58 protein-coding genes, 1 tRNA gene and 1 pseudogene (1 of these 60 cut by a window edge) are annotated in these 56,032 nt (G+C 58.9%); 33 read left to right on the forward strand and 27 right to left on the reverse strand.

What is annotated here, in order from left to right; translation table 11 throughout:
* Positions 1-437 precede the first annotated feature (437 nt).
* From BLL52_RS06980 to BLL52_RS07015, 8 genes are all read right to left on the reverse strand, one after another.
* Positions 438-3,917: a DEAD/DEAH box helicase gene (locus BLL52_RS06980; RefSeq protein ID WP_083633835.1), complete on the reverse strand. Its 3,480-nt coding sequence runs from the start codon at positions 3,915-3,917 to the stop codon at positions 438-440.
* A 57-nt stretch (positions 3,918-3,974) separates the two neighbouring features.
* Positions 3,975-4,976 carry a lipoyl synthase gene (gene lipA / locus BLL52_RS06985; RefSeq protein ID WP_075585992.1) on the reverse strand — a complete coding sequence of 334 codons (1,002 nt, stop codon included), beginning with the start codon at positions 4,974-4,976 and terminating at the stop codon, positions 3,975-3,977.
* 70 nt (positions 4,977-5,046) lie between these two features.
* The gene (gene lipB / locus BLL52_RS06990) at positions 5,047-5,835 is read right to left on the reverse strand and encodes a lipoyl(octanoyl) transferase LipB (protein WP_075585993.1); all 789 of its coding nucleotides are present in this window, start codon (positions 5,833-5,835) and stop codon (positions 5,047-5,049) included.
* Positions 5,836-5,962: 127 nt separating this feature from the next.
* Positions 5,963-8,707: a DEAD/DEAH box helicase gene (locus BLL52_RS06995; protein ID WP_075585994.1), complete on the reverse strand. Its 2,745-nt coding sequence runs from the start codon at positions 8,705-8,707 to the stop codon at positions 5,963-5,965.
* A gap of 139 nt (positions 8,708-8,846) precedes the next feature.
* Positions 8,847-9,449 (reverse strand): hypothetical protein, encoded by a 603-nt coding sequence (locus BLL52_RS07000; RefSeq protein ID WP_241839061.1) that lies wholly within the window; start codon positions 9,447-9,449, stop codon positions 8,847-8,849.
* Entirely contained in the window at positions 9,446-10,297 is an 852-nt protein-coding gene (locus tag BLL52_RS07005; RefSeq protein WP_206744490.1) for an AlbA family DNA-binding domain-containing protein, read from the reverse strand. The genes BLL52_RS07000 and BLL52_RS07005 overlap by 4 nt, the downstream gene beginning before the upstream one ends.
* 14 nt (positions 10,298-10,311) lie before the next feature.
* A complete protein-coding gene (locus BLL52_RS07010) occupies positions 10,312-12,129 on the reverse strand; it encodes a site-specific DNA-methyltransferase (protein ID WP_075585997.1) in 1,818 nt (605 codons plus the stop codon).
* A 19-nt stretch (positions 12,130-12,148) separates the two neighbouring features.
* Complete coding sequence (locus tag BLL52_RS07015) at positions 12,149-12,457, reverse strand: HP0495 family protein (protein WP_075585998.1); 309 nt, start codon at positions 12,455-12,457, stop codon at positions 12,149-12,151.
* Between the two features lie 187 nt (positions 12,458-12,644).
* Between BLL52_RS07015 and BLL52_RS07020 the strand changes: the two genes are divergently transcribed.
* The 9 genes from BLL52_RS07020 (at position 12,645) to BLL52_RS07060 (ending at position 19,780) form a co-directional block, all read left to right on the forward strand.
* On the forward strand, positions 12,645-13,040 hold the full coding sequence (locus BLL52_RS07020; RefSeq protein ID WP_241839063.1) for an ATP synthase subunit I: 396 nt from the start codon (positions 12,645-12,647) through the stop codon (positions 13,038-13,040).
* A 37-nt stretch (positions 13,041-13,077) separates the two neighbouring features.
* Entirely contained in the window at positions 13,078-13,950 is an 873-nt protein-coding gene (atpB, locus tag BLL52_RS07025; RefSeq protein ID WP_075585999.1) for a F0F1 ATP synthase subunit A, read from the forward strand.
* A 55-nt stretch (positions 13,951-14,005) separates the two neighbouring features.
* Positions 14,006-14,269, forward strand: coding sequence for a F0F1 ATP synthase subunit C (gene atpE / locus BLL52_RS07030; protein WP_075586000.1), 264 nt, complete (start codon positions 14,006-14,008; stop codon positions 14,267-14,269).
* A gap of 66 nt (positions 14,270-14,335) precedes the next feature.
* Positions 14,336-14,806 (forward strand): F0F1 ATP synthase subunit B, encoded by a 471-nt coding sequence (locus tag BLL52_RS07035; protein ID WP_075586001.1) that lies wholly within the window; start codon positions 14,336-14,338, stop codon positions 14,804-14,806.
* Between the two features lie 9 nt (positions 14,807-14,815).
* Positions 14,816-15,346, forward strand: coding sequence for a F0F1 ATP synthase subunit delta (locus BLL52_RS07040; RefSeq protein ID WP_075586002.1), 531 nt, complete (start codon positions 14,816-14,818; stop codon positions 15,344-15,346).
* 47 nt (positions 15,347-15,393) lie between these two features.
* A complete protein-coding gene (gene atpA, locus BLL52_RS07045; protein ID WP_075586003.1) occupies positions 15,394-16,947 on the forward strand; it encodes a F0F1 ATP synthase subunit alpha in 1,554 nt (517 codons plus the stop codon).
* Positions 16,948-16,976: 29 nt separating this feature from the next.
* A complete protein-coding gene (atpG, locus tag BLL52_RS07050) occupies positions 16,977-17,873 on the forward strand; it encodes a F0F1 ATP synthase subunit gamma (RefSeq protein ID WP_075586004.1) in 897 nt (298 codons plus the stop codon).
* 50 nt (positions 17,874-17,923) lie between these two features.
* Positions 17,924-19,351: a F0F1 ATP synthase subunit beta gene (atpD, locus tag BLL52_RS07055; RefSeq protein ID WP_075586256.1), complete on the forward strand. Its 1,428-nt coding sequence runs from the start codon at positions 17,924-17,926 to the stop codon at positions 19,349-19,351.
* Positions 19,352-19,363: 12 nt separating this feature from the next.
* Positions 19,364-19,780 (forward strand): F0F1 ATP synthase subunit epsilon, encoded by a 417-nt coding sequence (locus BLL52_RS07060; protein ID WP_075586005.1) that lies wholly within the window; start codon positions 19,364-19,366, stop codon positions 19,778-19,780.
* 115 nt (positions 19,781-19,895) lie between these two features.
* Here the strand turns inward: BLL52_RS07060 and BLL52_RS07065 are convergent, their stop codons facing one another.
* The 3 genes from BLL52_RS07065 to BLL52_RS07075 are packed head-to-tail and all read right to left on the reverse strand — an operon-like array spanning position 19,896 to position 21,930.
* Positions 19,896-20,417, reverse strand: coding sequence for a TPM domain-containing protein (locus BLL52_RS07065; protein ID WP_075586006.1), 522 nt, complete (start codon positions 20,415-20,417; stop codon positions 19,896-19,898).
* The gene (locus tag BLL52_RS07070) at positions 20,417-21,343 is read right to left on the reverse strand and encodes a TPM domain-containing protein (RefSeq protein WP_075586007.1); all 927 of its coding nucleotides are present in this window, start codon (positions 21,341-21,343) and stop codon (positions 20,417-20,419) included. The genes BLL52_RS07065 and BLL52_RS07070 overlap by 1 nt, the downstream gene beginning before the upstream one ends.
* Entirely contained in the window at positions 21,340-21,930 is a 591-nt protein-coding gene (locus BLL52_RS07075; RefSeq protein ID WP_406681818.1) for a LemA family protein, read from the reverse strand. Before BLL52_RS07075 ends, BLL52_RS07070 begins: the two co-directional genes overlap by 4 nt.
* A 158-nt stretch (positions 21,931-22,088) precedes the next feature.
* Between BLL52_RS07075 and BLL52_RS07080 the strand changes: the two genes are divergently transcribed.
* The 19 genes from BLL52_RS07080 (at position 22,089) to BLL52_RS07170 (ending at position 42,514) form a co-directional block, all read left to right on the forward strand.
* Complete coding sequence (locus BLL52_RS07080; RefSeq protein ID WP_075586258.1) at positions 22,089-22,538, forward strand: YybH family protein; 450 nt, start codon at positions 22,089-22,091, stop codon at positions 22,536-22,538.
* 38 nt (positions 22,539-22,576) lie between these two features.
* Positions 22,577-23,563, forward strand: coding sequence for a YheT family hydrolase (locus BLL52_RS07085; RefSeq protein WP_075586008.1), 987 nt, complete (start codon positions 22,577-22,579; stop codon positions 23,561-23,563).
* A complete protein-coding gene (locus tag BLL52_RS07090) occupies positions 23,556-24,095 on the forward strand; it encodes a DUF2946 family protein (protein ID WP_075586009.1) in 540 nt (179 codons plus the stop codon). The genes BLL52_RS07085 and BLL52_RS07090 overlap by 8 nt, the downstream gene beginning before the upstream one ends.
* Before the next feature lie 205 nt (positions 24,096-24,300).
* Positions 24,301-24,376, forward strand: a tRNA-Arg gene (locus tag BLL52_RS07095).
* A 175-nt stretch (positions 24,377-24,551) separates the two neighbouring features.
* Positions 24,552-24,980, forward strand: a complete 429-nt coding sequence (locus tag BLL52_RS21980; protein WP_083633837.1) for an Arm DNA-binding domain-containing protein — start codon at positions 24,552-24,554, stop codon at positions 24,978-24,980.
* Positions 24,952-25,725, forward strand: coding sequence for a hypothetical protein (locus tag BLL52_RS07105; protein ID WP_075586010.1), 774 nt, complete (start codon positions 24,952-24,954; stop codon positions 25,723-25,725). Before BLL52_RS21980 ends, BLL52_RS07105 begins: the two co-directional genes overlap by 29 nt.
* A gap of 195 nt (positions 25,726-25,920) precedes the next feature.
* A complete protein-coding gene (locus BLL52_RS07110; RefSeq protein ID WP_075586011.1) occupies positions 25,921-26,526 on the forward strand; it encodes a hypothetical protein in 606 nt (201 codons plus the stop codon).
* Positions 26,527-26,635: 109 nt separating this feature from the next.
* On the forward strand, positions 26,636-27,898 hold the full coding sequence (locus tag BLL52_RS07115; protein ID WP_139313332.1) for a hypothetical protein: 1,263 nt from the start codon (positions 26,636-26,638) through the stop codon (positions 27,896-27,898).
* A gap of 40 nt (positions 27,899-27,938) precedes the next feature.
* The gene (locus BLL52_RS07120) at positions 27,939-30,296 is read left to right on the forward strand and encodes a type I restriction-modification system subunit M (RefSeq protein WP_075586013.1); all 2,358 of its coding nucleotides are present in this window, start codon (positions 27,939-27,941) and stop codon (positions 30,294-30,296) included.
* Entirely contained in the window at positions 30,293-31,339 is a 1,047-nt protein-coding gene (locus BLL52_RS07125; RefSeq protein ID WP_139313333.1) for a phosphoribosyltransferase-like protein, read from the forward strand. Before BLL52_RS07120 ends, BLL52_RS07125 begins: the two co-directional genes overlap by 4 nt.
* On the forward strand, positions 31,336-33,498 hold the full coding sequence (locus BLL52_RS20735) for an NADAR domain-containing protein (protein WP_075586015.1): 2,163 nt from the start codon (positions 31,336-31,338) through the stop codon (positions 33,496-33,498). Before BLL52_RS07125 ends, BLL52_RS20735 begins: the two co-directional genes overlap by 4 nt.
* 98 nt (positions 33,499-33,596) lie before the next feature.
* A complete protein-coding gene (locus tag BLL52_RS07135; protein ID WP_075586016.1) occupies positions 33,597-33,845 on the forward strand; it encodes a UPF0175 family protein in 249 nt (82 codons plus the stop codon).
* Positions 33,838-34,332, forward strand: coding sequence for a PIN domain-containing protein (locus BLL52_RS07140; protein WP_075586017.1), 495 nt, complete (start codon positions 33,838-33,840; stop codon positions 34,330-34,332). Before BLL52_RS07135 ends, BLL52_RS07140 begins: the two co-directional genes overlap by 8 nt.
* Positions 34,333-34,334: 2 nt before the next feature.
* Complete coding sequence (locus BLL52_RS07145) at positions 34,335-37,433, forward strand: type I restriction endonuclease subunit R (RefSeq protein ID WP_075586018.1); 3,099 nt, start codon at positions 34,335-34,337, stop codon at positions 37,431-37,433.
* Positions 37,434-37,756: 323 nt separating this feature from the next.
* Positions 37,757-38,269, forward strand: a complete 513-nt coding sequence (locus BLL52_RS07150) for a hypothetical protein (RefSeq protein ID WP_075586019.1) — start codon at positions 37,757-37,759, stop codon at positions 38,267-38,269.
* Positions 38,270-39,603: 1,334 nt separating this feature from the next.
* The gene (locus BLL52_RS07155; protein WP_075586020.1) at positions 39,604-39,885 is read left to right on the forward strand and encodes a DnaJ domain-containing protein; all 282 of its coding nucleotides are present in this window, start codon (positions 39,604-39,606) and stop codon (positions 39,883-39,885) included.
* A gap of 25 nt (positions 39,886-39,910) precedes the next feature.
* Entirely contained in the window at positions 39,911-40,486 is a 576-nt protein-coding gene (locus tag BLL52_RS07160) for a hypothetical protein (protein WP_075586021.1), read from the forward strand.
* 1 nt (position 40,487) lies between these two features.
* A complete protein-coding gene (locus BLL52_RS07165) occupies positions 40,488-41,231 on the forward strand; it encodes a hypothetical protein (RefSeq protein WP_075586022.1) in 744 nt (247 codons plus the stop codon).
* 59 nt (positions 41,232-41,290) lie between these two features.
* Entirely contained in the window at positions 41,291-42,514 is a 1,224-nt protein-coding gene (locus BLL52_RS07170) for a hypothetical protein (RefSeq protein ID WP_075586023.1), read from the forward strand.
* A gap of 23 nt (positions 42,515-42,537) precedes the next feature.
* Here the strand turns inward: BLL52_RS07170 and BLL52_RS07175 are convergent, their stop codons facing one another.
* The 3 genes from BLL52_RS07175 to BLL52_RS21745 form a co-directional block, all read right to left on the reverse strand.
* The gene (locus tag BLL52_RS07175; protein WP_075586024.1) at positions 42,538-42,921 is read right to left on the reverse strand and encodes a PilZ domain-containing protein; all 384 of its coding nucleotides are present in this window, start codon (positions 42,919-42,921) and stop codon (positions 42,538-42,540) included.
* Positions 42,922-43,076: 155 nt separating this feature from the next.
* Positions 43,077-43,388, reverse strand: coding sequence for a hypothetical protein (locus BLL52_RS07180; RefSeq protein ID WP_075586025.1), 312 nt, complete (start codon positions 43,386-43,388; stop codon positions 43,077-43,079).
* Between the two features lie 133 nt (positions 43,389-43,521).
* Entirely contained in the window at positions 43,522-43,656 is a 135-nt protein-coding gene (locus tag BLL52_RS21745; protein WP_274534891.1) for a hypothetical protein, read from the reverse strand.
* A gap of 282 nt (positions 43,657-43,938) precedes the next feature.
* Between BLL52_RS21745 and BLL52_RS07185 the strand changes: the two genes are divergently transcribed.
* From BLL52_RS07185 to BLL52_RS07205, 5 genes are all read left to right on the forward strand, one after another.
* Positions 43,939-44,997, forward strand: a complete 1,059-nt coding sequence (locus BLL52_RS07185; RefSeq protein WP_158025683.1) for a mechanosensitive ion channel family protein — start codon at positions 43,939-43,941, stop codon at positions 44,995-44,997.
* A 240-nt stretch (positions 44,998-45,237) separates the two neighbouring features.
* Positions 45,238-45,453 carry a CsbD family protein gene (locus BLL52_RS07190; protein ID WP_075586259.1) on the forward strand — a complete coding sequence of 72 codons (216 nt, stop codon included), beginning with the start codon at positions 45,238-45,240 and terminating at the stop codon, positions 45,451-45,453.
* Between the two features lie 199 nt (positions 45,454-45,652).
* On the forward strand, positions 45,653-46,093 hold the full coding sequence (locus tag BLL52_RS07195) for a BON domain-containing protein (protein ID WP_075586027.1): 441 nt from the start codon (positions 45,653-45,655) through the stop codon (positions 46,091-46,093).
* Positions 46,094-46,137: 44 nt separating this feature from the next.
* Positions 46,138-46,449: a BON domain-containing protein gene (locus tag BLL52_RS07200; protein ID WP_075586028.1), complete on the forward strand. Its 312-nt coding sequence runs from the start codon at positions 46,138-46,140 to the stop codon at positions 46,447-46,449.
* Between the two features lie 266 nt (positions 46,450-46,715).
* A complete protein-coding gene (locus BLL52_RS07205; protein WP_075586029.1) occupies positions 46,716-47,102 on the forward strand; it encodes a response regulator transcription factor in 387 nt (128 codons plus the stop codon).
* A 291-nt stretch (positions 47,103-47,393) separates the two neighbouring features.
* Here BLL52_RS07205 and BLL52_RS07210 read toward each other — a convergent pair whose 3' ends face one another.
* From BLL52_RS07210 to nifV, 13 genes and pseudogenes are all read right to left on the reverse strand, one after another.
* The gene (locus tag BLL52_RS07210; RefSeq protein ID WP_139313335.1) at positions 47,394-47,828 is read right to left on the reverse strand and encodes a DUF2383 domain-containing protein; all 435 of its coding nucleotides are present in this window, start codon (positions 47,826-47,828) and stop codon (positions 47,394-47,396) included.
* Positions 47,829-47,943: 115 nt separating this feature from the next.
* Positions 47,944-48,366, reverse strand: a pseudogene (locus BLL52_RS07215) (transposase zinc-binding domain-containing protein); the annotation flags it as partial.
* Positions 48,367-48,652: 286 nt separating this feature from the next.
* Positions 48,653-48,922 (reverse strand): RnfH family protein, encoded by a 270-nt coding sequence (locus BLL52_RS07220; protein WP_075586031.1) that lies wholly within the window; start codon positions 48,920-48,922, stop codon positions 48,653-48,655.
* On the reverse strand, positions 48,919-49,605 hold the full coding sequence (locus BLL52_RS07225; protein ID WP_075586032.1) for an electron transport complex subunit E: 687 nt from the start codon (positions 49,603-49,605) through the stop codon (positions 48,919-48,921). Before BLL52_RS07225 ends, BLL52_RS07220 begins: the two co-directional genes overlap by 4 nt.
* A complete protein-coding gene (gene rsxG, locus BLL52_RS07230) occupies positions 49,602-50,273 on the reverse strand; it encodes an electron transport complex subunit RsxG (RefSeq protein ID WP_083633838.1) in 672 nt (223 codons plus the stop codon). The genes BLL52_RS07225 and rsxG overlap by 4 nt, the downstream gene beginning before the upstream one ends.
* Positions 50,270-51,346: an RnfABCDGE type electron transport complex subunit D gene (locus tag BLL52_RS07235; RefSeq protein WP_075586033.1), complete on the reverse strand. Its 1,077-nt coding sequence runs from the start codon at positions 51,344-51,346 to the stop codon at positions 50,270-50,272. The genes rsxG and BLL52_RS07235 overlap by 4 nt, the downstream gene beginning before the upstream one ends.
* Positions 51,343-52,872 carry an electron transport complex subunit RsxC gene (rsxC, locus tag BLL52_RS07240; protein WP_075586034.1) on the reverse strand — a complete coding sequence of 510 codons (1,530 nt, stop codon included), beginning with the start codon at positions 52,870-52,872 and terminating at the stop codon, positions 51,343-51,345. Before rsxC ends, BLL52_RS07235 begins: the two co-directional genes overlap by 4 nt.
* Positions 52,873-52,885: 13 nt before the next feature.
* Positions 52,886-53,455 (reverse strand): RnfABCDGE type electron transport complex subunit B, encoded by a 570-nt coding sequence (locus BLL52_RS07245; RefSeq protein ID WP_206744491.1) that lies wholly within the window; start codon positions 53,453-53,455, stop codon positions 52,886-52,888.
* Positions 53,455-54,036, reverse strand: a complete 582-nt coding sequence (gene rsxA, locus BLL52_RS07250; RefSeq protein WP_075586035.1) for an electron transport complex subunit RsxA — start codon at positions 54,034-54,036, stop codon at positions 53,455-53,457. Before rsxA ends, BLL52_RS07245 begins: the two co-directional genes overlap by 1 nt.
* The gene (locus BLL52_RS07255; RefSeq protein WP_075586036.1) at positions 54,036-54,569 is read right to left on the reverse strand and encodes a SoxR reducing system RseC family protein; all 534 of its coding nucleotides are present in this window, start codon (positions 54,567-54,569) and stop codon (positions 54,036-54,038) included. The genes rsxA and BLL52_RS07255 overlap by 1 nt, the downstream gene beginning before the upstream one ends.
* Entirely contained in the window at positions 54,566-55,615 is a 1,050-nt protein-coding gene (locus tag BLL52_RS07260; protein WP_075586037.1) for an FAD:protein FMN transferase, read from the reverse strand. Before BLL52_RS07260 ends, BLL52_RS07255 begins: the two co-directional genes overlap by 4 nt.
* Before the next feature lie 38 nt (positions 55,616-55,653).
* Entirely contained in the window at positions 55,654-55,992 is a 339-nt protein-coding gene (gene nifW / locus BLL52_RS07265) for a nitrogenase stabilizing/protective protein NifW (RefSeq protein WP_075586038.1), read from the reverse strand.
* Positions 55,993-56,028: 36 nt separating this feature from the next.
* Positions 56,029-56,032, reverse strand: partial view of a homocitrate synthase gene (gene nifV, locus BLL52_RS07270; RefSeq protein ID WP_075586262.1) — the final stretch only. It continues 1,157 nt past the right edge of the window; the window shows 4 of its 1,161 coding nt (coding positions 1,158-1,161); its start codon lies beyond the right edge, outside the window; the stop codon is at positions 56,029-56,031.

Consider the following 56,032-nt stretch of genomic DNA (forward strand, 5'->3'; position numbering starts at 1 on the left):
TGGCTCAAAAGTGGCAACTTACTCGTGGATCATTCAATGTCCAGAAAACGGATGGCTGGAGTAGTGAATACAGTGGCCGATCAAATGGAGTCATGTGTTGGGCCACATTTGGTCGAGTCCCTATTTACAGCCCTCCATGTCCATTGACTCCTTTCGCAGCACACCCGCCATCGTCCGTCCTCTTTGACTTGGAGTTTCATCGTTCGAGCACCCGAAGCGCTCGCCAGCAGGGGATGGGTTGGGGTGGCGGCCGATTTTCTGGGCCTTTGACAGTATGAGGCCGCCGCCCCAACCCATCTTCTGCTAGCCAAAACCGCTGCCTGCCTGGCGCCTTATGACACTCACACAGATCGCCCGCCAATAGCACAGGTTACACGTCAAATCAGCCTCCAGCCCTTATCAGTAAAGCGCAAGAAGCTACTATAAATATAGCGCCATCAGGTCGACAAAGGCTTCAGCAACTCCGCCAGATCGCTCTCGGTAAACAGCGGCTGTTTGCGCCCGACCGAGCCGCTGTACATGCTCTCAGCCAGCGCGGCTTTGCGCTCTTGCAGCGCCAGAATGCGTTCCTCAATCGTGCCTTGCGCCACCAGTTTCACCACCCACACGCTTTGCGTCTGGCCGATGCGGTGAGCGCGGTCGGTGGCTTGGGCTTGCACCGCCGGGTTCCACCAGGGGTCGTAGTGAATCACCGTGTCGGCCTGTGGCAAGTTCAGGCCGACGCCACCGGCTTTCAGGCTGATCAGAAACAGCGGCACCTTGCCGCTGGTGAACTGCTCAATCAGGTCGTCGCGCTTCTGGCTCTGACCGGTGAGTTTGACCCAGGTCAGCTTGCGTTTGGCCAGTTCGGCCTCGATCAGCGTCAACATGCTGGTGAACTGCGAAAACAGCAAAATGCGCCGGCCCTCGCTGAGCATCTCGGGCAGCAGCGCCATCAGTTGCTCCAGCTTGGCCGAGGTTTTGACTTTTTTCGCGGCGTCCAATTTAAGCAAATGCGGGTCGCAGCAGACTTGGCGCAGTTTCAGCAGGGCGTCCAGAATGGTGATCTGTGACTTGGCCAAGCCTTTGGTGCTGAGCGCTTCGCGCACGGTTTTTTCCATGCCCAGGCGGATGGTTTCGTACAGATCAGCTTGTTTGCCGGTCAGCTCCACGCGCATCACCGTCTCGATTTTGGGCGGCAGCTCATTGGCCACAAGCGCCTTGGTGCGGCGCAGCATGAACGGGGTAACACGCGCGCGCAGCTGCTGCAGCGCTTCGGGGTCGCCCTGCTTTTCGATGGGTTTGCGAAACAGTTCGGTAAAGCGTTTTTGGCTGCCCAGAAAGCCAGGCATCAAAAAGTGGAACAGGCTCCAGATTTCACCCAGGTGGTTTTCCATGGGCGTGCCTGAGAGGCACAGGCGATGGCGGGCTTTCAGCTCGCTGGCTACTTCAGCGGCGAAGGTGTTGGCGTTTTTGATGTTTTGCGCTTCGTCCAGCACCACCAGATGCCATTGGCCTTGCAACCAGCCTTCGCGGTCACGCGGCAGCAGCGAATACGGGGCGATGACGATGTCGTGCGCGTGCGTGCTGCCGCTGACCTCATGCCGGTCCGCGCCGTGGATGACCAGGCAGCGCAGGTCCGGGCAAAAGCGCTCGGCCTCTCGGCGCCAGTTGCCCATCAGGCTCACTGGCGCAATGATCAGCGCAGGCGCGGTGAGGCGGCCGGCGTCTTTTTCGATCTGGATGTGCGCCAGCGTTTGCAGGGTTTTGCCCAGGCCCATGTCGTCAGCCAGGATGCCGGCCAGGCCGTATTCGCGCAGAAACTGCAGCCAGTTCACGCCCTGCTGCTGGTAGGGGCGCAGCGTGGCGTGCACGCTGGCGGGCAGCGGCACTTCGGGCAGCTCGGTGTTGCACTTTAGCTTTTGCACCATCTCACGCAGGTGCTGGGCACCTTCCCACACGGCGCCTTCGCCTAAAGCGGCGGTGGTGCGCATGGCGTCCAGGCGCGAGAGATTCAAGCTCTCGCCAGAAAAGTCGTGGTCGCGGTCGCCCACCAATTCGAGTAACGCGCCCAGCCAGGGTTTCAGGTTGTCGGTGGGCAGGCGGATGAAGCCGCCTTGCGGATTCGGCAGGTAGACAAATGGCGGCAGGTCAGGCAGGCCGGTGACCGCATCGCGCGGGCTCATGGCGGCGGTGCTGATCAGGCTGGGCAGCAGCGGCAGGATGTTGTGACGCTGGCCGTTGATTTCCATGCCCAGCGACAGGTCAAACCACGGCGAGGTGGCTTCGTCGTCGCCCTGCGCTTGCAGGTTGACGTTCAAGGCGCTGGCGTGGCTGATCCAGTTGACCAGCGTGTCGTCCAGCGTCACCTCAAACCCGGCTTCACGCAGCGACGCGTAATCGGTGTCGGCCAGTTGCAGCCAGATGTGCTGTGACGCATCACCGGGCACGCCAAACACATCGCGCCCGCTGCTGGCAAAGCCCCAGTCGCGCAGGCGCACGATGGCTTCCAGCTCGGTTTGCGGGTCGCGCTGCAGCATGGCCCGGCCACTGGGGCCTTCCACCAGCACGGTGGTGCCCTGGCCCACCCACCAGCCACGGTGGCCGTTGTAGTCAAAGCTCAGGCGCATCAGCATCAGGCCGTCGTCTGGCATGCGTTCTGGCGGCACGGCTTGAAGCAGCAGGCAGGCTTTGGGCGTGATGCCTTTGAGGGTGGGCAATGGCTCCAGCACCGGCGGTAGCGGTACCGCACCGAGGTGCGCAATCAGGTCGGGCTGGTGATTTTTGAGTGCTTCTGACTTGAGCGGTGGGGTTTTTAGCAGCACGGCAATCTGGCCAGAGCTCATGCCTTGCACGTCGACCAGGCCGCAGCGCCCGTTGACAGCATCCAAGTACAGAGTCGGGTTGTTCAGGCAAATTTTGGCTTGGTCATCACCCAGTTTGGCACGCAACGCCCAACCGGATTTGGCGTTGATGCTAGCGCTGACTTCATGCCACTCCCATTGCAGGGCCAGCGGTGGCCCCCATTCAACGGGTGTGCCAGGCTGGCTGGGTGGGGTCAGCACAAAAAGCCGCCCGGTGCTAGCGGCTTTTTCCAGAATCTGCACGCCGTATTTGCCCTCGGGCGTGATCTTGCTGCGCGCGCTGTAGCTGTAGTAATACTGGATGGAGCTGCCCGGCATGGCGCGAATGAGCTGCAGCACATCGTGGTCGGCCTCGCTGGCCAGGTCAAACAGGGGCTGGCCGCGCTCGGGCTGGTGCTTGAGCTGCTTGGCCTTGGCCCAGCCGCCAGTGACCTTGGGGTAGGAGGTAACCACCTCCAGGCTGAGTTGCGGGTTGGGGCCTTGCGGGTTCAGGATGGACAGCAGGTACAAAAACTGCTCGGGCCGCGCTGCTGCGGTGCCGGGTCGGCTTGGGGCGCTTTGCGGCGGCAGCGCATCCGCTGGCCGGGGGGCGGTGCGGGCCAGTTCGTTGAGCCAGCGCACCACCTGGTTGTCGGCTTCCAACTGCTCGGCGGCTTGCTGGCGCGCCAGTTCGGCCAGGCGGCGGGCTTCGAGTTGCTCCGGGGTGGCGGGCGTGGTCGGTACGCTGGCGGTGCTGTGCCCCAGCAGGACTTGGCCTTTGTAGGCGGCCTTGATCAGCAGCGCCACCGCGTGTTTGCACTGGTAGCCCGCCGGGCAGGTGCAGTCGCTGTCCCAGTCCAGTACCTGCCCGTTGATGCCGCGCTTGAGGTCGACCTCGACCTGGTAGGGCTCACGTTGGCTGCCCTGCACCGCGCCTTCCAGCAGCCAGCGGTTCTGGTCGGGCGTGATCGTCAAGGTCAGGACTTTTTGACTGCGGTACAGCGCCAGGGCACGTCCGTAGACCGCCGTGCTGGTGCGTTGGGCGAGTGACGTCAGGTCCAGCCAGAGTCCGTGTAGCGTGTCATTGTTAGGCATGAAATTGGCCTCTAGCCCTTGTATTTATTGCGCTAGTAGCTATTAATATATAAGTACTCAGGCCGCCGTTTGACCCATGGCGTGCCCGGCCTGCTGGTCTGCGTGGTAGCTGGAGCGCACCATGGCGCCGACGGCGGCGTGGCTGAAGCCCATCTCGTAAGCCTTGGTCTCAAACATCTTGAACACGTCCGGGTGCACATAACGCTTCACCGTCAGGTGGGAGGTAGAGGGCGCCAGGTACTGGCCGATGGTCAGCATGTTGATGCCGTGGTCGCGCATGTCTTGCATCACCGCCAGAATCTCGTCGTCGGTCTCGCCCAGGCCGACCATCAGGCCGCTCTTGGTCGGAATATTGGGAAACAGCGCCTTGAACTTCTTCAAGAGGTTCAGGCTGAATTGGTAATCCGAGCCGGGGCGGGCCTCTTTGTACAGGCGTGGCGCCGTTTCCAGGTTGTGGTTCATGACGTCGGGCGGTGCGGTTTTTAGGATGTCGAGCGCGCGGTCGTCACGGCCACGGAAGTCGGGCACCAGCACCTCAATTTGCGTTTGTGGGGACTTGTCGCGGATGGCCTGGATGCAAGCCACAAAATGACCCGCGCCACCGTCGCGCAAATCATCGCGGTCAACGCTGGTGATCACCACGTATTTCAGTTTGAGCTGGGCAATGGTGTTGGCCAGATTCACTGGCTCATTCATGTCCAGCGGGTCCGGGCGGCCGTGGCCCACGTCGCAAAACGGGCAGCGCCGGGTGCATTTGTCACCCATGATCATGAAGGTGGCGGTGCCCTTGCCAAAGCACTCGCCGATGTTCGGGCAACTGGCTTCCTCGCAGACGGTCACGAGCTTGTTGCTGCGCAGCACGTCTTTGATTTCGTAAAAACGGGTGCTGGGGCTGCCGGCCTTGACGCGAATCCACTCGGGTTTGCGCAAAATCTCGCCCGGCACCACCTTGACCGGGATGCGCGACAGCTTGGCCGCCGCTTTTTGCTTGGCGCTGGGGTCGTAGTTCTCGGCCGTTTGGACTTCGCGCACGGTGTGGTTGTCTGAGCTTGTCGTCATGTGTTGCTTTGTGGGGCAGAAGGTCGATCGATAAGGCGCGGCGCTTGCGAGCCAGCGCTGGCTGTGGTGGTCAGTGGCCCAGGTAAATCACCAGCTTGTCAGCCAGCACCTCGGCGGCCTCTTGCCACGCAGCAAAAACGCCAATTGTAGAAAGATCAACGGTTTGCAGCGCCTGGTAGCCGCAGGGGTTGATGCGCGAGTAGGGCTCCAGGTCCATCGCCACATTCAGCGCCACGCCGTGGTATGTGCAGTTGCGGCTGACCTTGATGCCCAAAGCGGCGATTTTGCCCAGACCGGTGAAGTCGGGGCTGACCTTCTGATGGCGAACTGACGGCGTATCGGTGCAGGAATTGGGGTCAGATCCGGCCGCGTAGCGGAACGGCTCTGACCCCAATTGCGCAGCTTTGACGATTTTTTGCGGCCGCTGCGCCAGCAGCGCGTGTGAGCGCGGGACGTCCAGCCGCACATAAATCCCCGGCGCACCCGCCACCCGGTGCCCGGTGATGTCGAAGTGCAGCAGCGTGCGAATGACGGCTTCTTCAATCCGGTAAACATATTCCTTGATGAAATAACCCGCGCGTTTCAAATCCATCAGCGGGTAGGCCACCACTTGCCCCGGCCCGTGGTAAGTCACCTGGCCGCCCCGGTTGGTTTGCACCACCGGGATGTTGCCGGGGTTGAAAATATGTTCAGCCTTGCCCGCCAGACCTTGTGTGTAGACCGGGTCATGCTCGCAAATCCATAGCTTATCACGCACATCCTGTAAGGGCTGCAGGCCTCTTTGGCTTGTAAATTCCTGCATGGCTGCATAAGTGGACTGGTAGTCCACGCGGCCAAGAAACAGGGTGTCGATGGTCATAGGTTCAGACTTCCTGATGCGTATAGGCACAGTTTGCTTTTTTCAGGAATAGGACGGGCACTTGTAGGAGCGGCGGCAGCCGCGAATTCGGGCTTGCCAGCCCTCCCACAAAGTCACAACCAGGCTTTCACCATGCTACATGGATTCCGTGCGGATCATGAAGTCTGAGGTTAAGCAAGGCGTTGATCTGCCCGGTCATGCCCATGCCGCCCCGGTCTTTGGTGATGTAGCCAAACAAACAGCGGCCCTGGCTGTTGCGCGCCCACAGCTCGCCCACCTGGCGTTTTTCAATCTCATACGGGTCGTTGAGCAAATGTGCGCCCTTGTACTCCAGCACCGCAATGCGCCCTGAGTTGACCCCGTCGCCCGCCAGTTCCGCCACAAAGTCCGGAAAAAAGCGCCCACGTGACGTGGCCAGCGCAAAGCCGCAAGGCGCGGTGTCAAGGTTGCGCACCCAGTGCATGACGGCGGGGTGGGCATCAAGCAACTGGGCGCAGGCAAACTCTTCGCCGCCGTCTTTCAAATCGGCCAGCACCGGGTAAAAGTGCTTGTTGAACTGGTAGCGCCCGCTGTAGCGTGAGAGCGCCGGGGCCGGGTAGCGGTTGGCCACAAACAGCAGCGGCTGCACCCAGTCGGGCTCAATCGTCCAGGTTTCCTGCAGCACCAGTTGGCGAAACTGCGCCTTGGCCGCGCGGTCTTTCAGGTCGGCTACGCGGGCCTCAATGTCTTGCGCCAGTTTGAAGCGGGCCTTGGCCAGCGCCACCAGCGAGAGGCCTTTTTCATGCAGCAGGTGGTTGACGACGGCTGCGAAATAGGCGCGGCGCTGGCTCTGGGTGAAGTCAGGCAGCTTTTGAAACAGCGACTGATCGAGCCAGCGCACCAGGTCATCGGCGCTGATGCTGCTGGAGCCGTAATCCAGTGCAATCTGGCTGGCATCAGCCGCGCGCAGCTGGACGTGCGCGTCTTTCAGGTAAATCTCGAAACTGTTGGACTGCTCGACAATATGAAAGTCCGGCAACTGCACCGCATCGGGCGTGAGCAAATCCAGCGTCACGGTTTCCAGCACGGCCTCAACCTCCAGCGGCCAGAGCTGACCTTGCGCCGTGCTGCGGTAGCCCAGCGTCGGAACCGGCGCAAAGTGCGCGCCGCGTGAGGCCGGGGCAGCTTGCGCGGCCACCAGCGCATTGTGCTGCGCCACCTTGTCTTTTACCTGCGCCTGCTTTTTGGCACCGCGCACCTGCGCCATCAGCAGCGCTTCAACCTTGGTGCCAATGTGCCCGGTGACCACCACGCGTTGCTCGCCCGCCAGCTGCACCACCGCAATGCCCGGCGCATTGTGCAGCGCTGCAGGCACTGAATTTGCTGCAAAATCAGTAGCTACTGGCGCATATTCAATAAGGGCTGTAGGCTGATTTTTATCAAAAACTGGCAACAAGGACTGCTGCACCAGCATGCTTGCCACGTCCAGCGCCTCAAAGCCCATGTGGTTGATCAATCGGTCGGCCAGCGCGCTGGCGGCGGTTGAAAACTTGGCCTCGCAAACATGCGCATAAGCCCGGTTCAGCGCCTCGCGCCCGCGTCGGCTGGCATACGGCATGCGCAGCACGCGCCCCAGCAACTGCTCTACTGCTGTCGCGCTGGAGAGCTTTTGCAGCGAGCACAGCACGTAGGCAAACGGGCAGTCCCAGCCCTCGCGCAGCGCCTGCACGGTGATGACAAAGCGCACCGGGCAATCGCGCGCGGCCAGGTTCAGGCCGTCCAGCTCCTTGGTGTCGCCGGTGGCTATTTTGATCTGCTCTTTGGGGATGTGCAGCTCGTCGTGCAGGTGCTGGCGCAAGGCGGCGGGCGGTACGTCGTCGTTCTCGTTTTGCGCCTGAAACAGCACGATGGGGCGAACATAGCCGAAGCCCTCAGCTTCGTCTTTGAGTGCCTCGCCCTCTAGCGCACGCTGGGTTTGCACGGCGGCAAACACCGCCTGCTGCCAGCCCAGCGGGTGCTCGGCCAGCGCAATCGGCAGCTTGATCATGGCTTCAGCGGCCAGCTCTTGCGCGCTGACGTGGTACAGCACGTTGGTTTGGGTCGCAATCGGTGTGGCGGTCAGCTCCAGAATGGCGCTCGGGTTGAGGCGCTTGAGGGCGGTAAAGCTCTTGTCGGTTTTGGTGTTGTGCGCCTCATCCACGATCAACAGTGGCTCATGCAGCGCCAGCCAGTTGGCCAGGCTCCAGCGCGGCTGGCCAACAAAACCTTTCAAAATACCGGCACGCACGCCAGCGCCATCGGCGGCGGCTTCTTCCGCCGTGACCATGGCATCGGGCAAATCATGCAAAACCCGCAGACGCTGCGCGTCGCAGCCTTTGAAATGCCGCTCAAAGTGCTCCGAGAAGCTGTACACGTTGCGCTTGTCGGTGTCGTCAATGCGAAAGCTCTGAATCGTGGCCACCACCACAATGGCGCGCTGGCCCCAGTCGCTGGGGGCAATGTTGGCCAGGTCTTCCAGCACGCACACCCTTACTTCCGCGCCATAGCTGGCCTGTAGCGCGTCGCGGTACGGGTGGCCGGTGGTTTGTAGCGCGTTGAGCGTCTGGCTGCGAATCGTGTCGCTGGGCACCAGCCATACCGCCACGGGTGCGTCGCTGGCCCGCCACTCGCGCGCCAGCGTGGCTACCGCATGCGCTGCCAGCAGCGTCTTGCCCCCACCAGTGGGAATGCGCAGGCACACGCACGGCACGGCACCAAACGGGTCGGGGTTGTAGGGCCGCCCGACCAGCTCACCAAACGCCAGCGCCGGGCCTTTGACTTGGGCGGCGCGGGCAAAACCGGCCAGCGCGTCAAGGGCAGCTTGTTGGTAGGACTTGAGGGCGAGGGTGGTCATGGGTTAAATATCCGGATTGGGTTAGATAAGTTTTAACCCAAATATCCAATGTAAGTCGTTGGTGTATATAGGATTGTTAAAAAATTTCGGATAGTTTTACGGATAGTCTGGATTACTTTTTCGTCAACTATCCGAAAAATCAAAGCTTGCTGATCTCCCACCGAGCACCTTTGCCGGTGCCGTGCGTCGCTATTTTTTGACCATCCAGGCCATGCGTGCGAAGTGCCGAGAGCAAGTTTTTTATCTTCACCTGCTTTTGCGCGACAGAAAGTGAATCTGGCAGTTTGTCCCGCAGCAACGTTCGAATATCTGAGCCAGAAACCGATTTGAAATTCTGGATGTGCTGCAGGATGAGTTTTTTGTAGTATTGGTCATCCAGGCCTTTGTTGCGGGTGTACTCGGCGCGTGTGCCGGTCACGTTCGCCACATGGGACGAGACTAAATAGTTGGGCTTGCGCCCTTCGATCAGTCCAGCCTTACGAAGTACGGCGACGTGGGTTGCAGCGACCGGCTCCTTCTTCTGCACCCGGTCCAGCCAGATCACCTGTTCCAGCGGCAAATCAGACCGCTCCATCAGCAGCTTGCTGTAGTTCTCATCAATCGCCTGACCGTAGATGTTGAACATCGTCTCAGTCGGCGTTGAGCCCTCGTAATCGGGCAGCGGCAAATAACGCTTGCGCTGGCCGGCCACCATCTCTCGAATGCCGTAACCGCCCTTGTCAATCATGCCGATTTCAGTCATGGCCCGCGCCAGCCACGGGTTGCGGTAAACACTGGGGGTGCGCTGGCCAGTGAAATAGTCTTCTGGCTCGCCATCCACGAAGCAGCCAGTTTGGCGATGCGCTCTTCACGCACCAGCCAACTGATTTCTGCCGAGTTGGGTGTCAGCAGCGCCACACTGTCGGGCCGCCCCAGTAGCAGCAAGGCGGTGCGGGTGATCTGCCCATGCAGCGTGATCTTGGCGCGGTCCAGAAACTCTGTGACGCTCCACGTTTCAATGTCAGCCGCCCAGCGCTCCCTTTGGTGCTTTGTGGCAAATTTTTCGCGGGCTTTGGCAATGGCTTGCGGGTCCAGGTCGGTCAGGGTGGCAGTCGTCAGCACGCCAGCGCTCCAGTCATGGCCTGCCATCAGTTCGTTCAGAATGGCCTTGCGTCTGTCCTCGCGCAGATCGGTCAGGCTGTCGCCATCGCGCTGCCAAGCCCTGTCATGCGCCAGCACCGGTTGGCGGGCTGCATGGCGCGGCACATGCACCAGCCAGACGATGGCACCAGTGTCGCTGGCTTGCAGCACTTCAATGCGCAGCCCCAGCGACGGCAGTCCGGGCGTTTTGCCCAGAATGCGGTGCACCACATTTTCTGGCGTGTAATCGGCAAAGTCCTGAATGCCTGTGGTCACCAGCGTCTTGTCTTGCGCACCGATCACCACGCAGCCACCGTCCATATTGGCCAGTGCCGATACGTAAGACACCAGGTCTTCGCCCTTGCGGCCTGAAATGTTGGATTTCAGACTGCGCCATTCCTTCCACTCATGGCGCTCGTTCTCCACCGGGAACTGCGTGTGCAGCCACAGTTGCAGTTCTTTGGCGGTCATGGTGTTAGGCATGCTCACCTTGCCCGCACGTCATAAGGAATGTGCTTGAACGTCACGTTCGCCAGCGCCAACCGGGCGGGGCCCAGGCGGCAGGCTTCGCCGTACACCAGCAGAGGCGCGGCAGGCGATGGCGTGCTGGCGTGCAGGTCCAGTAGCGCGTCGAGCACATCGCGCGTCAGCACATTGCCGCTGGCCGGGCGCTTGTCGCCCAAAATGCCGTTGAACAGCAGGTAGTGCGCCACGTCCGTTGGCTGTGGGGCACCGGTGCTGCCCGGCCCTTCGTGGGCCGGTTGGGGTGAGGGTTGCGTTGCGCCATCTGAGTCGCTGCCGTTTAATGCCGAAATAGGCCCTGAGCCCTTGTCTGATATGCGCAAGTAGCTATCAACTATGGAGTGAGTGCCAAGGTAAGGCGTGCCTTGTCTGGCATCACAGGGCGCAGGTGACGCGGGGTAGCCTGTCCAAGTGTGGCCAGTTTCCTGTTGCCAGATGAAGGCGGCCAGCGTGGCAAAGCGCACATCGGGGTGAATGCGGCCCTGCGCGTCAAACACCGGCGCCCCGAGCTGCATGAAGCGAAAGCCGCCGCCTTGCCAGGGTACGGGTGCCTCAAACAATTCGCCCGAGCCGTTGGCGGCTTTGACATGGGCGGCGTTTTGGCCCCAGCCAACGGCCTTGCTGATGCCGCCTTGCTCGCCGTCAATGACTTTTTGCAAGCGGGGCAGGCAGTGCGTGGCGGCGTGTTCGCCCATTTCGATGCCAATCCAGCGCCGCCCCATTTTGTGCGCGACGGCGGCAGTGGTGCCGGAGCCGAGGAAGCTGTCTAGGACGAGGTCGCGTGGGTTGGTGGCGATGTGGAGGATGCGCTGGATTAGGCGTTCTGGCTTTGGTGTCGCGAAAAGCTCCGAATCAAGGCTGCCTCGCAGCGCAAGCATCTCTGCTTTTGCTTCTTGGTTATGCCCAACCTCGGACGAAAGCCAAATGGTCGTGGGAACAACCCCATCGAGCTGCTCCGATAGAAAGCGCTTGAGTCGTGGTTGATTGTTACCGTCTTTGCCCCACCAGATTTTTTCCTCTGATTCCATGCCTGCCAGAGTTTCTTCTGAATATGCCCAAGCTCTACCGGCTGGCGGGTACACCTTAGCGCCACCCGGGCTAAGCATTGGAAACAAGCCAGTTGATGTCCCGCTTCGCGCATATTGCGCACCTCGTTGCCCCGAGGTCAGGCTGACATGCAATGGGCTGGAAGACCAACTTCCTCGATGATCGTTGTCAGGGTTTGAATAATCATTGGCATTTCTCTCGCTCCGTGGAATCCTGTTGAATAAAAAGTGATCGCGGTTTTTAGCGTGAACGTGGAGTTGATCGCTTGCGGAAGAGAAAAATTCTGCGTTGTTATGCACGCTGGTTGTTTTTTGCCACGTAGCAGTCGCCACAAAATTCCCCCGCCCAAACACCTCGTCCATCAGCACCTTGAGGTAGTGCCCCTCGTTGTCATCAATCGTCACCCAGATTGAGCCGTCTTCGCGCAGCAGCTCGCGCAACAGTTGCAGGCGCGGCAGCATCATGCTCAGCCACTGGGCGTGCTCCAGGTTGTCGTCGTAGTGCTCGAAGGCGCTTTGGGTGTTGTACGGTGGGTCGATAAAAATGCACTTCACCTGGCCACGGTAAAACGGCAGCAGCGCCTTCAAGGCTTCCAGGTTGTCGCCCTGAATCAGCAGGTTGTCGGTGGTGCCAGGGCCGTTGCCATAAGTGGCCACGGCGTCCAGCAGCCGGTAGGGCACATTGGCAGCCGTGGTGAAAGCGGCGCTGCGGTTAAGCCAGTCGAGCGTGGGCATGCTAATTCTGTGCGAGTCCTTACAGCACCACCTTGACCATCGGATGCGTGCAGAGCGTGCGGTACAGCTCGTCAAGTTGCTCGCGGCTGGTGGCGGTCACGGTGATCGTCACACCCAGATACTTGCCGCCTTTGCTGGGGCGCAGCTCAATCGTTTCGGCATCGAACCCCGCGTCAAACTGAAGGGCGATGTGGGTGATGGCAGACACCAGATGGTCCGTCTTCACGCCCATCACCTTGATGGGAAACTGGCACGGATACTCGATCAGCGAGACAGCAGGGCTGTCCGTTGGCGTGTTCGATGGTGGCTTGGTGGGTGGGGTGTTCATGGCGATACCGGTGTGGCTTCAGTCGGGTAATGGCTTATTCATATAATCTTAGGCTAATCCGTTTGGCTTGGACTGTAAAGTAAGCGTAATGTTAATGGCGACAATACCACCTACCGAATGGCGTGACTCTGACTGTGAAGACGCACAAGAGCCTCCGGTTCCCCTGACCCCAGAGCAGATCGCGGCGGTGAAGGCGGCCAACCCGGTCAGCACCCCTTGGTGGGTGGTAGCCGGTCAGGCTGGAGTGGGTTGTGTGGTGGTCGGTTTGGCATGGCTGCTGTTTGGCGGAGTGATTGCGAGATCGGTGTTGTGCGGTGTATTGGCGGTTGTGCTTCCGGCGGCGTTGTTTGTCCGGAGTCTGACCAGCAAGTTCTCTAAGTCCTCTCCCGGATCGGCTGTGATAAGCTTCTTCGTCTGGGAGTTGGTCAAGATTTTGGTAACTTTGGGCATGCTTTTTGCGGCCCATCGTTGGGTGACGGATTTAAGTTGGCCGGCCATGTTGGCTGGCTTGGCAATCACCCTCAAGGTGTATTGGCTGGCGCTGGCGTTCAAACGCAGACGCCAGTTGGTGCGGTTAAGTTGACGCCTCGCGGCAAAAGTAATTTATCTAAGAGTGACTGATGGCTACTGAAGAACACGTTGCGGAACAAGGTAAGACTGCCGGTGAGTACATTGTTCATCACTTGACCCATTTCCAAAATCACCCGCCGGCCAATGTCGTTGACTTCACAGTCTTCAATTACGATTCCATGTTTTGGTCCATTGCCTTGGGTGTCCTTGGTTGCTGGGTGCTTTGGTTGGCTGCCCGCAAGGCGACATCGGGTGTGCCGGGCCGTTTTCAGGCTGCCGTCGAGATTCTGGTTGAGATGGTGGACACGCAAGCTAAAGACATTGTGCACAGCGCTGAAAGCCGCAAATTCGTCGCTCCTTTGGCGCTGACTGTTTTTGTCTGGATTCTTTTGCTCAACGCCATGGACTTGTTGCCCGTGGACTTGCTGCCGCTGATCTGGGAATGGATTTATGGTGCCGCAGGGCATGATCCTGAGCATGCTTATATGCGCGTTGTGCCCACTGCCGATCTGTCTATCACCATGGGCTTGTCGCTGGCGGTGCTGCTGATTTCCTTGTACTACAACGTGAAGATCAAGGGTTTTGGCGGCTGGATGCATGAGATGTTCACGGCGCCGTTTGGTGCGCATCCTCTGCTGTGGCCGTTCAACTTCATGATGCAATTGATTGAATTTGTAGCAAAAACAGTTTCGCACGGCATGCGACTGTTTGGCAATATGTATGCAGGTGAGTTGATCTTCCTGCTGATTGCCATGATGGGCGGGGCATTCACGCTGTCAGTGACCGGTTTTGCCCTGGCGGCTGGTCACATTGTCGCGGGACTTGTCTGGGCCATCTTCCACATTCTGATTATCGTGTTGCAAGCCTTCGTTTTCATGATGTTGACGTTGGTGTACATCGGTCAGGCGCACGATAGTCACTGAGTTTTCTTAAGTTCTTTTCCCTTTTTTTTGTTAACTAAATTCCTTAGGAGTCATTATGGAAGTCATTAGCTTTGTTTCATTGGCCGCCGGCCTGATCATTGGTCTAGGCGCACTGGGTGCCTGTATCGGTATCGGCATCATGGGTAGCAAGTACCTTGAGGCGGCTGCGCGCCAGCCCGAACTGATGGGCGTTTTGCAAACCAAGATGTTCTTGTTGGTGGGTCTGATTGACGCTGCGTTCATTATCGGTGTGGGTATTGCGCTGTGGTTCACCACTGCCAACCCGTTCCTGGCGCAAATCGCCAATCTGCCGAAGTAAGCCTCGCCGGATCAACGACATTCATTCCCTGTTTGGCGCGTTGCGTCTCGGGGGCAAGGACCACAAGTGAGCATTACCGGTACTTTAATAATTCAGATGATCGTGTTCCTGATGCTTGTCGGGTTCACGATGAAATTTGTGTGGCCGCCGATCGCAAAAGCACTGGATGAGCGCATACAAAAAGTAGCAGACGGTCTGGCCGCTGCCGACAAAGCCAAATCCGAACTCTCTTCCGCCAATCAGCGGGTGGAGCAAGAATTGGCCAAATCGCGCACCGAGACCGCGGGCCGTCTGGCTGATGCAGAGCGTCGCGCACTGACGATCATCGAAGAGGCCAAGGGCAAAGCCACCGAAGAGGGCAACAAGATTGTTGCCTCTGCCAGGGCCGAAGCTGAGCAGCAAGTGATCAAGGCGCGCGAAGCGCTGCGTGAGCAGGTCGCTGCTTTGGCGGTCAAGGGTGCTGAGCAGATTCTGCGCAAAGAGGTCAATGCCAGCGTTCACGCTGACTTGCTGAATCGTTTGAAGACCGAGCTCTAAGAGAACACCATGGCTGAACTTGCCACTATCGCGCGTCCCTATGCTGAGGCCTTGTACAAGGCCTGTGGGGCCGACGCCAAGACCGTGCTGGGCTGGCTCGACGAGTTGGCTTGTGTTGCTGCCGAGCCTCAGTTGCTGCAGTTTGCAGATAGCCCGAAGACCACGTCAGAGCAAACCTATGGCGTGATTTCCGATGTCATGAAAACTGCACTGGATGCGCATGCGCAGAATTTCCTGCGTATGGTGATCGACAACAATCGGCTCAGTTTTCTGCCAGAAATCGCCGCGCAATTTCGCTCGCTAGCCAACGCTCAAAGCGGCTCCAGTGATGCGGTGATCTTCAGTGCGTTCCCGATCGAAGGTACTGCGCTGGCAGATACGGCCAAGGTTTTGGAGCAGCGGTTCGGTCGCAAGCTCAATGTTTTGGTGGCGTTGCAGCCGGAGCTCATTGGTGGCATCAGGGTGGTCATAGGTGACGAGGTTCTTGACACATCGGTCAAGGCGCGTTTGGAACAAATGAAAATGGCTTTGTCGGCTTGAGGCTTTGCCCCGACCGCTAGCCTAATTAACGAAAGAAGGAAAGAGCCATGCAACTCAATCCCGCAGAGATTTCAGAACTGATCAAGAGCCGTATTGAGGGCCTGTCCGCCAGCGCGGACATCCGCAATCAGGGCACGGTGGTGTCCGTGACGGACGGGATTGTCCGCATTCACGGCCTGTCCGACGCCATGCAAGGGGAAATGCTGGAGTTCCCGGCAGACGCTGACGGTCAACCCAGCTACGGTCTGGCGCTGAACCTGGAGCGCGATTCCGTTGGCTCCGTGATACTGGGTGCGTACGAGCACATTTCCGAAGGCGACACCGTCAAATGCACGGGTCGCATTTTGGAAGTGCCGGTGGGACCCGAGCTCAAGGGCCGAGTGGTCAATGCGCTGGGTCAGCCTATCGATGGCAAAGGCCCGATCAATGCCAAGATGACCGACGTGATCGAAAAGGTGGCGCCAGGCGTGATTGCCCGCCAGTCTGTTGACCAGCCGATGCAAACCGGTCTGAAATCCATCGACTCGATGGTGCCCGTGGGCCGGGGACAGCGCGAATTGATCATTGGTGACCGTCAGACCGGCAAGACCGCGGTGGCCATCGACGCGATCATCAACCAGAAGGGTCAGAACATGACCTGCGTTTATGTCGCGATTGGCCAAAAAGCCTCCAGCGTCAAGAACGTGGTGCGTTCGCTGGAACAAGCTGGTGCCATGGAGTACACCATTGTGGTGGCAGCTACCGCCTCAGAGTCTGCGGCGATGCAGTATGTGGCTGCTTACTCCGGTTGCACCATGGGCGAGTATTTCCGCGACCGCGGTGAAGATGCGCTGATCGTCTATGACGATCTGTCCAAGCAAGCAGTGGCTTACCGCCAGGTGTCCTTGCTGCTGCGTCGTCCTCCGGGTCGTGAAGCTTATCCTGGCGATGTGTTTTACCTCCACAGCCGTCTGCTTGAGCGCGCTGCTCGTGTGAATGCCGACTACGTCGAAGCCTTCACCAAGGGTGAGGTCAAGGGCAAGACCGGTTCATTGACCGCCCTGCCGATCATTGAAACGCAAGCCGGTGACGTGTCTGCTTTCGTGCCAACCAACGTGATCTCGATCACTGACGGCCAGATCTTTTTGGAAACCAGCCTGTTCAACGCGGGTATCCGCCCCGCTATCAACGCCGGTATTTCGGTGTCTCGCGTGGGCGGTGCAGCGCAAACCAAGCTGATCAAGAATTTGTCCGGCGGTATCCGTACCGACTTGGCCCAGTACCGCGAATTGGCCGCATTTGCTCAGTTTGCCTCGGACCTGGACGAAGCCACCCGCAAGCAACTCGACCGCGGTGCCCGCGTGACTGAACTGCTTAAGCAAGCGCAGTACAGCCCGCAACCGATCTCGCTTATGGGCGCCACGCTGTTCTCTGTGAACAAAGGTTTTCTGGATGACGTCCCAGTCAACAAGGTTTTGGCGTTTGAACACGGGCTGCATGGCTACTTGAAGGACAAGCACGCCGCGTTGCTGGCCAAGCTGGAAGCCGCACGCGCCATGGACAAGGATGCCGAGGCTGAACTTAGCGCTGCCATTGCCGCCTTCAAAAAGTCTTTTGCTTAAAGTCACCTCGCAAATAGAAGGAGACTGATATGGCAACTGGCAAGGAAATACGCGGCAAGATCAAAAACTTCGAAAGCACGAAGAAGATCACCAAGGCCATGGAGATGATTTCTGTCTCCAAGATGCGTAAGGCGCAAGAGCGTATGCGTGCCGCCCGGCCGTATACCGAAAAAGTGCGCAACATTGCTTCCCACCTGGGCCAAGCCAATCCTGAGTACGTTCATCCGTTCATGAAGACTAACGACGCCAAGGTCGCCGGCATGATTGTGGTGACGACGGACAAAGGCTTGTGTGGCGGCCTCAATACCAACGTGCTGCGTGGCGTGACCGCTAAGCTGCGCGAAGTGCAGGCCGCTGGCATGACTACCCGAACTGTCGCCATCGGCAACAAGGGCTTTGGCTTTCTGAATCGCGTCGGTGCCAAAGTGGTGGCGCACGTTACCCAGTTGGGTGATCGCCCGCACCTGGAGCGCCTAATTGGTCCGGTGAAAGTTCTGCTGGACGCTTATGCAAGAGGCGAGCTGCAAGTGGTTTATTTGACTTACACCCGCTTCGTCAACACGATGAAGCAGGAAGTGGTTATGGAGCAACTGTTGCCGCGCTCGGCCGATGAAATGAACGAGGAAACCCGCGCTAGCGAGGCCTCCAGCGGTCAGAAACACGGCTGGGACTACATTTACGAGCCCGACGCGCAGTCCGTGATTGACGATCTGATGGTGCGTTATATCGAAGCGCTGGTGTTCCAAGCAGTGGCTGAAAACATGGCGTCTGAGCACGCTGCGCGCATGGTCGCCATGAAGGCGGCTACCGACAACGCAGGTAACGTGATTGGCGAACTTAAGCTGATCTACAACAAGACCCGTCAAGCTGCCATCACAAAAGAGTTGTCAGAAATCGTTTCCGGCGCTGCCGCGATTTCGGGCTGATCAACTTGATGGCGATTTAGCAAGATTCAAATTTATTGGAGCAAAACCAAATGGCTCAAGAAACTACCAGCACCCAGGCCGCAGTGCAGGGCAAGATCGTTCAGTGCATTGGCGCTGTGGTTGACGTGGAGTTCCCGCGGGAGCACATGCCGCACATTTACGATGCGCTCAAGCTCGAGGGCTCGACACTGACCTTGGAAGTTCAGCAGCAACTCGGCGACGGCATCGTCCGCACGATTGCGCTGGGTTCCTCCGACGGCCTGCGCCGTGGCCTGATGGTGTCCAACACCGGCAAGCCCATCATGGTGCCTGTGGGTACCGCCACACTTGGGCGCATCATGGACGTGCTCGGTGCGCCTATTGACGAGCGCGGCCCAGTCAACGCGACGCTGCACATGTCGATTCACCGTACTGCCCCGGCCTATGACGATTTGAGCCCGTCGCAGGAATTGCTCGAAACCGGTATCAAGGTGATTGACTTGGTGTGCCCGTTCGCCAAGGGCGGTAAGGTCGGTCTGTTCGGTGGTGCCGGTGTGGGCAAGACGGTCAACATGATGGAGTTGATCAACAACATTGCCAAGGCCCACAGCGGTTTGTCGGTGTTTGCTGGTGTGGGTGAGCGTACCCGTGAAGGCAACGACTTCTATCACGAGATGGCTGACTCTGGCGTGGTGAACCTCGAGAAACTCGAAGAATCCAAAGTGGCCATGGTTTACGGTCAGATGAACGAGCCGCCAGGTAACCGTCTGCGCGTGGCGTTGACGGGTTTGACTATCGCTGAGGCTTTCCGCGACGAAGGTCGTGACGTGCTGTTCTTTGTCGACAACATTTACCGCTACACGTTGGCCGGTACCGAAGTGTCCGCGCTGTTGGGTCGTATGCCTTCCGCAGTGGGCTACCAGCCAACACTGGCCGAAGAGATGGGCCGTCTGCAAGAGCGTATTACCTCCACCAAGGTGGGCTCCATTACTTCCATCCAGGCCGTCTACGTGCCAGCCGATGACTTGACCGACCCGTCTCCCGCGACCACCTTTGCTCACTTGGACTCCACGGTGGTGTTGTCCCGTGATATCGCCTCGTTGGGTATTTACCCCGCTGTAGACCCGCTGGACTCCACCAGCCGTCAGCTCGATCCCAACGTGGTGGGCCAGGACCATTATGAAACCGCCCGTGCGGTGCAAGGCACATTGCAGCGCTACAAAGAGTTGCGCGACATCATCGCCATTTTGGGCATGGACGAACTGGCACCAGAAGACAAGTTGATTGTCGCCCGCGCCCGCAAGATTCAGCGTTTCCTGTCGCAGCCGTTCTTCGTGGCCGAAGTATTTACTGGCTCGCCTGGCAAGTACGTGTCTCTGGCTGAAACCATTCGCGGCTTCAAGATGATTGTGGCTGGCGAATGTGATCACCTGCCGGAACAAGCGTTCTATATGGTCGGCACGATCGACGAAGCGTTTGAAAAAGCCAAAAAAATCTAAGGCAGGTTCACCATGAATACCATCCATGTTGACGTGGTCAGTGCAGAAGAGTCCATCTTCTCAGGTGAGGCACGCTTTGTGGTCTTGCCGGGAGAGGCGGGCGAACTCGGCATCTACCCGCGCCACACGCCGCTGATCACTCGCATCAAGGCGGGCGCCGTGCGCATCGAAACGGCTGATGGCGGCGAAGAGTTTATTTTTGTGGCGGGCGGTATTCTGGAAGTGCAGCCCAATTGCGTGACTGTCCTGTCGGACACCGCCATTCGTGGCAAGGATCTGGACGACGAGAAAGCCAATGCTTCGCGTTTGGCAGCCGAGGAGGCTGTCAAGAACGCCAAGTCGGAACTTGATCTGGCATTGGCGTCGTCCGAGCTGGCGGTCATGGCCGCTCAGATCACCGCGCTGCGGCGTTATCGCGGCAAGAAATAGAGGATCCGCTGAGCGTGTGTCGGGCGCTGCGACCAAGCTTCTGAAAAAACCCGCCTCGGCGGGTTTTTTGTTGTCCGGTCGTCGCGCCCAGCGATTCACGACGGATCAGCGATGTTCAGCGCACCAACGGCGAGTCCGGTAGTTCATTCGGGTTGTGCTCACCCGCTGCCAGCGGGAAATGGGCCATCAGTAAGCGAGTCACCTCGTCAATGGCCATGTGCAGGCCATTTTCAAATGCACCCCTACGAAAGGCGTCACGCATGGCCTGCAAAATGTGCTGCCAGGTGTCATGACTCACCAGGTTGTTCAGACCACGGTCGGCCACGATCTCGATCGCCTGCTCGGCCAACAGCACGTAAATGAGCACGCCGTTGTTGTTTTCGGTGTCCCAAACACCAAGCTTGCCGAATTGCGCCAGGGCGCGGCTGCGGACAATCTGCTCGAGGGCTTCATCACGCCACAGGTAACTGTTGGGCAGGCCACCCTCAATCAGAATGCGAATCTCGCCACTGTGGCGCGATTCACTAGACTGCACGCTGTGTGTCAGCTTCTGTAAAACCGGCGCCGCAATACTGGCGCGAACCAGGGCGTCGCCAGACCACCGGTGTCGTAGCAGACGGGTTAATTTTTTCATCATCACCAGCCTCCCGAGGCGCCACCGCCGCCAAAACCGCCGCCGCCACCCGAACTGAACCCGCCACCTCTGCCGCCGAATCCGCCCCTGGAACTGCCTCCAAACCCACCGCCACCGCCCAGACCACCGCCCAAGCCCCCAGGCCCACCGCCACGCCCGGGAGGCATATTGCCGGTGGCAAAGAGCAAGGCGACCACTACGGCACCCACGCCCACCAAACCACCAATGAGCAAGCTAGCGGTCATCCCAAAGGCGATCAAACCCGCCACAGCGCCTGTGGCCACAGACCCCAGACGCGCGCCAAAAATACTTTTAGCCACTGCGCCGATGACCGGTACGGCCACCAGCAGAAAAATCAGCAGATTGCCCAGATCCAGACCAAAAAGATTGCCAAACGGTCCATTAGCAGCTGCGCTTGCGGCAGGCGGCGAGGGCAAAGCCTCACCGCGAACCAGGCCCATCAGCCGGTTTAGCCCGCTGTCAATGCCGCCAGCGTAATCCCCCTCACGAAAACGTGGAGTGATCGCCTCATCAATCACGCGCTTGGCCGCCAGGTCAGGAATAGCCCCTTCCAAGGTTCTGGCCACCTCAATACGCACCCGCCGGTCTTGCACCGCAACCACCATCAGCACGCCGTCACCCACCGCTTTGCGGCCTATTTTCCAGCTGTCAGCCACACGGAAGGTGTAAGAAGCAATGTCTTCCGGCTGGGTGGTGCTGACCATCAGCACGACGATCTGGCTGCCTGATTCTTTTTCAAAGCCCGCCAGCTTGGTGTCCAACGCGCCGCGTGCCTTAGGTGCCAGTGTGCCGCTCAGGTCCATCACGCGCGCGGTTAGTGCGGGCACGGGCTGCTGGGCCTGTGCGACACCGGCCAGCAGCCACATGCCCAGCAGAACAGCTACTAGGCGGGAAGAAAAACGTGTCATTTTGTATTGAAGTCCACCATCGGTGGCGTCGAAATGGCCGCCTCATTCTGTACCGTGAAGCCCGCCTTGGGCTTGTAACCCAACACCATGGCGGTCAGGTTGCTGGGGAAACTGCGCGACAGCACGTTGTATTGCAGCACCGCTTGGATGTAACGGTTACGTGCCACAGTCACCCGGTTTTCGGTGCCTTCGAGTTGCACGCGCAGGTCTCGGAAGCCGTCATTGGCTCGGAGGTTGGGATACTGCTCTGCCACCACCATCAAGCGGCTCAAGGCAGAGCCAAGTTCGCCTTGCGCAGCCTGAAATTTCTGCAACGCGGCAGGATCGTTCAACGTTTCAGGCGTGACCTGAATCGAGGTGGCTTTGGCGCGTGCCTCAATCACTTTGGTCAGCGTGTCTTGCTCAAATGCCGCCTCACCTTTGACGGTGGCCACGATGTTTGGCACCAAATCGGCACGCCGCTGGTACTGGTTCAGCACCTCGCTCCAGGCGGACTTGGTCTGCTCGTCAAGGTTCTGAAAGTCGTTGTAGCCGCAACCGCTCAGCGCAAGCGCTGCCGAGATCACCAAAAACCAGCGTTTCATCATCGTCTCCTGACTGCAAAAAAAGTAACGGTAGCACACGCATGCCCCGCCACCCCAAGTTGACTAGGCAGAACTCAAGACAAAAAGATGCGTATATGGCGCCATCGGCCCGCCGCTGCAATCAAAGGCAAAATCAAACCCCACCCGAATACGCAGTTACCATGTCCAAAGCACCTCAAAAGCCGCCCTCCTTGGGCGGTTGCGTCGATGAAACACACGCCAATTTTTACGAAGCGTTGCAAACCGGCGATATCGAACGCCTGATGGCCTGCTGGGCGGATGAGGACGAAGTGATTTGCGTCCATCCAGGCAGCCCGCGGCTGGTGGGCCTGGGCGCCATCCGTGCGGCGTTTGACGCGGTCTTCAGCAGGGGCGGCGTGCGCGTTCAGGCGCAGGCCCTGCGGAAAATTGAGTCCATGACCAGCGCCGTGCACAGCGTGCGCGAACGCATTGACATCCTCACCGACGAAGGTTCAGTTGATGCGTATGCCATTGCAACCAACGTGTATTTCAAGACGGCGCAGGGCTGGCGCATGGTGGCACACCATGTCAGCGCGGGTGGTGCCAGCGAAGCTGATGACATTTCAGAGACTCCGCATGTTTTACACTAAATTGGCCTCTAGCCCAAATAGATAAAGCGTCAGCAGCTATGAACTACGTAGCGCCTTGGTGGTTGCCGGGCGGGCAATTGCAGACCATCTGGCCAGCCGTTCACGCCCGTCGCCAGCGCGCGGCATTGGGCGCTACGCCGCTGCCTTACCAACGCGAGCGCTGGCCAACCCCGGATGGCGATTTCATTGACCTAGATTGGCTGTACGCGCCGCAGGCGGGCACGTTACTGGTCATGTTTCACGGGCTGGAAGGGTCATCCCAAAGCCACTACGCACGGGCCTTTGCCGACCATGCCCGCCAGCAAGGCTTGTCCTTCGTGGTGCCGCACTTCCGGGGCTGTAGCGGCGAGATCAACCTGGCCCCGCGCGCCTACCATTCAGGCGACTACCTGGAAATTGACTGGATCTTGCAAAGTCTGCGCCAACGGCACAGCGGCGCGATATTGGTTGTGGGCGTCTCTCTGGGCGGCAACGCCTTGCTGCGCTGGGCTGAAGAGGCGGGCAGCCAGGCCTGCCACACCGTGGACGCGGTGGCGAGTATTTCCGCCCCAGTGGATCTGGCCGCCAGCGGCCAGGCCATCGGCCGTGGGTTGAATCGGCTGGTGTACACACGCATGTTTCTGGCCAGCATGAAACCCAAGGCGCGGCTCAAGCTGGCACAGCACCCAGGTTTGTTCAGTGCGCAGGCACTGCACGGCGCACGCGATCTTTATGCCTTTGACAATGTGTTCACCGCACCACTGCACGGATTCAAAAACACCGACGACTACTGGGCCAGAGCCTCTGCCAAGCCACATCTGGCGAGCATCCGGGTGCCAACCCTGGTAGTGAATGCGCTAAACGACCCGTTTGTGCCGGCGCACAGCCTGCCGCACGCCAGCCATGTGGGTCAAAATGTCACGCTGTGGCAGCCCCGCCACGGCGGGCATGTCGGTTTTGCCCAAGGCAGACCCCCCGGCCACCTGCGCACCCTGCCCGAGCGAGTGGTGGGCTGGCTGCAAACCCAAGGACCTTCGCATGGATGACATCGTCAAGCAAGCCATGGCCAAATGGCCCAACGTGCCCGATTGCTATGGCTGGCTGGGGTTGGACAACCGTGGCAACTGGTACATGCGCGACGACCGCGCCCAGACCTTGGGGGCGTTCGACAGCGGCCAGCCCGGTGCCAAAGGCTCGCTGCTGCAGCACGACAAGCTGATTGACTTCATTGGCCGCAACTACAGCGCAGATGTGCTGGGGCGCTGGTTTTTTCAGAACGGGCCGCAGCGTGTGTATGTAGAACTGCAAGCCGCACCGTTGGTCTGGCGTGTGCAGGCAGACCACTCGGTCAAAGACCACATCGGTCGCAGCGCGCAGATACAAAGCTGCTGGCTCGATGAATTGGGTCACCTATTTTTGGCGGCCGACACCGGCTTAGGGTTGGTGCACACTCAGGACATGTCGCTTGCAGCGGATGCGGTTGTGCAGGGCCTGTGGCTGCCCCAAGACGTGTCTAGCCAGGATTTGCCGGGAGAATTTGGTTTTGTTAAAAGCCCTTATTTACTACAACTAAAATAGCTACTAGCGCTTTAGCCATAAGGGCTAGAGGCATAAAAGACCATTAGTCTACAAGCCATTAAAGCGGTCAAACACAACACTGGTATAGCAAGAGCGAGCTCTGGTTGATCTGGCAGCCAACCGTCACTATTGATCGACGCCTTCGGCTGCGCACAAGGTTTGTGATGTTCTGAAACCACCTACAATTCGATGTTCGGTTCAAGATGCGGCTGTAGCTCAGTGGATAGAGTATTGGCCTCCGAAGCCAAGGGTCGTGGGTTCGATCCCCGCCAGCCGCACCAAACCACCATTTCAGATGGTCTAAAGACCTCTCAAAACCCGCTACTCTCATAGGTAAGCGGGTTTTTTATTGCCTCATGCGGTCTCACGGGCTAAAAAGACATTCCGCCACTAAAGCGGTATTTATGGCGGTATCTCCAAGTACCGCCAAGTCACATACCGCCAAAAGGGGAAAGCGTGGCTCTAACTGACACCTTCGTGAAGAACGTCAAACACACCGGGGCACCTGCTGGGGACAAGCACACTGACGGCGCCGGCATGTACTTGCTGGTGAATTCAGGTGGCAAATACTGGCGCATCAATTACCGCTTTGCTGACAAGCGCAAGACGCTGGCGCTGGGCGTGTACCCAGATGTTGGCCTTGCTGATGAGATTAACGCGAAATTGGTCGCCTACGGATCAAAGAAAATCAAGGATGCATCGAATCGCGGCAAAGCTGCTGCAAATGCGTTGCATGACAAGCCGAATCGGGGACGAGTTAAACGCGCAGCCAACTGCCTGCCGATCTGGTGGTGCCGCTCCAGCGCTGCAACGGATTCACGGCGTACATCTCACCAATACCAAAAAGGAAGTAACGATGAACACGATTGCCACCGCCAAAACTGACGGAACCAACAAAATGACCGACCCGCAAACACAACCCTATGAAGTCGTCCGCTTCAACGCCCTCAAGCACGGCATTCTGAGCCGCTATACCGTGCTCAGCCACGAGAGCCATGCGGACTATGAAAGCCTGGTCAATTCACTGATGGCCGAACACCTGCCCGCTGGTGCCACCGAGCAGCATTTGATTGAGGAACTGGCCAGCGTGATCTGGCGCAAGCGCCGGGTACTGCAAGCCGAAGGTGCCACCATCAATAAGGGCTTGAAGGAATCCGCTCGCAGTGCCAAGACCGTCATTCCGGCGGCGGCACCGTTCGAGATGGGGCTATCTGGCGAGAACACCGACATACGCGATCTGATGGACTTGAAACCGGAAGATGTGACCGAAAGCCATCAAAGCGCAAAACATGACATTGCTGTCACCGACAAAGCCAGCGCCATCCTGCGCAAAGGCGGCGACCGTGCTTATGAAAAGGCCCTGCGTGCCCTGCTGCCCGACATCTGCGAGTGGTGGCAAAACTATGTGGATGACGAGGAATACACCGCCGATGCCACGGGGTTGGCGGCGTTCATCACCGAACACATCACGCCCTTTGTCTATCAGCAAGAAAAAGAAGCCCGCCACCACGACGCCATCGTGAATCAAACCATTGGCGAAGGGCTTCAAGCCTACAAGCTGGAGAAGCTTTCCCGTTACGAAACACACCTGGACCGCAAATTTGAGCGCACTTTGGCCATGTTGATCTAGCTGAAAGACCTTCGAGCCGCCAAAACTGCTTGAATAGGCGTCAAAAGCCAATTGAAATCGGCAACTTTTCAGGCATGGCGAAAAGACCATGAAACCCAGCATCCATGCGGGTTAGCGGGTGATTCAAGCGGTAGACGGTGACAAGACCATGCCGAATTTGCCAAATGATTTCGGTAAAAAACAAGGAGAGCAAAAATGGGCGGACGTGGAAGCGGCAGGCAGGCCACCAATTGCGGCAAGGACGTGACCGAAGAATCAACCCCGCTGGACATTCGCAAGCTGGCCCGATCTGGCTTACTGTTGCCCGGTCGCAGTTTCAGTTGGCAGTGGACGGTGGGTGACCGTCAAGTCTCCGGCATCACAATCCGCGTTGCGGTGCAGTCCGTTCAACTCTGTTACCAGCGGCGCAGCAGTGGTGAGTCCATTGATCAGTTGGTACACCTGCAAAGCACTCCATGCCAGTTTGGCGGGGCACGGCAATGGTTTACCTGTCCGACATGTGGCAAGCGAGTGGCAGTGCTGTACGCGAGGGGCAAATACTTCACTTGCCGAACTTGCTGTAGCCTGGGCTATGCGAGCCAGAAGGAAGGTTTGGGTGACCGCTCCAGCCGTCAAGCAAACAAAATTCAAAAACGATTGGGGCGGGCAGCCGGGATTCTGCACGACGAAGGCGGCAAGCCCAAGGGGATGCATTGGCCCAGATACTTGCGGTTCAAGGCGGAGCATGACCGGCTGGTGCAGATCGGCTTGCAAGACATGGGGCGCAAGTTGGGGTTGATTCAAAAATTGCTGGATCAGTAAATCTGTTTCGCAAAATACAGTTTGAACCCGCCAGAGCAAAAGCCAGAACTAACGAGAACCGTCTGTAAACTGTAGGCATAACAATCAATACGACGGGGAGACGGTGTCGATGAGTGTATTTACTTCAATTCAAGACAGTGATTTGGTGCGCAGCATCGCCAAGGCCACGACGCGGCTCGTCTATATGGCACCGGGTGTTTCAAAAGCCATCGCAGGCGCAATCAAAATCCAGCTCCAAGGGCAACGACTCATCCAAATAGCGATCGTGATCGACGGTGACGAGGAATGTTGCAGGCTGGGCTATTGCGATGCAGAGGCGTTGGCTGACTTGAACACCGCCGCCCAAGAGCACGATATTGCCTTGCGCCGACATGCCGGTTTGCGGCTTGGTCTTTTGATGGCAGATGACGACGTGCTAATTTGGACCCCCACCCCATTGATGTTTGAGGCCCCGCGCGGCGAGTCGGAGCCCAACGGCTTGATATTGACCCCGCAGACATTAAAAGAGTTGCCGCAGGCTCTGGGCGTTGACCCTCAGAGTCCGCCCGCGCAAATTGAAGTCGGTAAGGTACTGGTGGCGAAGGAAGAACTTGCCAAGGTGGTGGACGCCATCAAGGCCGCACCCCCAGCGCCATTTGACCTGTCCCGCCTGTCGCGCGTTTTTTCTGCCCGGTTCCAGTTCATTGAAACCGTGCTGCGCGGTGCCGAGTTGACCAAGCGTGAACTGCGCCTCGATAGCCTCATCGTCAACTCCGACGCGCCAGAAGAACTGCGCCCGCTCTTGCAAACCACAATCCAGCCCTTCAATACGGATGCCGACAAAACGGTCGATGTGCCGGTCTTGATCAACGGTGAGCAGGCGTACCGGCAAAACGGCGAGAAGATGACCAAGCCCACCACGCAGGCCGAGATCCATGCGTACTGGAATGAGCTGACTCAGAAGTACGTCATCAACCTGCCCGGCTTTGGCAAACTTATCCGCCACACCGACAAGACCAAGTTCGAGGCTGGTAAGGCCGATTTTGAGGTTGTGCTGACAGAGTGGGTCAATGGATTCCGCGAGGTGGTCAAGGGTGACCACGAAACGCGCGTCAGTCGTGTGGTGGACTTGATTGTTCAACGCATGGCCAACGAGCCAGAAAAGAAGCGCCTCAATCGTGAGGCCATACAAACATTGGTACGCAAGGGGCTAGACAACCTGCGTGTGATAGATCCCAGCGTGAAAGTGGTCTACAAAAACATCACCGTCGAGTCAACCCGCGACAAAGAGTTTTTGGAGGTGCTGCGCAAAGCAGTGCCAGCCAGGGAACTCGCCAACTGGTTCCAGATTTTTGACGCGGCAGCGGTAGTCCCGCTCGGTCAGCGCAAGTAGACAACCCCATCAATCAAAAACCCAAAAAGTGAAATAGCCAGTGGATCCGTCAACCATTAACAAAATCGTCTCATTCATCTGGGGCATTGCAGACGATGTGCTGCGCGACCTGTTCAAGCGCGGCAAATACCCCGATGTCATCCTGCCCATGTTCGTCATCCGGCGCATGGACTCGGTGCTCGAATCCACCAAAAAAGCGGTGCTGGAGACCAAGACCTTGCTGGACGGCGCAGGCATCACCGAGCAACGCGCCGCCCTGTGCGACGCGGCTGGACAGGCCTTCTACAACACATCTCGCTTTACCCTGCGCGACCTGCAATCACGCGGCAGCCTGCAGCAGTTGCTCGCCGACTTTGAAGACTACCTCAACGGCTTTTCGCCCAACGTGCTGGACATCATCGAGAACTTCAAGTTCCGCAACCAGCTCTCTACCTTGTCCAAAGCGAATGCGCTGGGCACGTTGATCAACAAGTTCCTCGACCCCGACATTGACTTGTCGCCAGCGGGCATCGACAACCATTCCATGGGTACGGTGTTTGAAGAATTGGTGCGCAAGTTCAACGAAGAAAACAACGAAGAAGCCGGTGAACACTGGACCCCGCGCGACGCCGTGCGGCTGATGGCCAATTTGGTGTTTTTGCCCATCGAAACCCAACTCAAATCGGGCAGCTACCTGCTGTTTGACGACGCCTGCGGCACTGGCGGCATGTTGACCGTGGCCGAAGAGACGCTGGACGCTATTGCCGCCAAACGTGGCCTGCAAATCAAGAGCCACCTCTACGGGCAAGAGATCAACCCCGAAACCTACGCCATTTGCAAGGCCGACATGCTGCTCAAAGGCGAAGGCGAAAACGCTAGCAATATCGTGGGCGGTGCAGAGTGGTCCACCCTGTCCAACGATGCGTTCCCGGCCAAAGAGTTCGACTTCATGCTGGCCAATCCGCCATATGGAAAGAGCTGGAAGAAAGACCTGGAGGCCATGGGTGGAAAAGAAGGCATGCGCGACCCCCGCTTCAAAGTCACGCACCAGGGCGAAGAGTTGTCGCTGGTCACCCGCTCCAGCGACGGCCAGATGCTGTTCTTGGTCAACATGGCGTCCAAGATGAACCACAAGTCGGCCCTGGGCAGCCGCATTGCCGAGGTTCACAACGGCAGCTCGCTATTCACCGGCGATGCCGGCCAGGGCGAAAGCAATATCCGCCGCTGGATCATTGAAAACGACTGGCTGGAGGCCATCGTCGCGCTGCCGCTCAATCTGTTCTACAACACCGGCATTGCCACCTACATCTGGGTGCTGTCCAACCGCAAGGCCGCGCACCGCAAGGGCCAAGTGCAGTTGATTGACGCGAGCCAGTGGTTCAAGCCCCTGCGTAAGAACCTGGGCAAGAAAAACTGCGAACTCAGTGCCGACGACATTGCGCGCATTACCCAAACCTTCCTGGGTTTCGAGGAGTCGCCCGCGTCCAAACTGTTCCCCAACGCTGCCTTCGGCTATTGGAAGGTGGTCGTGGAGCGCCCGCTGCGCTTGCAAAGCCAGTTGGCAACCCATTTGATCGACGGCCTGCGCTTCGCCAGTGGCCATGAAGACCTGCGCCGCGTGTTGCTCGTTGAGTTGGGTGAGGCCCTGTTCACCGATTTCTATAAAGTCGAAAAGGCTTTGGAGAAGCGCCTAGCCGAATGGGGCAATGACGATGCCGAAGACGACAGCGACGATGAAGGCGAGGACGGCGACAGCGAAGGCATCGGTGGTACGGACAAAGCTAAAAAGGGCCTGCCCGAGAAAACCAAGCGCAAGCTGCTGGACTCTGCCACCTGGGCGCGTGATGCGCGGCTGTACCAAGTGGCCAACGAATTGCGCCAAGCCTTGGGCGGCAACCTTTTTGAAGACTACAACGACTTCCGGGAACTGGTGGCTGCCCACCTTAAACAAACCCAGACCAAGTTATCGGCCCCCGACCTCAAAATCATCCTGAAAGCCGTGAGCTGGCGGGTTGAGTCCGCTCCACCCGTGCGTGCCAAGGTGCACAAGCCCAGCAAGGCCACAAGCAAAACGAATTCCAAGGCAGACCCGATGCACGGCCTGTACGACGCGGTGGTGGACGGTAAACCGGTGCTGGTGGAATACGAGCCCGACCCCGACCTGCGCGACACCGAGCAAGTGCCGCTGCTGGAAGACGGCGGCATTGCCGCCTTCATCCAGCGCGAAGTGCTGCCTTACACGCCCGATGCGTGGGTCAAAGCGGATGCCACCAAGATCGGTTATGAGGTCAGCTTCACCCGCTACTTCTATCGCCCGCCAAAGCTGCGCACTTTGCAAGAAATCAGCGCGGATATTCTTGCACTGGAGCAGGAGACCGAAGGCTTATTAAAAGAAATTATAGGGAGCAAAAAATCATGAAATCTAGAGCAGAACTTCTTCAATCAATAGCAACGACCATCCAAGACTACCGAGCTGGTGAGATTCCTAAATCTACCCCCGGTCATGTTGATAGGTGGATTAAGCAATTCGACACGGATGTGCAACTCCCGCTATTGGCTGAACTCGACTATGCCTTTGACAAAACTTACTTTTCGAAGAACGAGGTCGCCAATTTCTTTGCAAGTCAAGTTAAACATAAAGAAATTGCTGGTGACAATCCTTGTGACTTTTGGCGGCGTGCCAATTTTTTGGACATCCAGGAACATGGTCAGAGCCAAGGCGAAATTCTTGCCTTGTTTAACGATGCACTAATTGCACATTGCGGCATCCTAGTTAGTGACTGTGGTAGCGACGGGGGGCCTTTTTTCTATTTGGACGATGTCTTGTTTAGCGGCGGGCGTGTTGGTGCAGACTTAAAGGCTTGGATTCAGAATAGCGCTCCTGTAAATGCAACGGTTCATATTCTTGTCATAGGCACCCACCAGTTGGGTGAATGGCAGAGCATTAAGGGCCTGAAGGCTGCTGCGGAACAAGCGGGAAAGTCCATCAAATTTACTTGTTGGGCCGCTATTCGCTTTGAAAACAGAAAAGCCTACAAAAACAAATCCGAGGTTCTTTGGCCTGCTGCGGTGCCCAACAATGCGGCAGTCGGCGCATACATGGCACTAGAGACGAAGTTTCCTTTTGAGCCGCGCCAAGCTGGCGGCGTTTTGGAAAACCCGGTCTTCTCTGGCGAGGCAGGTAGGCAATTGTTGGAGCGCGAGTTGCTTCTTGCGGGTGTCAAAATTCGTGCGGGTTGCCAAGACCCCAAGAGGTCCATGCGACCGTTGGGTTTCAGTGCCTTTGGTCTCGGCTTTGGCTCAACCATCGTCACTTACCGCAACTGCCCCAACAACTGTCCCTTGGCCCTGTGGTGGGGCGACGCCACTGCAACATCTGGGGCTATGCACTGGTACCCGCTTCTGCCACGAAAAACGTATGCCCAATCAGATGGGCATGCGGATTTTGATTTTGAACTATGAGTGGCGACAAAGACCTGCGCACTTACGTGCGCGCCGATTGCGCAGTCTTTCGCAAGACAGCGGAGGAGTTCGGCGGCTTGTCGAACATGGCGCCGGGCTTTCCTGTGCGCGTCAACGGCGTGCGCATATTGACTGTGGAGGCGCTGTACCAGGCATGCCGTTTTCCTCACAGACCCGAAGTGCAGCGCAAGATCATTGAACAAACCAGCCCTATGACAGCCAAGATGGTGGGTAAGCCCTACAGAGGTGATTCGCGTGGCGACTGGGATCGCACGCGGGTGAAGATCATGCGCTGGGTGTTGCGGCTCAAGCTTGCAATGCACTGGCCCAAGTTCAGCGAACTGTTGCTTTCCACCGGTGGCCGTCCGATTGTGGAAGACTCGCGTAGGGATAATTTCTGGGGCGCTATTCCAGTCAGCGATTCAAGTCTGGTCGGCATGAATGTACTGGGTCGTTTGCTCATGGAGCTAAGAGAGGAAATTAAAAAAGGTGCAGAGTTACGGCGCGTTGTACCGCCCTCAATCTCGGATTTTCTTTTGTTAGGTGAAACTATGGGGATTGTTGATTTTCAAAAAAATATAGATAAATCCTTTCCCGTGGAGGTCCCAACTGTCGCTTCATCAGTTGAAAGTACTACGCTCCCACTTTTTGAAGAGGGTGCGTTTGAACCTCCTGCTTTTCAGATATCACCCCCCACGCACGCCGGGCCAGTCGAAAGTCAAGGCTCTGTTTTGCAAGGACTCCAACCATATCCACATTACAAAGACGTGGGCCTTCCATGGCCCGGTAAAGCACCTGCCCACTGGGTAGCGCGGCGTACCAAATATATTGTGCAGGAGGTCAACGCCCGTTCGACCACCGGAGACGAGCAACTGCTGCGCGTGTCCCAATTCACAGGGGTTACGCAGCGCCTCCGCATTGATGGTCAAGATGCACAGGACACCCGAGCCGCTTCATTGGTTGGGTACAAGCGGGTTCAACCCGATGAGCTGGTCATCAACATTATGCTTGCATGGAACGGCAGTATGGGGGTGTCGCACTTTGCTGGAATTGCAAGTCCTGCATATTGTGTATACCGATTCAAACCGGATGCACACCCTTGGTATTTTCACCACCTATTTCGCTCACCTGCCTATAAAGCACGAATCAAGGCAATGTCTACTGGAGTGGTAGAAAGTCGTCTTCGTCTGTATTCGGACGATCTTTTTCGCATCGAGGCTTTGCTGCCACCGCCCGACGAACAAGCCGCCATCGTCAAGTTCCTGGACTGGGCCAACGCCCGGCTGGAGCGCACTATTCGCGCCAAGCGCCGGGTAATTGCGCTGCTCACCGAGCAAAAGCAGGCCATCATCCACCGCGCCGTCACGCGTGGCCTGGACCCCAGCGTGCCGCTCAAGCCGTCCGGCATTGCGTGGCTGGGGGATATTCCGGCGCATTGGGAGGTGCGGCCGCTCAAGGCGGTTTGCAAAATTCAATCCGGCACCACTCTTGGCAAGGATTACGGAGCGCAGCAGACCTACGAATTCCCCTATTTGCGGGTCGCCAATGTACAAGCTGGGTACGTCAAACTTTCTGTGGTCAAGAAGGTCGCTGTATCTATGTCCGAGGCGCAGCGACGCACCCTCGAAAATGGGGATGTTCTGATGACCGAGGGCGGGGATTTGGATAAGCTGGGACGGGGTTGTGTTTGGGAGGCACAAATATCACCATGCCTGCATCAAAACCATGTATTTGCAGTCCGACCGGATAAATCAAAGCTTGACCCTCAGTTCCTTTCAGCGCTAATGGGAACGCCGTATGCCCGAGCATATTTCCAGATGACGGCGAAGCAAACTACCAATTTGGCTGCTACGAACAAGACCAAGATTGGCCAGCTCAGCGTGCTGTTGCCATCGGTCGTGCAGCAGCGGGAAATTCTCGTAGCACTAGGTAGAGAGACAAAGCCGGTGGACACTGCCATCTCCCGCCTCAACCGCGAAATCGACCTCCTGTGCGAATACCGCACTCGCCTGGTCGCAGACATTGTGACTGGCAAACTCGACGTGCGCGAGGCCGCTGCCCATTTGCCGCAGGACGATGTGCAAGCCGCCCTGGAGCCAGACGCATTGGACCCGGACGAAGCCACCGACGCCGACGCCGATGCGGAGCTTGAGGAATGAGAACGCCCCCGCTTCTTTTTCGCGAATAAGATGTATCCACCGAGCAATTTGACCGCAATTTGACCGCAATTTTCTCCCCATTGACTAAAGGCCCCGCCATGCAAATCATCGTTGATGTACCCAACAATTATCTGGATGTGCTGCACCGTGCGCCCGAGGATTTTGCACAAGAAGCCAAGTTGGCCATGGCAGCCAAGTTGTTTGAAATGAAGCGCCTGTCCTCTGGCATGGCTGCCAGCTTGATCGGCATGGACCGCGTTACTTTCCTGGCGCAACTGCACCGCTTTGGCGTGCCGATGATCGACCTGACCGAAGACGAGCTGGCGCAGGACATTGAGAATGCGTGAACGCAGCGCGGTGCTGGTGTCCAACACCACGCCACTAATTGCATTGGTTGCAGCAACCGGCAGCTTGGATGTGTTGAAGGCGCTGTATGCGCGTGTTGTCGTGCCGCTGGAAGTGGCCACCGAGATACGTGCTGGCGGCAAGCATTCTTTTGGCGTGGATGTTTTCGAGGCGGCCGATTGGCTGGACATTCAGGCCCAGGCGGTGGTGCTACAGCCTTATTTGCGCAATTCACTCGATCTGGGTGAGGCCTCTGTCATCCAAACCGCCATGAACTTAGGCGCACCGTTGGTCTGCATTGACGAGACCTTGGGCAGGCGCGTTGCCCGCCTGTGTGGGCTGGAGCTGACGGGCGCCATTGGCGTGTTGATCAAGGCCCAGCGCTTGGGTTTTCCGTTCTCCATGCCCGACGCTGTGCAGCGCATGCGTGAGCAGGGTATCTGGTTGAGCGACAAGGTGGTTCAGTTTGCATTGGCGCAAGGGCATTGAAGATGGCAACCGACACATCAGAAAAAGGTCTTGAGACCCTGATCGTGCGTCACATGACCGGCACCGATGGCTTGCCGCCTGTGGCACCCGTGGGTACCGGCACTGGCCCCACTACCGATGTGGCGGCGCGCCCGAACACTGCACTGGGCGGCACCGGCTACTTGGCGGGCAGCCCCAAAGACTATGACCGCGCGCAGGCGCTGGATGTGTACCAGCTCTTTGCCTTTTTGAAGGCAACCCAGCCTGATGCCTTCAAAAAGTTAGTCATCTTGAATGAGCACGATGCCCGCGACATCAACCAACTTAAGTTCTTGACCCGCTTGTCCAGCGAGATTGGCAAGCGTGGCGTGATTGATGTTTTACGCAAAGGCATAGAGCACCACCCAGCGGGGCATTTCGACTTGTTTTACGGCACGCCCTCAGAGGGCAATGCCAAGGCGCAAGCGCTGCACGCACTAAACCGCTTTGTGGTGACGCGCCAGTTTGCCTACAGCTTGGATGTGGCTCGGCGCGCGCTGGACTTGGGCCTCTTTATCAACGGCCTGCCCATTGCCACCTTTGAGTTGAAAAATAGCCTGACGAAGCAAAACGTGGAAGACGCGGTAGAGCAATACAAGCGCGACCGCGATCCGCGCGAAAAGCTGTTTGAGTTTGGCCGCTGCGTGGTGCACCTGGCCGTGGACGACAGCGAGGTGCGCATGTGCACCCAGCTCGCGGGCAAGGCGTCGTGGTTCTTACCATTGAACAAAGGCTTTAACGACGGTGCGGGCAACCCGCCCAACCCCATGGGGCTCAAGACCGATTACCTTTGGAGAGAGCTGCTGACGCCCGCTGGCCTGACCGATATTCTGGAAAACTATGCCCAGATTGTTGAAGCCAAAAACCCCAAGACCGGCAAAGTCAAACGCAGCCAGTTGTTCCCGCGTTACCACCAGTTGGCGGTGGTGCGGCAGTCGCTGGCCGATGTACGTGCGAACGGCGTTGGCCGCAGGTATTTGATTCAACACTCAGCGGGCAGTGGCAAGTCCAACTCCATCGCCTGGCTGGCGCACCAGCTCATCGGCGTGCGGCGCGAAGGCAAAGCCGTTTTTGACTCGGTGATTGTGGTGACCGACCGGCGGATTCTGGATGATCAGATTCAGAAGACGATCAAGCAGTTCATGCAGGTGGGCTCTACCGTGGGTGCCGTGACCGGGGATACAGCTTCCAAGACGGCGCAATTAAGCGCATTCATTGCCGAAGGCAAGAAGATCATCATCACCACGATTCAGACTTTTCCGTATGCACTGAAAGTGATTGGCGACGAGCACCGGGGGCGGCACTTCGCCATCATCATTGACGAAGCGCACTCCAGCCAGAGCGGCAAGACCGCAGCGTCGATGAGCGCCACGCTGAGTGAAGTGGATGAGGTGGACGAGTACAAAGACCCGGAAACCGACCCCGAGGACATCATCAACGAGGCGCTGGAAAAGCGCATTGCTGCACGCCAGATGATGACCAACGCCAGCTACTTTGCCTTCACCGCCACCCCCAAGAACAAGACCCTGGAGATGTTTGGCGAGCCGCTACCGCCCGATGCCGAAGGCCGGGTGAAGCACAAGCCGTTTCACGCCTACACCATGAAGCAGGCGGTGAAGGAGCACTTCATTCTGGATGTGCTGGAGAAATACACGCCGGTGGCCAGCTACTTTGGCCTGGTCAAAAAAGTGGAAGACGACCCACTGTTTGACAAAAAAAAGGCCAGCAAGAAGCTGCGCAAGTACGTGGAAAGCCACGACCACGCCATCCGGCTCAAGGCCGAAATCATGGTGGACCACTTCCATGCCCAGGTGCTGGCCCCCGGAAAGATTGGTGGCAAGGCCCGGGCCATGGTGGTGTGCAGCGGTATTGAACGGGCCATTCAGTATTTCAAGGCGTTCCAAACGTATCTGGTAGAGCGCAAAAGCCCGTACCTGCCAATAGTGGCGTTTTCAGGTGAGCACGAATACGGCGGAGTGAAGGTCAGCGAGTCGTCGCTGAACGGGTTTGCCAGCAAAGACATTGCCGACAAGATTCAAGATGACCCCTACCGCTTCTTGATTTGCGCCGACAAGTTTCAGACCGGCTATGACGAGCCGCTGTTGCACACCATGTACGTGGACAAGGCGCTCTCGGGCATCAAGGCGGTGCAGACGCTGTCGCGGCTGAACCGGTCGCACCCGCAAAAGAGGGATTGCTTTGTGCTGGACTTTCAAAACGAGATTGAAGGCATCAAGCTCTCGTTCCAAGACTACTACCGCACCACCATGTTGGCAGAGGAAACTGACCCCAACAAGCTGAACGACCTTAAAAAGGCTTTGGATGATGCACAGGTGTACTCGCCCGAGCAGGTAGACGCTTTTGTGAAGCTTTTTCTGGAAGGCGTAGAGCGTGATCAGTTCGACCCGATTCTCGATGTTTGCAAAGAGGTTTACAAAAGCACGCTGGATGAAGACCAGCAAGTGCAGTTCAAAGGTGGGGCCAAGGCGTTTTGCCGAACCTACGACTTTCTGGCGTCCATCACCACCAGCCACAACGTGGGCTGGGAAAAGTTGTCGATCTTCTTGAATCTGTTGGTTGCCAAGTTACCGTCCCCCAAGGAGAATGACCTGGCCAAAGGCATCATCGACGCGATCGACATGAGCAGCTACCGCGCCGATAAGCAGGCGATGATGAAGATTGCGCTGGCCGATGCCGATGCAGAAATTGACCCCGCTCAAGAAGGCACAGGACGCCGCCCACAACCGGAGTTGGACCGGCTGAGCAACATCCTCAAGACGTTCAACGACAACTTTGGCACACTGTTCACCGATGCAGACCGCGTTGCCAAGCGCATCCGCGAAGACATTGCCCCTAAGGTAGCTGCCGACGCGGCCTACCAGAACGCCAAAGAAAACACCCCCCACACGGCCCGCATGGCCCATGACCAAGCACTGGGCCGGGAAATGCAAATCTTGCTGCGCGACGACACGCAGATCTATAAACAGTTTGTCGAGAACGAGTCGTTCAAGCGGTTTGTGGGGGACATGGTGTTTGCGATGACGAGCCAGCCGCAGCGGCCGGATGCGCGGCCGGGTGTTTAATTGTGCCGAGGCGCGATGCTACGAATAGTCTGGGGTGAATTTCTATGACCCGAGTTTCAGGCACCAATATCATCAAGGCTCCCTGCTGCGGGGCTTTGATGAGTACGCCCGCGTATTCATCCATCAATTTTTCAGCGTGGGAGTATTGGACTGATGGGTACGACCACGGAAGTTTGGCCCCGTCGGGTGAGGGTTTGCGGCGTTGCGTGTGTGGCAAATGTTTTTTTAGCTACGAAGCTGCGCATGTACGCAAAATTTGGTCACCAAAGCCCCTAGCCCCGCCTGGGTGGGAGAGTAGAAAAGAAAATTGGTGGACTCGATTCATGGGTAGGGAAACCCGTGAACAGATTCTTGAGCGCTACGACACCCGATCGGTCGCAGAAATTGAGGCCGAACAAAGTTCAATTCCACCAAGTCCAGATTACGTCAAGGACTCTGATTTGCTCGCGTTGATCAATGACGGGCTACCAGACCTAAAAGTCGAGAAGGTTGTGCGCCGCCTTTACTGGCGCTACCTCAATGATCCCATTCGTGAGACTTACCGCAAGTTCAGGGAGGCACACAAGGATGTCGATGCCGTTGGCAATTCGTCCACGTTTGCAGACTTTCAGCCGACACCCGAGCAAGCCGCGAACATGCTTCGATTGATTGAGCTGAACAAAGCGTCAGAAGCGCCAGATTGGCTGGAGATTGCCGAGTTGAACCGCGAGTTGGGTGACATGGATGCGGCGAGGAATGCCTTGAGTCAGATCACTGGTGAACAACAACGGCTGCACCTTGTCGTTGAAAAACTGATCATCCTCAATACGCGTTGCCCCGTTCGATTTAACTTTTGATCTACTTGAGTCTTGATCTGGCTGCTCTTATTTTGATAGCTGGTTGCGCACGTTCTACGAGGGCTAGCGGCCTATTTGGCATATAGATAGTGCTGCGCAGGTGTTTAATCAGCTACCGCGTAGGCGGCAGGCATAGACGATCCTTCGGCGTGCCAACTTTGCAACTACCTCCACTAGCGCGGTCATGCCGGGCGCGTTGCCCGCTGAATGGCGCTTTGCGCTGGTGGCAACGCACCCAACATCACCGCTTTCCATTTTTGCAACTCTGTAGTTTTGGTCAGTGGCCAATGCGGAGTACCGCAATGGCCAGGCAGCACCAAGCTGTCGCGCAGCTTCGACGAGCAGCGCGGTCATGCAGTGCGGCCTGACTTTTGATGGAGTTGCGCTGCGCGCTGTGGGGCAGTCCACCCAGCATCACCGCTTTCGGTTTGCCCGCCTTGTAGTGTGGGTCAGTGCGCGCGGCTCGGCTTCTCCCCGCACAGGGGCTGGGGAGTTACATCGCCAGTGCTTCGCAAGTGTCAGCCAGTGCGCTGGAGCGCAGATATGGATTGTCTCGGCTCGCTTGCGCATCGTCTGGAAGAGCCATCGCTACGCGCGGCATTGCAGCCAGCTCCACCACTGTTGGCACACGCCCGCTACTGCCACCCGCTTCGCTTTTACATAACGCCGCATTGCCCTCAGTGCCCGCCAGTCGCTGCGCTAAAGCTCCGCTTAGTGCCGGTCACCGCTTCGCGCCCTTTCGGGTGAAGGCAACAGGCGTTATGCAAAGTGGCCTTCGCTGGAGGCGGTCGCACAGCCGTCGGCGCTCTCCGTTCGCATTCGCGCCCTACGCGCCGCCGTCTGCGCGCCCTTGTGGGTTTGCCTGCACCGTGGCATTAGTCAGGCGCTGCGCGCTGTGTGTCCGGTCAGTGGCCTGCGGCCAGGCTTGTCGTGTATGCCTGCGCCCGCCCGTGGGCCTCGCCGCTGCGCGGCTTGGCTACGCGCTGAACTGCCCGTCCGCCCCCCGTGGGGGCTCCCTCAGTCAGCGCAAGACCGGGGGGGGGGTGAGCGGCGCTTACGCGCCGCTACCGAAGGTTCGTTGTCGATTACGATGCGCAGTCGGCTTTAGTGGCGCTTGTGCGAAAAGATGCAATCCGAATCTCACCTCCACTCACACCGCGTCAAGACGTAGCATAATTGAGACACTTATATTTTTGGCGTTACTTTTGGCGGTATGTTTCAAGATGGTTGTCTGTAAACCTAGCGTTCATAAGGGTAACAAGGCGATGTGCGATCCCCGCCACCCCCCGGAGTTGATCGGGCCCGCCTCTTTGACCCACTGAAGTACACGCCTCATGCAGCATAAGGACCATTACGCCGCTCTGGGCTTGCCCACTTCGGCCATGCTCGCTGACATCAAAAAAGCCTTTCGTCAGCAGGCGTCTTTGCATCACCCGGATCGCAACGCCTGCCCACAGGCTCCGGCGCGTTTTCGTGCTGTACAAGAGGCGTACGACGTGCTGTCTGACCCAGACTTGCGCAAAGCCTACGATGACAATCGCCAACGCAACTTGCTCGACAGTCCGCTGGAGACTGCTCGCACCATCTGGCTCGACTATTTTGGCCGCCTCGTTTGAGGCGGGTTCCACCGAAGGTATCCCCATGAGAATGTCTGCATTTTTTCGCGCCCTGCGCACCTCTTATCAGGCCGAGATCGACGACCTTGCCTCAGATTCCGAGGGCAAGGATGTGCTGCACCAACGCCTGCTGGAAAAACGCGGCCAGATTGGTTTCTTGGGCCAGATGATGGAGACGGCGCCTGAAATGGTGGCTGTCGCCTTTCACGGCGGTTTTCACTTCGAGCTGCCTGCCGTCATGGAGCAGCTCCTGACGCTGGAGTCCGATGAGTTTCCGGATTGGGACAGTCTGGGCGATGCCATTCAGTTGACGCCCTGGGCCAAAGACATGGCCGCCGTGTTGCTCAAGCAGCCGCAAGGCGACTGGTTCATGACTGTGGCGGCCACGCTGGAATATGTGTACCAGCGTCCATCGCCGCATCAGCAAGAAAGCGCGCTTGAGCCTGAGCACACCGAGCACGGTGCACGGCGCCAGGCCCGCAATCTGGATCACGGCCACGACTTCGATGCGGATGACGACCACGCTCATAAAAATGACCAGGAGCATGACGAGGCGAGTACAGACTGGCTCGAAGGCCAGGGTTTTGACCGCAAGGAATGACATGAAGCATTTGGCGCTGATCGAAAAAACACAATCCCTGATTGCTGCCGGCGACATCGTCGGCGCAGAGTCTGCGCTGGTTGAACTGGCTGATGCGCAGGGCGACGGCGCTTTGATGGAGGTGCTGACGCAGTTGCCGGCTAAGGATGTGCTGGCGATCATCCGCGAGTACGACAACTCCAAAGCGTCGATCATCAACCTGATGCTCACCCCGGAGCAGTTTGCCCGCGCGGTGGTCATTGAAAAACAATACCGTGACCTGACCCGCTCGCATTTGCGCGGCATGATGAACTCGGTCATTTTTCGCGATGGCGCTGATTCACTGGCGTTTTTGACCGCGATTGGCGACTTGGAAGGCGGCAGCGAAGCACTGGCGGACTACTTTGAGGAAAAGTGGAGTCGTATCGAGGCCTTCGCCCGCACCGGCATCTTTGACACGGTTGAAGACGATGGCGAGATGATCTTGGAAGACGACCTGCGTGCCAACGCCTGGGCGCGACCGCGTGTCGAACTCGATGAGGTGGCCGACCAGGACTGGATGCAAGCCGCTTGGCTGCTGCGCCACGAGTTGCCTGACCTGTTCATTGAGATGCTGGTGGTGCTGCGCGCCAAGGCGCGTGCGTTTGAGCTGGGGCTGGCTGCTGATGAGTTGGAAGACGACGACGGCAAGGTTGAAACCCGCGACACCGACCTGGGCAAAGCCACCCCGGCGGCGCGCGAGTCTGATGAAGAATCCGCCATATAGCTCGAATGAGCCCGAATGAGCCCGAATAACGCAGGCCGCTTGGCCTGCGGCTAACCCGCATGACAACCACTTCAGCCCCTGCCGCAGGCACTGTCTCGCTATTCGACAGCCGACCATTTTTTGAAAAAGCGCTGCTGTATGGCGTGCAGTACGGTCTGCTGGACCAGGCCAAACTCACCGAGATTGCTGCAGACGCGCCCAAGGGCATGGTGCAGATCGCCCGCTACTTCGGCAGCGAGTTCCTGCGCCCTGAGTTAGAGCGTGCGCGTGACCGTATCATCAATTTGGTCAGCCTGCACCTGCAGACGGCAAGCGCCGGTGATCTGCACGCGGCGGCAACTTTGCTGCGCGACCATTCGTTTTTGTCGCGATCCAAAGCGGGCTCAGACATGCTCAAGGCGTTGATCGTCATGCCGCAGAACACCCACTTTGGGATGAACGAGCGGGGTGGTTTTTCAGACCGGCACATTCCTCAACTGGCGCGCTGGTCTTTGGCCAGCTTTGCCGAAGTTCAGGTTGAATTGGCGGCGCGCCTGCGTGTGGCGCGGGTGGTGGATGCGGCGCTGTGGGCTGCTGACCAGTTGGGGCTGTCTGCCGATGAGTTGCAGGACTTTGAGCCAGACGCCGAAGCGGTGATTCGCACCGCATTGCTGGCGCGGGCTACCCGGCGCAAGGAAATGCCCGACTGGCCCAGCTTTGAAAAAATGGTGGCGGCACTGCGGCGCAAAGATTCGGCCGCGGTCGCCATGGCTTTGGTATTACCCAAAAATTTGCCGCCAGAGTGCACCGAGGTGGTTGAGTCAGCGCGCCAGAGCGTGTTGGCGGATCTGCCCAAGCTGCTGGATGCCCGGCTTGGTGTGCGCAAGCTCTTTGACCAGACCCCCGCTTTCATGGGGCGCTATTTCTGGATAGAAGACGCGTTGAGCGAAGTCGGCCAGCATGACCGCCAGCGCTCTGGCGCGTGGGACAAACTGACTCAAGGCTTGGGTGATGACGGCACGCTGCTCACCCTGTTTGTGTGTGTTGCGGCGGGAAGCGCCCCCAAAACGCTGTTGACCGATAAGTCAGCTGCAGCGTTGATCCGCAAGATGCGAAAAACCGGCTTTCAGCCCGCGCTGGCGACTGAATTTATACGCAATCACGCACCAGAGCAGCACCAAGTCGACTACGCCCGCCTTTGGCAAGACTTTGTGGCTGAAGCGCAGGCCACGTTGCTCAGCAGCTATGACAGCAAGTTCAGCGACGCCCTGTCGCTCATGCGGCGTGAGTGCAACGTCGCCTGATTTGGCGGTTTTTTGCCCGTGCCTCAAGCGTGTCGGGTTGAAAAAAGCTGTGCCAATTCGCGGTCCATCAAATCCGCGTCGCCCGTATTGAGCTCCAGCAGGCGGCGCAGCAGGGTCAGGCTGGCCAGGTCGATGTGCTCGCAGCGCAGGCCCACATGACAGCCGTTCAAGTGGGCAATGGTGCCGGCCATTTCGATGACTTCGCCATCACCCGACAGCGGCAGCAACAAACGGCAAGGCGCTTGCAACTGGAGTTCTTCGGGCACCTCGGTCTGCACCAGTGCACCTTTGAGGGCAATGTCGAGCAGGGTCACTTGCAGATTTTTGCCAGGCAGGTGCAGCGTGACTGCGGCGCTGAAAGGGATGCGCGAAAACAGGCGGTGACCTTCGGCAGGGGTGGCTTTCATGTGAATTCCTTGGGGGGGTGACGTGAACCGGTGCGGCGTATGCCCAAATGATAAAGCACGCCTATTCGCCGGTACTGGATGCAAAAAAACTGGGCCCGCACTTCGGGCGCCGCCAAAAAAAACCCAATTTCAGACGCTGTCGCGCAGCTTGAGAGTTATGACCAAGACAGCATCAAACATTTGCGCACGCAACGTCCCGCCAGTTTTTCGCCGGTCATAAACAGCAGGCGCACCACATCCATACTGCGCGTTTGCATCTCTTCAGGTAGCAGCACAGAGTCTGACGCGCGCTGCTGCACGGCCCGCAACTCCCCGCGCTGGGTGATGTCCTCTACCAATGCGGTGAAACCAACCAGCAGCAGCGCGGCAACCGTCACCAGCATCCAGATCAGCGTGTGGGCCCAAGCGCTGCGCCAGAAGGCGTGGGTGGCACTGCGTCGGGACAGCAAGGGGCTAGGGGTGTTCATAGGTCGCTCCTTTAGGAACTCTAGGTGCTCCCATGTTCCCTGTGAACGCCCTAGCCCGCTGTCGGCGCATGGCGCCGCGCGCTGTAGGAGCGCGCCGACAGATGGGCGAGCCAGCGTGGACATCGCGTGTGAGTCAGCGAAGCAGTGCGGGGTTGGCCTGCCAGAGCAGCGCACCCCGCGCGCTGCCCACCGACCAAGCTGGTGAGTCAGCCGTATAGCGCTCGACAGTCGATCCCGACGAGGGCGCGCGGTACAGAGAGGTTTCCATGGCGTTCTCCCGACATAAGTGGTGGCAGAGGGTTGTGAAACGAGCGTCTGATGGCGGGCACTCACATGCCCACACATCCATTCGAAAGATTCCAGCGTAGCGCTGGGTTTGGGGCACGCGTGTCGGACAACGTCGACTGTGCATGACCGCCGCAACGCCATGCGGAGCAAACAGGCGCTTGTCCAACAGGGTGCGCGCCGAATGCGACCAGGCTCTGCAGTAAGCTCAGCGCTCTCTACTGCCGCCCCGGCCGCGGCCACCTGGCCCGACACCCATCACACCATGCCACTGATCGACAACATCATCCGCCACCCCCCGCCGCGATTCGATCTGAACGAGGTACTCGAGCGCTTGCTGGATAAAGTCTATGGCCTGCTCTCAGCGCTCCCCTCTTTTCTGCTGGCGCTGCTGGTGGTCTGGCTCGGTTGGAAGCTGGGCGCCTGGTTGTCGCGCCGCGCCGCGATCGAGCGTCTCTCTGTCCGTAACCCTTTTCTTAATGAGCTCGCGCGCACCACTACCCGCTGGGTCAGCACCGCGATCGCCCTGCTGATCGCGCTGGAAATACTCGACGCCACGGCCGTGGTCGGCGCCATGCTGGGCACCGCCGGTGTGATCGGCATCGTGTTGGGTTTCGCTTTCAAAGAGACGCTGGAAAATTACCTCGCGGGCGTGCTCATGAGCCTGCGCCAGCCGTTCGCCCCGCGCGATCTAGTGGTCATCGACGGTCAGGAAGGCATCGTGGTGTCACTCACCTCGCGCGCCACCATCCTCATGACGCCCGACGGCAACCACCTACGTCTGCCCAATGCGCTGGTGTTTCGCAGCGTGATGCTCAACTACACCCGCAATCCCAGTCGGCGCTTCGAGTTCGATGTGGGTGTGGGTGTGCAGGAAGACCTGATCCAAGCCCAACTGCTCGGCACTGCAGAGTTGCAGCGCCTGGCAGGCGTGATGAACGAGCCGCCTCCACGCGCCCTGATCCAGACGCTGGGCGACTCCAACGTGCAGCTGCGCTTTTTCGGCTGGGTCGACCAACGCACCCACGATTTCTGGATGGTTCGCAGCGAGGCGATTCGCCATGTGAAGCTGGCACTGGAAGCCGCAGGCATGGACATGCCGGAACCGATTTACCGGGTGCAGCTCAGCCACCCACAGGCTGCTACCCACCCCGCACTGGTCGTGCCTGCGCCTGACGCCCCGCCCCGTGCCCGGCGCACCGAGCGCGCCACCCCGGCAGCGCTCGACCTTAGCGTTAACCGCGAACTGCAGCAGCAGATCGACCAAGACCGGCACGCCAGCGATCAGCCAAATTTGCTTGATGCCCAGGCACCACGCGAGTAGGCCGCCCAGTTCACCAGCCAGGCCCTCGACCCGTAGCACGGGCTCACGCTCGCCTGGTTTGAGCCCCATGCGCCCACGCTGCACGGGAACTTGTCCTACACAGTCGCGCGCTTTTAGCCGACGGTGCCGAGCCGCCTGCGAGCCTAAAGTTACAGCACAGCGAAACAAACGAAGTCAACGCTGCGATCGACACCGGCCCCCTGCGGGTCAATGCACCTCACCATCAAAGGAGTAATGAACATGAACTGGGAACGTATTGAAGGCAATTGGAAGCAACTCACAGGCAAGGCCAAGGAGAACTGGGGCAAGCTCACCGATGACGACATGGACGTGGTTGCTGGCCGACGCGATCAGCTCGCCGGCAAGATCCAAGAGCGTTACGGCATCGCCAAAGACGAAGCTGAAGAGCAGGTAAATTCCTGGGAGCGCAGCGCCACCGACGACTGGTTCCGTTAATTAAAACGACAACGCCATTGCATGCAGACCCACGCAGTGGCGTTGCAATTTGAAATCAGCAACCGCCCACACCCCCACTTTCGCTCATATCGCCACCGCCCGACAGGGCCACGCGACGCAACAAGTTGCGTGAAACACAGCGTCAACAAACCGGCCTCTTCACGCACAACGCTAGCATCGCTCCAAGAGACACCCCATCATGAATAAAACCCAACGCACCCTCTCTGTGCTCGCACTCAGCACCGCCGCTCTGGCGTTGACAGCGTGCGACCAGTCCAAACCACCCACCGTGGGCGAGAAGATCGACAACGGCATCGCGCGCACCCAGGAGGCCGCCACCGAGGCCAAGCAGGACATGCAGGCAGCGGGCAGCGAGATCAAGCAGGACGCCTCACAGGCAGGCACCAACATCGCCGACGGCGCTGCCGACATGACCATTACCACCAAGGTGAAGACCGCCTTGGCTGGCGATGACCAGCTCAGCGCGTTGGCCATCAACGTCGATACCAGCAACAAGGTGGTCACCCTCACTGGCCCCGCGCCGAACCAGGCTGCTTCCGATCGCGCCAGTTCGTTGGCTCAGGCGGTGGAGGGCGTCACCGAGGTCAAGAACCTGCTCACCGTGGGCGCCAAGAGCTGAACCTCGCCAGCGCAACTACCGCCCAAGTTACTTAGGAGAACACCATGTTGAAGAAAATTGCTCTCGCCTGCGCCGTTGCCGTCACCGCAATTTACGCCACCGGCTGTGCCGTCGCGCGTGACCAGCAAAGCGTCGGCTCTTATGTGGACGACGCCACCATCACTACACAGGTAAAAGCCCGCTTCGCCGAGGATCCCAAAGTCAGCGCCATGGCGATCCAGGTCGAGACCCTCAAAGGCACGGTCCAGCTGTCTGGCTTCGCTAAGTCTTCATCCGAACGCTCAAGCGCCGAATCCATCGCCAAGGGTGTGTCTGGGGTGAAGCGGGTCGTCAACGACGTTGCCGTGCGCCCCTGAGGGTCTGCGTGACAGCAGCGCGCGCTGCTTTAACAGCGCCGACATAGGCAAAGGTTCTTGCGACAGACGCAGGGGCCTTTGCCTTTGGTGAACTGTAAGCAGGCTTGTTTCAGACTTGTCCTACACAGATCCAAGGGCTTCACCGTTAACATCTAGATACATATTACAGTAACGTTCCAACTTTCTCCTATCGCCATCCTGCGCCATGTTTTAACAGGCCCCAAGATCCTGAACTCTCACCGGCCGACCTAGTCGCTCTCGCCACCATGCCTAAGCTTAAAACCTTTATCGTTGAAGACAATCCTGTCATCCTGAAAAATCTGATCGCCACATTGGAGGATCTGTCGGACGTTCAGGTGGTGGGCTCGGCGGGCAGCGAACGTGAAGCGGTCAGTGAGTTGCAGCAGCGCGATGGTCAGCTCGATCTGGTGATCGTGGACATCTTTCTGAATTCGGGGAGTGGGCTAGGGGTGTTGCGCAGCGCCCAAAATCTGGAACTGCCGGTGCGCCGGGTGGTGCTCAGTAACTACGCCACCCCCGAAATGCGCCGGCGCTGCCTGGAGCTCGGTGCTGACCGGGTGTTCGATAAATCCAGCGAGCTCGAGGAGTTGATCGCCTACTGCGACGAGGCGGCGGAGTCTCAAGGGGGATAAGGGCTAAGTCGGCGGTGTCGCCAAATCTGGCTGCAGTGGGTGTCGCCAGTGGAACCGCCATCGGCACGGTAAACGCTATTATTAATGTAGCTATTGGCGCTTGATATGTATGGGTTGGAGGTCGATTTGGCATCGAACTTTTGTGTGTACTTGTGTCTGCATGCGAGCTGGCACCACTTCGGATTGGCATGCACTCACCGACGCTGCGATATCGCGCAGGAAAAGATCGAGCGCAAGCGTTGCAGCGCCCTTGGCGTCCTCAAACTGACAGCGTCTAAGGACGCCGTAGCGTCATTCTTTGGGTAGTCGCGCGATCTCGGTTTCAATCGCGCCCTGTTGTGACTTCAGCAGCGCGAAGATTGACGGGTGCTCGCTAACCTGCGAATCTTCAAGCGCCTTGATGTATTTGTCGCGCAGCGCCTGTTCGCCTTGGCGTACTGCTGGCAATGCGTCGCGGTCCAGATCGGACACCCAATTCCGCATCATGATGACGGCCTTATTCACCATTCCTTGCCACGACGAGTCGTCGGGTCCAGGTTCGCGCAACCGCCCTAGTTCTGCCTCCTGCGCCGACGCGTGTTGCTGATGCATGTCGATGAGTCGATGAACCACGGTCTGGATTTCTGGCTCTGAGCGATCCGCCATTTCGCGGTATCCCTTTAGAACGTCGTTGGTGGCGGTGTGAATGTCATGTAGTGCTTCGGTCGCTCGGGTGGTCGTGGTCATGGTTATCTCCTTCAGGTAAGTCAGCGGTAATGCGCTGTGGGTGGGCAAACGGTCAATCCAGTTTAGAAGCGCTGTCACGGCGCGCGGGTCAGACAACTGCCCAAACCTTTGTAGGCCCAAGACGACAACAGGCGGTGGCCGGTTGCGGGTGGCGTTGCCAAGTCACGCCAATTGCTAACCAATCCAAGAAGATACGCAGCGCCGCATTGAGTGCGCCCCTGTCGCGCTGCAGGTAGTAGCGCAAGCCTTTGGGTACCGATAACACCCATTGGCGTACTGGCAGGCGCGGGAAAACGTGATCGCAAAGGTGCGCTGGCGCCTCGGCCATTCAGCGGGTGTTGCACAAGGGGTAGAAGCCATGGCCTTTGCAGGAGAAGGCGACCAAAAAGTCGTCCCCACAGTTGTCGCAACGGACGCGCGCAAAGCCGTGGGCAAAGATGCCTTATTCGAGGTATTGGCGAAACGCCTTCTCCACATACGCGGGCGGGGTGTGGTGGTCGCCTTGGCCGTCGAACTCGCCGGCGCTGGAGAGCTCAAGCAAGTTGGCGTTAAGGCCGTTGGCCAGGGCCAGGGCCACTGCCGCCGTGGAGACGCCGGGCCCACGGCAGGCGGCACTGACCTGGCGTTTGAATTCGTTGCTGTAGCGTGCGCGACGGCGGCCTGCGCCTGGATTTTGAAATTCTGGCGTGTTCACGTGTCCACCTATGTTGAAGTGGACACGATGCTCCTTATTTTTGTCTTTATCGGCAAGATGGCTTTGCTAGTCGCCCCACGCAGTGACTTCGCGTGAAGTGAATTTGAGATCAAAGGGCGTGGGTCTGGGACTATTCGTCGTCGCCAGATTCACCGCGCAAAGCTTGCGGGTCGGCGGTGATCGGGCGGTAAATCTCTACACGCTGGCCGGGCTCCAATCGCGCATCTGGGGCGACTATTTTGCCAAATACACCTATTTTTTGACTGCTCAGATCCAGAGTGGGGAAAGTCCGGGCGATGCCGCTGAATTCGATGGCTTCGCGTACTGTGGCCTGCTCAGGCACTTCCACTTCCAGCCAGAGCTGGCGTTCTGGCAGCGCGTACACCACGCTAACTTTCACGATGCTACTCCCAGCCGTACAGCAGAGGTTGATGTGGCTTGCATGCGCAGCTTGGCCTGACGCGCATCCATGGCCCGCTTGGCCGCAATCATCAGCCCCAGTGCGATGAAGCCGCCTGCTGGCAGGATCATCACCAACGCGCCTTGACCCGGATAAATGCGCATTTCCAGTATGCCCAGCGCCGGCCCCAGTAAGGTCGACGCGCCAGCGAACAAGGTGCCGCTACCCACCACCTCACGGATGGCACCCAGGGCGGTCAGTGCCAGGGTGAACCCCAAGCCCATGGACAGGCCATCCACTGCCGACATCGCCACGCTGTTCTTTGATGCAAAGGACTCGGCTCGCCCCAGAATCATGCAGTTCACCACAATCAGCGGAATGAACAGGCCTAGCACCTTGTGCAGTTCGTGCAGCCAGGCGTTCATGACCAAGTCAACTATGGTGACCAGCGTTGCAATGATCAGCACAAACGCCGGAATTCTCACCACTTCAGTGATCAAACCACGCAGTAAGGCGACCAGTATGTTGGAGGCGATCAGCACCACCACGGTGGCTGCACCCATGCCCAACCCCTGAGTCGCGCCGGAGGTCACCGCAAGGGCAGGGCACAAGGACAGCATCTGCGTCAACACCACGTTGTTGCGCCAGACACCGTCCAGCATGACATTGCGAGTTTGGCTCATGGGGACACCTCCTCAAGCATGGTTTTGCGTTGTGCGGCAAACAGCCGCAGGCCATCACGGATGCTGTTCACCACGGCACGTGGCGTGATGGTGGCTCCAGCAAACTGGTCAAACTGCCCGCCATCCTTTCTGACGGCCCACTGTGCTTGCGGTGGGTTGCCCAGTGACAAGCCAGTGAAGCGGGTGATCCAGTCAGAGCGGGACACCTCAATCTTGTCGCCCAGCCCCGGCGTTTCGGTGTGCTGCAGCACGCGCACGCCCAGCAGCTTGCCGTTGCCGTCGATGCCGAGCAGCAGGCGTATCTCGCCGCCGTAGCCCCGACCATGCGTCTCAAAGGCCACGCCTGTCACTCGCCCGGTCTTGCGGGCGCGGTAGACCAGCAGCGGGGCGCCGTCCAACGGTAAGCGCACTGCGTCTGCCGCGGGATTGTTGTCGTACATGCTGGCGGGAAGCACCTGCTCCAGTGAACGGCGCAGGTCTTCTGAAGCACGCTTTTCAATGGGCTCCTTGGTCAACCCGAATGCAGTCGCTAGTAGCAGCGTGGCCGACAAAGAAAAGCCACCCAGCACCAGCGCATGCTTGCCCCCGATAAGCGTCAGCAGCTTGCTCAGTCGCGCTGTAGTCGGCAGTGTCCCGGATGGGGCTTTGACTTGATCGGTGGCGTTCATAGTTTGATCTTGCCTTCTAGCGCTTGTCCGCGACGGCTGCGGCCAAAGACGCGTGGGCGCAGCCCCCTGTCAATCAACGGCACCAGCGCATTCATCAGAACCACTGCAAAAGCCAAGCCCTCCGGATACCCCCCAAACGAGCGAATCACCCAGGTTAGCGCGCCAATACCCGCGCCAAACAGCAGCTGCCCGCTTTTCGACACCGGAGAGGTGACGTAGTCGGTGGCGATGAAAAAGGCGCCGAGCACCGCCGCCCCGCTCAGCAAATGAATGGGCATGGCGGCGAATCGCGCCGGGTCCAGCGCATGGGAGACAGCCGCCAGCACGCCCAGTGTGCCAAGTACCGCCACTGGAATGTGCCAGGAGATGATGCGCAAAAGCATCAAAAGCACCCCGCCAGCCAGCAGCAACACCGCTGAGGTTTCACCGATGGAGCCAGATTCGTGACCCAGCGCCAGTTTCTCGGGTGGCGCCAGCCCCTCGCTGGTTTGGGTGACTGACACGCCGCGTGACAGCTCGGTTTTCAGAACACCCAGCGTGGTGGCGGCGCTCATGTTTTCGGGCAAAGGCGTGGCACCGCTGGTGTAGGCCAGAGCTTGCCCCAAAGTCGGTGCGCCGTCGCTGCCCAGGGGGGTCGGTGCAACCCACATCGTCATCTGAACCGGAAATGAAATCAATAGCACGATACGCGCTACCATGGCGGGGTTGAAGGCATTTTGACCCAAACCGCCAAACAAATGTTTGGCCAGCACAATGGCCGACACGCTGCCCAATACCCCGATCCACCAGGGTGCCCAGGGCGGCAGGCTGAGCGCCAACAGCCAGCCTGTCAGCAGGGCCGATCCGTCAAACAGGCGGGCACGCACCGGCCGCCCCAAAAGTGCCAGCATGGCAGCCTCGGCTGCTACGGCGGTGGTCACAGTAACCACAAACAGCAGGATCGCTGGCCAGCCAAACAGCCACAAGCTATAGGTTGTAGCGGGAATCAAGGCCGCGATGACCCACAGCATGGTCCGCGTGATGCTGTTGGCGGTGTGGGTGAAAGGCCCGGCGCGGTTGACTACGGTGTTCATGTTGATTCCTCTGTGGCGCGAGCCGAAGTCTCAGTGCCGCCAGCTAGAGCCAGGGTCGACGTAGGCGCTGGTGCAGGTGCTTGGGCGGCCGCCTTTGCGGCTTTGCGGGCAGCCGCAGCCACCTTTTTAAGCTCTGCTTCGCGCGCGGTGCGCTCACTACGCGCCTGCACCAGTGAGCGAATCCGTTCTTGGCGCCGTGCATCGCGGTCCAACGCCCCAAGCTGCCCTTTGGCAAAGTTGAAATAGTGCGCCAGCGGAATATGCGAGGGGCAGATGAAGGAGCACGAGCCGCAGCTAACGCAATCTTGCAGTCCGATGGCCAGTGCCCCTTGCAGATCGCCACGGCGTACCAACTGCGCCATCTCCACCGGCACCAGTCCACAGGGGCAAGCGCTGACACAGCTTGCGCAGCGAATGCAAGGTGACTCGGGGCCATCGTTTTGTTCTTTGATGGTCAGCGCCAACACCCCGCTGGTGCCTTTGACCACCGGCACCCGCACTGACGGCAGTGGCGCGCCCATCATGGGGCCGCCGCCAATGAGTTTGTAGGGCACCGGGTGCAAGCCGCCGCAGAAGGCCAGAAGGTCTTCCACCAGTGTGCCCAGTGGCACCTTGACATTGGAAGGTTCACGCACACCCCGTCCCGAAACGGTCACCACGCGGCTAATCAGCGGCTCGCCACTGCGTACCGTGCGTGCCACAGCACGCGCAGTGGCCACGTTGTGCACCACGACGCCGATGTCGGCGGTGAGCTTGCGCGCCGGTGTTTCGCGCCCGGTGCAGGCCAACACCAGATGCCGCTCAGACCCCATCGGAAATCGGGTTGGCAAGGCCATCACCTGAATCCAGGGTTCCCGGCGTGCCGCTCCACGAATGGCGGCCAGTGCTTCAGGCTTGTTGCGCTCGATCGCAAAAATGACCGACTGCACCTCCAGTGCGTACGCCATGATGCGCACGCCGTCGATGACTGCCCACGCCTCTTCGCGCATCAGCCGGTCGTCGCAGGTCAGATACGGCTCACATTCAGCGCCGTTGATCAGCAAGGTGTCGAGCTGGTGGCGGCCTTTAAGGTCGAGTTTGACGGCCGACGGAAACGCCGCCCCGCCCATGCCAACGATGCCCGCAGCGGCTACCCGACTGTTGATCTCACGCGGTGTCACCTGCAGCGGAAAGTCATCGGTGACGGGGGGCGGCAGGTCAATCCAGCGGTCCAGCCCGTCAGTCTCAATCACGATGGTTCTTTGCTGCAAGCCAGAGGGGTGCGGTGCCACATGGTCTTCAATGGCAACCACCGTGCCAGAGCTGGAGGCGTGTACCGGCGCCGACAGTCCGGGCGCGGCTTTGGCAACCAGCTGGCCTTTTAGCACTTGGTCGCCAATCGTCACCACCGGTATGGCGGGTGCGCCTATATGCTGCTGCAGCGGCAGGTACAAACGGCGGGGCGTCGGCATGGCTACCACGGCCTGTCCGCTGGTCAACTCCTTGTTATAGCGGAGCTTGACGCCCCCGCGAACACGAAACACCATGGTGTGCGTCCTTTCAGTCAGCCGGGGCGCGGGGTGCCGCAGCCGGTTTGGGCCAGTGCCAGGTGGCCAGCGTCGGCATCACCGGTTTCATCACAATCGCTTGCGTGGGGCATTCGGCTTCGCACAGGCCGCAGGCAAAGCAGGCTTCGGGCAGCACGGTGTGCATCTGCTTGGCCGCCCCCACAATGGCGTCCGAGTTGCACTTGCGAATGCAGCGCATACACCCTATGCAGCGCGTCTCATCGACCCACGCCACCTGGGGCAGCGCTGCCTCTGCCCCGTCGATGATCAGCTTCACCCCCAGCAGGTCAGCCACTTTTTGCCCAGTAGACACCCCGCCTGGTGGGCAGCAATTGGGTGCGGCACGCCCCTCCACCATGGCGGCGGCGGCCTGCTTGCAGCCTGCAAAGCCGCATTGCGCACAGTTCGAGCCGGGCAGCAGGGCGGCGACAGCTTCTGCGCGGTCGTCCACAGGGGCGCAAAGATAGCGCGCTGCAACCCCCAACACCAAGCCCAGCCCGCTTCCCAGCAAGCCAATCGCGCCGACGGCTTGTGCGGCGTGCGTCATCATGGCGGTATCCATCAATGGCCTCCCAATCCGGCAAAGCCCATGAATGCCAGCGACAACACACCGGCAGTGATAAAGCCAATCGGCGCGCCCTCAAACACTTTGGGGACATCTCCCAGCGCCAGGCGCTCACGCAGACCAGCAAAAATCACCAACACCAGGCCAAAACCGAGCGCCGTGCCAAACCCACTCAGCATGCTGGCTGCAAAACTGTCTCCGGCTTGCACCATCAGCAAGGCCACGCCCAACACTGCACAGTTGGTGGTGATCAGCGGTAGATAGACGCCCAGCGCTTCGTACAGCGGCAAGGAGATGCGGCGAATCAACATCTCGGTGAACTGCACCACCGCTGCAATCACCAGAATAAAGGTCATGGTGCGCAGGAAAGCAAGGTCCAGCGGTGCCAGCACCATGGCTTCCACCACCCACACAAAGCCGGTCGACAGCGTTAAGACAAAGGTGGTCGCCATGGCCATGCCCAATGCTGTTTCAATGCGCGATGAGGTCCCCATGAACGGGCACAGCCCCAAAAACTTGGCAAGCACCACATTGTTGACAATGGCTGTGCCCAGCAACACCAGGAAAACGTCTTGCATCACAGGCTCCCGTGAGGAATCACCGGAGTGGCGATATGGCGTTGCGTCACAGTGCTGGCGGGCGCACAGGTGATGCAAGGAGGGTCTGCAGCGCGACCCAGCACTACCGGGGCCAAGGATTCGCGCCAGCGCCGAACCAGCTTGCGCGCTGCTGCCGCGCCCGCCGCCAGCCCGACCGCAGCCCCCAGGACGGCAGCACCGTTACCCGCGTCTTGCATGGCAATCACTGCCGTCAGCATCGTGAACAGTGGCAAGCTGTAAGCGGTCAGCGACGCGCGGGTGACTGCGTTGCGGTCCACACCAATTTCCACCCGCTCGCCCAGGGCCAGCGGCGCTTGGTTTGGCCCCAGCGACCGTGCCACCCGCCAGCTGGCGCTGGAATGTGGGGTGCCACTGGCGCAGACCCCTTTGGTGGCGCAACTGCTGCAGGCGGCAGGCTGCTCGGCAGCCAGCCAGGCTTGGCTGCTGTCGACCTCGACCACGCGCGCGACGCCCGTGATCAAGCCGTTGTCGCAAGGGTAGGTGCTTTTCATGACAGCTCGCTCACCTGGCCGGCGCTGTCAATGCAGATCGCGCGGCAACCCGGTTGGGTGCGCAACAGCGCCAATCGCGCGGGTGTGTCGGCGCGGGGAATCAGCGCCAGCGCGGTGGACAAGGCATCCGCCTGGGTGGCGCTGGCGGCCACCACGGTCACGCTTTCTTTGGCGGGCGCGGTGTGCCCGGTGCGCGGGTTGATCAGGTGGGTGTACAAGCCAGCGGCGTCCAGCCGGGTGCCATAGCCGCCCGAGGTGGCCACGGCTTGATCCACCACTGACAGCGTATGCAGTGCGCGGCTTGGTTCACGCGGGTCGCCCAGGCCAATGATCCAGGCGCTGCCGTCAGGCTTGGCCTCCAGCGCGCGGGGCTCACCCATGTCCACCAGCATCTGGCTGAACCCGTGCTGTCGCAAAAGAGCGCTGCAACGGTCGGTGATGAAGCCCTGGGCGATGCCGTTCAGCGACACACCCATGCCGGCACGCGCCAGTGACACCTCGTCACCCGCCAAACGCACACCACGCCAGCCCACGAGCGACAGCGCCTGCTGCACGCGGGTGACCGTTGGTGGCTGGCTATGCCCGCCCACCACAAAGTGCTCAAAGTACAGTGACCACAGCGGCTGGATGCTCGGGTCAAACACACCCCTTGAGAGTGCAGCCATCTTCAGCGCAGAGCCCAACAGCGACTGGAACTCAGTCGGCGCACCGGTAATGCGACCCTCGCGGTTCAGGCGTGACAGCCAGGAATCGGCCTGAAACAGGCTGAACATGGCTTCCAGGCGCGCCACCTCGGCAAGGGTGGCAGTAAGCGCTGCTTGCGCCCGCTGCGTGTCGCCGGCGTGGTACAGCACCAAGGAGGCCGGTGCACCCAGAGCCGTGCCTTCCCAGCGCAGGGGCGCGGCCTCGGCGGTTTGGTTCAGGCGCCAGGCTGCCAGTGGCAACGCTGCAGCCAGCAAGAGCAATCGGCGCCTGCCCACCTTGCGAGGAACCGGCGTGACCGGCTCCTGCGAGTCTTGTAGCGATCGGGTAGACAGGTCAATCATCACAGGTCGTCCTTTTGGGGTGGAGTGGCTGAGCCGAATCAGGCCAAGGCGCGCTTTGGCAGCGAGGCCTTCAGGCTGTCCAGCGACACATGCTGGCGGCCATTGGTGTCCTGAAACACCTTGAACACTTTTTCCTGCGCCGGGGTAGATTTGACAAAGTCGTTGTAGGCTTTGACCAACTGCTCGCGGTAAGAGGTGTACAGGCCCACTTCATTGCCTTGGGCCAGCAGGTTTTCCTGGCGGATGTACTGAAAGAAGCGTTTCAGAATGTGCAGGCGGCTGACATTGACCACACCCTGATCGAACGGCACGCCAAAATAGTGAAGGAAGTCCTCGGCTGAAGACAGGGCCTTGAGTTGTTGAAGAAATTTTTCCATGGTGTTGGACTCCGTAGTGACAGGTGGGAGGGGGAACTAG

Source organism: Rhodoferax antarcticus ANT.BR (assembly GCF_001938565.1).
Taxonomy (GTDB): domain Bacteria; phylum Pseudomonadota; class Gammaproteobacteria; order Burkholderiales; family Burkholderiaceae_C; genus Rhodoferax; species Rhodoferax antarcticus.

What these genes read in the sequence shown, in the direction of transcription:
- BLL52_RS07225 (WP_075586032.1), bottom strand. Translation starts at nt 49,605, where the DNA reads ATGAGCCAAACTCGCAATGTCATGCTGGACGGTGTCTGGCGCAACAAC.
- lipB (WP_075585993.1), bottom strand. Translation starts at nt 5,835, where the DNA reads ATGACCATCGACACCCTGTTTCTTGGCCGCGTGGACTACCAGTCCACT.
- BLL52_RS07245 (WP_206744491.1), bottom strand. Translation starts at nt 53,455, where the DNA reads ATGGATACCGCCATGATGACGCACGCCGCACAAGCCGTCGGCGCGATT.
- BLL52_RS07150 (WP_075586019.1), top strand. Translation starts at nt 37,757, where the DNA reads ATGGGTAGGGAAACCCGTGAACAGATTCTTGAGCGCTACGACACCCGA.
- BLL52_RS07060 (WP_075586005.1), top strand. Translation starts at nt 19,364, where the DNA reads ATGAATACCATCCATGTTGACGTGGTCAGTGCAGAAGAGTCCATCTTC.
- BLL52_RS07210 (WP_139313335.1), bottom strand. Translation starts at nt 47,828, where the DNA reads ATGACCACGACCACCCGAGCGACCGAAGCACTACATGACATTCACACC.
- BLL52_RS07005 (WP_206744490.1), bottom strand. Translation starts at nt 10,297, where the DNA reads ATGACCGCCAAAGAACTGCAACTGTGGCTGCACACGCAGTTCCCGGTG.
- BLL52_RS20735 (WP_075586015.1), top strand. Translation starts at nt 31,336, where the DNA reads ATGAGTGGCGACAAAGACCTGCGCACTTACGTGCGCGCCGATTGCGCA.
- BLL52_RS07235 (WP_075586033.1), bottom strand. Translation starts at nt 51,346, where the DNA reads ATGAACACCGTAGTCAACCGCGCCGGGCCTTTCACCCACACCGCCAAC.
- BLL52_RS07145 (WP_075586018.1), top strand. Translation starts at nt 34,335, where the DNA reads ATGGCAACCGACACATCAGAAAAAGGTCTTGAGACCCTGATCGTGCGT.
- atpE (WP_075586000.1), top strand. Translation starts at nt 14,006, where the DNA reads ATGGAAGTCATTAGCTTTGTTTCATTGGCCGCCGGCCTGATCATTGGT.
- BLL52_RS07165 (WP_075586022.1), top strand. Translation starts at nt 40,488, where the DNA reads ATGAAGCATTTGGCGCTGATCGAAAAAACACAATCCCTGATTGCTGCC.
- BLL52_RS07190 (WP_075586259.1), top strand. Translation starts at nt 45,238, where the DNA reads ATGAACTGGGAACGTATTGAAGGCAATTGGAAGCAACTCACAGGCAAG.
- BLL52_RS07135 (WP_075586016.1), top strand. Translation starts at nt 33,597, where the DNA reads ATGCAAATCATCGTTGATGTACCCAACAATTATCTGGATGTGCTGCAC.
- atpD (WP_075586256.1), top strand. Translation starts at nt 17,924, where the DNA reads ATGGCTCAAGAAACTACCAGCACCCAGGCCGCAGTGCAGGGCAAGATC.
- BLL52_RS07125 (WP_139313333.1), top strand. Translation starts at nt 30,293, where the DNA reads ATGAAATCTAGAGCAGAACTTCTTCAATCAATAGCAACGACCATCCAA.
- nifW (WP_075586038.1), bottom strand. Translation starts at nt 55,992, where the DNA reads ATGGAAAAATTTCTTCAACAACTCAAGGCCCTGTCTTCAGCCGAGGAC.
- BLL52_RS07110 (WP_075586011.1), top strand. Translation starts at nt 25,921, where the DNA reads ATGGGCGGACGTGGAAGCGGCAGGCAGGCCACCAATTGCGGCAAGGAC.
- BLL52_RS07090 (WP_075586009.1), top strand. Translation starts at nt 23,556, where the DNA reads ATGGATGACATCGTCAAGCAAGCCATGGCCAAATGGCCCAACGTGCCC.
- BLL52_RS07115 (WP_139313332.1), top strand. Translation starts at nt 26,636, where the DNA reads ATGAGTGTATTTACTTCAATTCAAGACAGTGATTTGGTGCGCAGCATC.
- BLL52_RS07080 (WP_075586258.1), top strand. Translation starts at nt 22,089, where the DNA reads ATGTCCAAAGCACCTCAAAAGCCGCCCTCCTTGGGCGGTTGCGTCGAT.
- BLL52_RS07040 (WP_075586002.1), top strand. Translation starts at nt 14,816, where the DNA reads ATGGCTGAACTTGCCACTATCGCGCGTCCCTATGCTGAGGCCTTGTAC.
- BLL52_RS07255 (WP_075586036.1), bottom strand. Translation starts at nt 54,569, where the DNA reads ATGAAAAGCACCTACCCTTGCGACAACGGCTTGATCACGGGCGTCGCG.
- BLL52_RS07015 (WP_075585998.1), bottom strand. Translation starts at nt 12,457, where the DNA reads ATGAACACCCCACCCACCAAGCCACCATCGAACACGCCAACGGACAGC.
- BLL52_RS07175 (WP_075586024.1), bottom strand. Translation starts at nt 42,921, where the DNA reads ATGAAAGCCACCCCTGCCGAAGGTCACCGCCTGTTTTCGCGCATCCCT.
- atpA (WP_075586003.1), top strand. Translation starts at nt 15,394, where the DNA reads ATGCAACTCAATCCCGCAGAGATTTCAGAACTGATCAAGAGCCGTATT.
- BLL52_RS07185 (WP_158025683.1), top strand. Translation starts at nt 43,939, where the DNA reads ATGCCACTGATCGACAACATCATCCGCCACCCCCCGCCGCGATTCGAT.
- atpG (WP_075586004.1), top strand. Translation starts at nt 16,977, where the DNA reads ATGGCAACTGGCAAGGAAATACGCGGCAAGATCAAAAACTTCGAAAGC.
- BLL52_RS07000 (WP_241839061.1), bottom strand. Translation starts at nt 9,449, where the DNA reads ATGACTGAAATCGGCATGATTGACAAGGGCGGTTACGGCATTCGAGAG.
- rsxC (WP_075586034.1), bottom strand. Translation starts at nt 52,872, where the DNA reads ATGGTGTTTCGTGTTCGCGGGGGCGTCAAGCTCCGCTATAACAAGGAG.
- BLL52_RS07260 (WP_075586037.1), bottom strand. Translation starts at nt 55,615, where the DNA reads ATGATTGACCTGTCTACCCGATCGCTACAAGACTCGCAGGAGCCGGTC.
- BLL52_RS07155 (WP_075586020.1), top strand. Translation starts at nt 39,604, where the DNA reads ATGCAGCATAAGGACCATTACGCCGCTCTGGGCTTGCCCACTTCGGCC.
- BLL52_RS07105 (WP_075586010.1), top strand. Translation starts at nt 24,952, where the DNA reads ATGAACACGATTGCCACCGCCAAAACTGACGGAACCAACAAAATGACC.
- BLL52_RS06980 (WP_083633835.1), bottom strand. Translation starts at nt 3,917, where the DNA reads ATGCCTAACAATGACACGCTACACGGACTCTGGCTGGACCTGACGTCA.
- BLL52_RS21745 (WP_274534891.1), bottom strand. Translation starts at nt 43,656, where the DNA reads ATGGAAACCTCTCTGTACCGCGCGCCCTCGTCGGGATCGACTGTCGAG.
- BLL52_RS07070 (WP_075586007.1), bottom strand. Translation starts at nt 21,343, where the DNA reads ATGACACGTTTTTCTTCCCGCCTAGTAGCTGTTCTGCTGGGCATGTGG.
- BLL52_RS07205 (WP_075586029.1), top strand. Translation starts at nt 46,716, where the DNA reads ATGCCTAAGCTTAAAACCTTTATCGTTGAAGACAATCCTGTCATCCTG.
- rsxA (WP_075586035.1), bottom strand. Translation starts at nt 54,036, where the DNA reads ATGCAAGACGTTTTCCTGGTGTTGCTGGGCACAGCCATTGTCAACAAT.
- BLL52_RS07200 (WP_075586028.1), top strand. Translation starts at nt 46,138, where the DNA reads ATGTTGAAGAAAATTGCTCTCGCCTGCGCCGTTGCCGTCACCGCAATT.
- BLL52_RS07180 (WP_075586025.1), bottom strand. Translation starts at nt 43,388, where the DNA reads ATGAACACCCCTAGCCCCTTGCTGTCCCGACGCAGTGCCACCCACGCC.
- BLL52_RS07065 (WP_075586006.1), bottom strand. Translation starts at nt 20,417, where the DNA reads ATGATGAAAAAATTAACCCGTCTGCTACGACACCGGTGGTCTGGCGAC.
- lipA (WP_075585992.1), bottom strand. Translation starts at nt 4,976, where the DNA reads ATGACGACAAGCTCAGACAACCACACCGTGCGCGAAGTCCAAACGGCC.
- BLL52_RS07195 (WP_075586027.1), top strand. Translation starts at nt 45,653, where the DNA reads ATGAATAAAACCCAACGCACCCTCTCTGTGCTCGCACTCAGCACCGCC.
- BLL52_RS07085 (WP_075586008.1), top strand. Translation starts at nt 22,577, where the DNA reads ATGAACTACGTAGCGCCTTGGTGGTTGCCGGGCGGGCAATTGCAGACC.
- BLL52_RS07170 (WP_075586023.1), top strand. Translation starts at nt 41,291, where the DNA reads ATGACAACCACTTCAGCCCCTGCCGCAGGCACTGTCTCGCTATTCGAC.
- BLL52_RS07010 (WP_075585997.1), bottom strand. Translation starts at nt 12,129, where the DNA reads ATGCCCACGCTCGACTGGCTTAACCGCAGCGCCGCTTTCACCACGGCT.
- BLL52_RS07140 (WP_075586017.1), top strand. Translation starts at nt 33,838, where the DNA reads ATGCGTGAACGCAGCGCGGTGCTGGTGTCCAACACCACGCCACTAATT.
- atpB (WP_075585999.1), top strand. Translation starts at nt 13,078, where the DNA reads ATGGCTACTGAAGAACACGTTGCGGAACAAGGTAAGACTGCCGGTGAG.
- BLL52_RS07160 (WP_075586021.1), top strand. Translation starts at nt 39,911, where the DNA reads ATGAGAATGTCTGCATTTTTTCGCGCCCTGCGCACCTCTTATCAGGCC.
- BLL52_RS07075 (WP_406681818.1), bottom strand. Translation starts at nt 21,930, where the DNA reads ATGATGAAACGCTGGTTTTTGGTGATCTCGGCAGCGCTTGCGCTGAGC.
- rsxG (WP_083633838.1), bottom strand. Translation starts at nt 50,273, where the DNA reads ATGAACGCCACCGATCAAGTCAAAGCCCCATCCGGGACACTGCCGACT.
- BLL52_RS06995 (WP_075585994.1), bottom strand. Translation starts at nt 8,707, where the DNA reads ATGACCACCCTCGCCCTCAAGTCCTACCAACAAGCTGCCCTTGACGCG.